The following is a 56,901-nucleotide window of genomic DNA, read 5'->3' on the forward strand; positions in this document are numbered from 1 at the left end:
GATCGATGACGTGTTCGACTTGTTGCGCCTGCGGGTCAAGCCGCTGGCTGCCTATCAATACCCGTGGTGGCAGCCGGCGCTGCTGCTGACGGCGCTGGGCCTGATCGCCAGCGGCGATACCGCCGAGTTGGGTAGCAATATCGCCGGCCGCATCGGCTATATGGTGTTGTTCACCTGGCTGGAGACGCTGTTCTTCACCCGCTTCATCGGTTTTTGGCTGCGCTTGGCCAAGGGCGAGGCGACGGGGTCGTTGTTTGGCCTGGTGGTGGTGGCCAGCGGACTGCAATTCATCGAGCCGCTGACCAGCTGGCTGCCGGAGGATGTGTCGTCCGGTGCGGACATGCTGCTGTCCATGGCGGGGCTGGTCGTGCTGGTGAACGCCTTGTCCAAGGTGTCCGGCGTATCCAAACTGCGCGTGCTGGCCGGTGTGGTGCTGTTCGCGCCGCTGGCGCTGGTTTTGCTGGCGGCGACCTTGTCGCTGGCCAATGCGCTGGGTTGGGTGGATTTGCCGGCCGACATGGTGGCGATGATGCATGAGAAAGGCGCGGCCAGCTCGGGCGCGGCGGCCGTCGCCAAATAGCCGTTGGCGAGGAGGCCCGCATGAAAAAAGACACGCTCCGGCGTGTCTTTTTTTGCGGGGAGGTTCAGTCCACTTTGGCGATATAGCGGGCTAGGCCCAGCATGGCGCGCAGCGCCTGGCCTTTGGCGGTTTCCTCGTTGCGCAGGCGGGCGTAGCGGCGCAGGATGGCGCGGCCCTCCACGAACAGGTCCATGTCGGTGTCCGGCGAAGAGACCAGCGCGATGCGCTCGATTTCGTTCTGCGGCTTGGGCTGGCCCTGGGCGATGCACAAGTAGACCTTGTGCGCGTTGAATGGGGTGATGTGGTCGAACAGATAAAGCATGGAGTTGATGCGCAGCCCGGTCTCTTCCCGCACTTCGCGGATCAGGGCCTGGGAGCGCAGCTCGCCGCGATTGGCTTTGCCGCCGGGCAGGTTGTAGCGGCCGCCGCGATTGGCGGTGACGAGAACGCCATCGGGCAGTTCGATGATGGCGGTGGCGCGCCTGGCCAGGTCATTGGGCAGGCGATCATTTCTATTGCGTTCTTCCAAAACTCATTCTTCCAGAAATATATTTGATGAGGAAGGTCTTATGGCCTCCTGCGCAGTGATTCCAAAAGCCATCGCCCGGTCCCCGCGTGAGCGGGGCCGGGTCGGTGTGAGCCGTCGGATGGTTTAGTCTGGGGTGCGCCAGATTTCAATACGTAGAATTACTGTCTACCGATATTTTATAGAATTATCCGCGTAAGTCCAGATGCTTACAGAACTTTGGCTAGCAGACCGCCTATGCCGACCAGCAGGCAATAGAAGCCGAAGGGGCGCAGCGATTCGATCTCCGTCTTCTTGAAGTAACGCATCAGAAACCAGGTGCTGGCGTAGGCGCAGAGGCCGGAGACCGCGCCGCAGGCCAGCAGCAGGCCCCATTCGGCGGAGCCTTGGCCGTGGCGGGCCAGTTTGGGGATTTCCAGCAAGCCGGCCGCGGTGATGATGGGGGTGGCCAGCAGGAAGGAGAAGCGCGCCGAGGAGGCGTAGTCCAGGCCGTGGGCCAGGCCAGTCACCAGGGTGGCGCCGGAGCGGGAGAAGCCCGGCAGCAGCGCTAGCGCCTGGCCGGCGCCTATCTTGAACGCGCCGGCGAAGCTCAGCTCGGATAGGTCATGGGAGGCGGTTTTCTTTTTCAGGCGGTCGCCCAGCATCAGCAGCAGGCCGTTCAGCGCCAGGAAGATCAGTACGGCGGTGGTGCTGGTGAACAGGGCGCGCAACTGCTTTTCCAGCAAGAGGCCGAGCAGGCCGGCCGGAATGGTGCCGGCGATCACCAGCCACATCAGGCGCGCGTGCGGATTGGAGGCGCGGCCGCCGGCCTTGAGCCAACCGCCGATCAGGTCTATCCAGTCTCTGCGGAAATAGATCAACAATGCCGCGGCGGTGCCCAGGTGCAGCATGACCATGAAGGGCAGGAAGTCCGGATGGGTGCGGTTGATGGACCAGTGCAGCCAGTCCGGGATCAGCACGCCGTGGCCCAGGCTGCTGACCGGAAACAACTCGCTGACGCCCTGGATCACGGCGAACAGCAGAGCTTCGATTGGATTCATGGATTACCCCTTGCAAATGGACTGAGGCTGCCGGCGCATGATGGCTGGCCGGCTGGCCGAAGAATGGTCAACCTCATGTTAACGCGCGCCGGGCGAGAAAGGTTTACCGGCAGATTAATGGTGGCGCCGCGAGTGGGACTCGCTTGCCTGCTCTTCCTGCTCCAGTTGGCGGCGGATGGCGGCGAAGAAATCATGGATGCCGTGCACCGAGGGCGAAATCGCGGATAGCAACTCCGCTCGCTGTGGTTCCGACAGATCCTCGATGAAGGGACGCATTTCGGCGTCGGGATGGCGTTCGAAGCCCAGCGCCATGATGGGCTCGAGCAGGGGCGCGTGTCCGGGGGAATCGAACAGCAGGCCCCAGTCGTCGTTCAGCAGCTCCATGCCGGAAACAAAGCCTTCGCACCAGTCGTTGCCGCGAACCAGGCCATCGGTTCCAGCCTCCAGCCAAGGCTGGAACTCGCCGCCGTTCAGCGCGTCTGCGATGTCCTGCCAGTGGCCGCGCAGCAGGGAAACGAACTGTTCCAGCGCTTTTTCGCTGGGAAAGGAGGCTTCGTCGTCGAAGGCTTCGCCCAGAATGATGGGCAGGCACTCCGCGGGACGGATGGCTTCCGGACCGGCCAGCAGCGCGGCGAAAAAGCCGTCCAACTGCTCCAGATTCATGCAGCCTTGAGCTGAGAATCGGGCCAGGATGGAGGACAGGCGTTGGTAGTCTTGTTCGCTGAGCGGCTTGTGCTGCATGGCGGATCTTTCAAGTGGATCAGGCGGCCATTATGCGTCAGCGCGGGATAAAACAAAACCGCCCGCGAGAGCGGGCGGCTGCGTCTGCGGGCGGCGGGGCCGCTTAGTAAGAGGCCAGAACCAGGCCGGCGATCAGCGCGGACAGGATGCTGACCAGCGAGGAGCCGTAAACCAGCTTCAGGCCGAAGCGGGACACCATATTGCCGCGCTCTTCGTTCAGGCCTTTCACCGCGCCGGCGATGATGCCGATGGAGCTGAAGTTGGCGAAGGAGACCAGGAAGATGGACAGCACGCCGCGGGTGTAGCTGGACAAGTGGGCAGCCTGGTTCTTCAGTTCCAGCATGGCGACGAACTCGTTGGTCACCAGCTTGGTGGCCATGATGCTGCTGGCGGTCAGCGCTTCATGCGTCGGCACGCCCATCAGCCAGGCGAACGGCCAGAACACATAGCCCAGCATGGTCTGGAAGTTGATGCCGAAGATGGAGGTGAAGATGAAGTTCACGCAGGAAATCAGCGCGATGAAACCCACCAGCATGGCGGCCACGATCACGGCGATCTTGAAGCCGGTCAGGATGTATTCGCCCAGCATTTCGAAGAAGGATACGCGATGCGCTTCGCTGCTGATCAGATCGTCGTCGCCGAGCGCGCTGTCGTAGGGGTTGATCAGCGATAGCACGACGAAGGTGCTGAACAGGTTGAGCACCAGCGCGGTCACAACGAAGCGCGGCTCTATCATCTGCATATAGGAGCCGACGATGGACATGGACACGGTGGACATGGCGGTGGCGGCCAGCGTGTACATGCGCTTTTCGTCGAAGGTATGGATGATGTTCTTGTAGGCGATGAAGTTCTCGGACTGGCCCACCATCATCGAGCTGATGGCGTTGAACGACTCGATCTTGCCCATGCCGCTGACCTTGGACAGCACGAAGCCCACGGCGCGGATCACCACCGGCAGCACGCGGATGTGCTGCAGAATGCCGATCAGCACCGAGATGAAGACGATGGGCATCAGCACCATCAGAAAGAAGCTGAACTCGTTTTTGTTCTGGATGCCGCCGAAGGCGAAGTCGGTGCCGTCCTTGGCGAAGGTCATCAGTTTGGTGAATACGCCGGAAATGCTGCCGACGATGGCGAGGCCGTAAGGCGTGTTCAGCAGGAAGAAGGCCAGCGCGATCTCGACAACCAACAGCTGGATGACGGAGCGAATCTTGATGTTCTTCCGGTCGCGCGCGACCAGTTGCGTCAGGGCCAATACCACGAGGAGGCCGATCAGGAATTGAACGATATGCATGATAATGTCGCTTTTGGGTTTCCCGTTGCCGGGGGCAAGTTACGAGCAGGGCATGATCGCGGCCGGAGCCGCGTATGTCCGATTGTTATTGGGGATGCCGGTCCGGCCGCGAGGGCCGGGGCAGCGCCACCTCTTGCCGCCATGCCCGATGGATAGGCGGTCTCGGTGTAAGCACAATGCGCTGAAGTTTGCCGGAAGACTTTTCTTTAGATCAAACAATCTGTCTTTAGATGAAGATAATCTAGCCCGGATTGACCGTTTGGTCAAAGCCGGGCTGATTTTTACGCTTCAGAGGGAGTGGTCTCGGAGTCGCGGCGGGCTTTTTCCGCGAAGTAATGCGCGCGGCGGGCTTCTTTGGCGGCGGCGCGTTCGGCCGCTTCCTGGGCTTTGCGGGCTTTTTCGGCGTCGTCTTCCGCTTGGCGCGCCGCCTTGGCGGCTTCGCGTTCGGCGGCTTCCATCGCCTCAATCTCTTCGACTTCCTTGCGCGTCTTGCACGGGCTGGTTTTCTCGAACCAGGCCACGGACTCGACGTGCGCGGTGTGCGGGAACATATTGATGATGCCGGCCGTCTTCAGCGTGTAACCCTTGGTATTGACCAGGATGCCGGCGTCGCGCGCCAGCGTGGCCGGGTTGCAGGACACGTAGACGATGCGCTTGGGCGCGGTTTCCTCGGTGATGGCCTTGAGCAGCTGCACCGCGCCGTCGCGCGGCGGGTCCACCAGCATCTTGTCGAAATGCCCCAGCGCGGCGAAGGACTCCTCGGTCACTTCGAACAAGTTGGCCATCTCGTAGCTCACCTTGTCCTGCAGCTGGTTATGCGTGGCGTTCTCCACCGCGCGCTTGACCAGCGGCTGGCTGCCTTCCATGCCATGCACCACCGCGCCGGAACGGGCGATGGGCAAGGTGAAATTGCCGATGCCGCAGAACATGTCGGCGATGCGCTCGCCCGGTTGGGGATCCAGGAACTTCAGCGCGCGCGCCACCATCACCGCGTTGATCTGCGGATTCACCTGGGTGAATTCGGTGGGGTAGTAGGGCATCTCCACCGCGTATTCCGGCATGCTGTAGGTCAGCTTGGGCGCGTCCAGCGGATAGATCGGGTAGCAGGTCTCCGGGCCCTTGGGCTGCAGCCAGATCTGCAGCGGACGTTCGGCCGTGCCGCGCTGGTCGGAAAACGCCTTCAGGATGGCGAAGTCGGCGTCGGTGATGTCGTCCATATTGCGGAACACCAGGATGTCCAGCCTGTCGCCGACGGCCACTTCCACTTGCGGCATGCGCTGGCTGATGGACAGCGTGGCTATCATCGCGCGCAGCGGCATGATCAGGTCGGAGATGTGCTTGGGCAGGATGTGGCATTCGCGCATCTCGGCGATGTAGCTGGAGTTTTTCTCGTGGAAGCCCACCAGCACGCCGCCCTTCTTGGCCACCATGCGGGCGGACAGGCGGGCGCGATGACGGTAGTGCCAGGCCGGTCCGGCGATGGGCGTGAGCACGCGCTCGGCCTTGACCTTGCCGATGCGCTTCAAATTGTCTTCCAGCACGCGCTGCTTGATCGCCACTTGGGCGGTGAACTCCACGTGCTGCATCGAACAGCCGCCGCAGACGCCGAAGTGCGGACAGCGCGGGTTGGCGCGCATGAAGCTTTCCTTCAGCACGGCGCTGGTCTGGGCGTTTTCGTAGCTGGGCTTCTTGCGGTAGCTGCTGTAGATAACTTTTTCGTAAGGCAGGGCGCCATCGATGAAGATGGTCTTGCCGTCAACGTGGGCGACCCCCCGGCCTTCGTGATCCAGCGATTCGACCAGGGCGATAGTCTGTGGGTGCGTCATCGTCTTGCTTGCAAAATCAAACGGTAAGGGGCGGATTTTCTCAAAAATCGCCGATTCGTGCTGGTTTTTTTACAATGAAACCCTTTCTGTTAGAATCGGCGCATGATGCAAAGCAATCGAATGAGCGCGGCGCGCGCGCGTCTGGCGCTGTTGGCTGTGGCCGCCTGCCTGGCGCTGCCGGCAGCGGCGGCGGAAACGCCGGCGCCGGATGTGCAGATCAGCGCGGCGGGGCGGCACTTGGTGTTGAACCTGCCGCAGGCGCGGCTGTTCCTGTATCAGGACGGCAAGCTGGACCGCGTTTTTCCGGTGGCCGTCGGCAAGATGCTGACGCAGACGCCGATAGGCAGTTTCGACATCACCGGCATTTACCGCGATCCCAGCTGGCATGTGCCCAAGTCCATCCAGGACGAGATGAAGCGCAACGGCAAGCCGGTGCAGACCGTAGTGCCGCCGGGGCCGGACAATCCGCTGGGGCCGGTGTTCGTGCGCTTCGGCGAAAGCAAGCTGGGCCTGGGTTTTCACGGCACCAACGCGCCGGCGTCCGTGCCGGGCTTTCGCAGCCATGGCTGCGTGAGGCTGCGCAACGACGACGCGCTGGCGCTGGCCAATACCGTCAGCCGCGGCGACGCCGTCACCGTGGCTTATCAAACCATTCTGCTGAACGAGGACGAGGCCGGCCAGCTGTGGCTGACCGTCTACCGCAACCACTACAAGCAGGATGATCCGTCCATGCCTTACTTGGCGGATACCTTGTTGGCCTGGCAACGCCAGCATCAAATTGCGTTGTATGGGCAGCGGGTGGACAATGCGCTGAAGCAGCGCAACGGCACGCCGGTTTGCATTAGCTGCAAGAGCGCCAAGGCCCAGGTCAGCGGCGCGCTGAGCCCGCTGCCATGGCTATCCAGAATGAGCTTGCCGCAGCCCTTGCCTGCTACGGACGAGCAGGCGCCGCGCGAGCCGGGGCCGCCGGTCAGCCAGCGCGCTCGCGCGGCCCATCGGACGGGTTAAGGGGTGGGTTTGGGGAAGGGCCGCGTTATGCGGCCCTTGTCGTTTACTGCGCCGCCGCCCTCAACGCCTGGGCGATGTCCGCCAGGATGTCGTCGATATGTTCTATGCCGATGGACAGCCGCACCAGCTCCGGCCGCACGCCGGCCTGCAGCTGCTCTTCCGGCGACAGCTGGCGGTGGGTGGTGGTAGCCGGGTGGCAGGCTAGGGATTTGGCGTCGCCTATGTTCACCAAGCGCGTCACCAACTGCAGCGCATCGATGAAGCGGCCGCCGGCTTCCGCGCCGCCCTTGATGCCGAAAGACAGGATGCCGGAGGCGCGGCCGCCCAGATAGCGGTCCGCCAGCGGTTTGCTTGGGTGACCCGGCAGGCCGGCGTACTCCACCCATTCCACGGCTGGGCTGTCTTGCAGGAAGCTCGCCGCTTTCAAGGCGTTGTCGCAGATGCGGTCCATGCGCAGCGCCAGCGTCTCTATGCCTTGCAGGATCAGGAAGGCGTTGAACGGCGACAGCGCCGCGCCCATATTGCGCAGCGGCACCACGCGCGCGCGCGCGATGTAGGCGGCCTCGCCCAGCGCTTCCACGTAATTGACGCCGTGGTAGCTGACGTCCGGTTCATTCAGACGCTTGAAGCGGTCTTTATGCTGCCCCCACGGAAACTTGCCGGAATCGACGATGGCGCCGCCTATGCTGTTGCCGTGGCCGCCCAGGTATTTGGTCAGGCTGTGCACCACGATGTCGGCGCCATGCTCGAACGGCCGGCATAGATAAGGCGAAGGCACGGTGTTGTCCACGATCAGCGGCAGACCGTGGCGGTGCGCCTCGTCGGCGAAGGCGGCGAAGTCCACCACATTGCCCAACGGATTGCCTATCGATTCGCAGAACACCGCCTTGGTGCGCTCGTCGACCAGGCCGGCTATCGCGGCCGGGTCTTTGTAGTCGACGAAGCGGACCTCGATGCCCAGCTGCGGAAAGGTGTGGGCGAACAGATTATAGGTGCCGCCGTACAGGGTGCGGGTGGCGACGATGTTGTCGCCGGTTTCGGCTATGGTCTGGATGGCGTAGGCGATGGCCGCCATGCCCGACGCCACCGCCAACGCGCCTATGCCGCCCTCCAGCGCCGCGATTCTCTTCTCCAGCACATCGGTGGTGGGGTTCATGATGCGGGTGTAGATATTGCCCTGAACTTTCAGGTCGAACAGGTCCGCCCCGTGTTGAGTGCTGTCGAAGGCGTAGCTGGTGGTCTGGTACAGCGGCACGGCTACGGCCTTGGTTGTCGGGTCCGGGCTATAGCCGGCGTGGACAGCAAGCGTTTCCAGCTTCATGGGGCATTCCTCCGCTTAGTCAATATCAATGGCGATCCGCTCGAACTTATCCGCAAAGTATTTCAAACGCAAAGAAATAAAAGGCAGGTTCCATATCGCATTTTTTAATATGGGAAATGGGGCTATCCAAGTTGGCAAGAATCGGGTCGCCGGCCGTTGCCATCCTCTGTCACTTTGCGGGTGTGGTTCACCCAAAAGGAGCAGAGCATGGAAGCATTGGCGGGCCAGGTCGCCCTGGTGACGGGCGCGAGCTCCGGCATAGGCCGCGAGACGGCCAAATTATTTGCGCAAAACGGCGCAGCCCTGGTTTTGGTGGCGCGACGGCGGCAGGCTTTGGATGCGCTGCTGGACGAGTTGTCCGCTAGCGGCGCGCGCGCGGTGGCGCTGGCGGGCGATGTAGCGGACGAGGCATGCGCGCAAGAGGCCGTGCGCCTGGCCGAGGCCAGCTTTGGCGGGCTGGATATCGCCGTCAACAACGCAGGGACGCTGGGCGAGGCGATGCCGACGCCGGAGCTGTCTTTGGCGCAGTGGCAACGCACGCTGGACATCAATCTGACCGGCGCGTTCCTGGGCGCCAAGCATCAGTTGCCGGCCATGTCGCGGCGCGGCGGCGGTTCGCTGATCTTTGTCTCCAGTTTTGTGGGTTATAGCGCGGGGCTGCCGAATATGGCGGCGTATGCGGCCAGCAAAGCTGGGCTGATAGGCCTGACCCAGGTTTTGGCCGGCGAGTTCGGCGGCCGCGGCATTAGGGTGAACGCGTTGCTGCCGGGCGGCACCGATACGCCGATGGGACGGGAGGCGGCCAACAGCGCCGAAGCCAGGGCCTGGGTGGAAGGGCTGCATGCGCTCAAGCGGCTGGCGCGGCCGGAGGAAATCGCGCAGTCGGCGTTGTATCTGGCTTCCGACGCCTCCAGCTTCACCACCGGCGCCGCGTTGCTGGCGGATGGCGGCGTGTCGATCAGCCGTAGTTGAGGCCGCGTCAGCCGGCCAACTCTCCAGCCAATTCGCCCACCCGCGCCAGCGCCCGCTGGTAAGCCTCGTTCCACGGGTAACAGCAGGACAGGCGCAGGCAGTTGCGGTAACGGCCCTTGGCCGAATACATCGCGCCTGGCACCACGGTGATGCGTTCGGCCAGCGCGGCGCGGAACAGCTGCATGGTGTCGGCGTGGCTGGGCAGCTCCACCCATAGCAGGCAGCCGCCGGAGGGCAGCGTGGCGCGGGTGCCGGCGGGGAAATGCTGCGCCACCGCGCCGCGCAGCTTTTCCATCTGGCTCATGAAGTGGCGGCGGATCAGCCGCAGATGGTGGTCGTAGCCGCCGCTTTCCAGATATTCCGCCAGCGTTTCCTCCAGCAGCGCCGGCTGGCCCAGGCTGCTGGAGAATTTCAGCCGCCGGACCTCGCTGAGGAAGCGGCCGGGGGCGATCCAACCGATGCGGAAGCCCGGCGCCAGCGTCTTGCTGTAGCTGGCGCACAGCAGCACCCAGCCATCGCGGTCATAAGCCTTCACCGCGTCCGGCGTCGTGGCGCCGTAGAACAAATCGGCATGCGGCACGTCCTCGATCAGCGGCACCTGGTAATCGTTGACCAGCTGCGCCAGCCGCTGCTTGGCTTCCGGCGGCATGGTGCTGCCCAGCGGGTTATGCACGGTGGGCATGGCGACGACGGCGTTGAGCCGCTTTTCCGACAGCAGCAACTCCAGCGCGTCCAGCGCCAGCCCGCTGGTGGGATGGGTGGGAATCTCGATCACGCTCAGCCCCAAATCCTTCAGCATGGGCAGCAGCGCGAAATAGGTAGGCGATTCCACGCCCACGGTGTCGCCGGGTTTGCAGGTGGCGCGCAGCGCCAGTTGCAGCGCCTCGGTGCAGCCATTGCTGATCACCAGATCATCCGCCGCCAGCACGCAGCCCCAGCCGACCGCGCGCTGGGCGATCTGCCGCCGCAGCCGCTCGGAGCCAGGCGGAAAGGGGTAGTCGGTGGTCAGTTCCGGCTGTTGGCGCAGCAGGCGGCCCATGATGTGCTTGAAGCGGCTGGTGGGGTAGAAGTCGCTGCCGCGCGGGCTGGCCAGCGACAGGTCGATGAAGTCCGCCTGGTTTTGCGAGCCCATCACCGCCTCGATCTGGTCCACCACTTCGCCGGTGTGGTGGGCGGCGCTTTGCCGGCGCATGCGCGGCAAGGGCAGAGTGGCGGCCGACTTGACGTAGAAACCGGACTGCGGCCGCGCCTCGATCAGGCCGCGGTCCTCCAGCGTGCGGTAGGTCTGCAGGATGGTGGACGGGCTGACCTTGTGCATGGCGCAGGCCTTGCGCACCGAGGGCAGGCGTTCGCCGGGCCGCACCGTGCCGTTCTGGATCAGTTCTATCCACTCATTGACCAGCTGCTGGTACAGCGGCTCCTGGCTCATGTTTTTCTCCTGCGCATGCGAACGGTACAGTTTCGAACGAAATTGATCATAACAGTTTTGCAACTGTTCAACTGTTATGGTTTCAATTCTATTTTTCTGAATCTGTAATTGTCCAGCGGGAAAGCATAAGATGACGGCCTTGAGTCGGGGGCCTGCCCCGTGGATGCCGACGCCGTGTCGGTTGCAGTCTGGGAGTCGTCATGAATCTGCTCGCGCTTGTTACTTATCTGCTGGTGATGTCCATCACCCCAGGCCCCAACAACCTGGTGCTGGCCTCGTCCGGCGTCAATTTCGGTTTCTCCCGCACGTTGCCGTCGCTGCTGGGCATGACCCTCGGCTTGTCGCTGCAGATAGGCTTGCTGACTGTATTCCTGGGCGAGGTGATGGCGACCATGGCCTCGCTGCAGCTGTATCTGGCGGTGGCTGGCTGCGGCTATCTGCTGTGGCTGTCCTGGGGCATGGCGCGCGCGGGTGGCGCCAAGAACGTGGAGGCCGGCGCGCGGCCCATGGGCTTTCTCGGCGGGCTGATGTTCAACTGGCTCAACCCCAAAGTGTGGCTGATGGGCTTCAATCTGGTCATGGTGTTCCTGCCGGCGCATATGAACCCGTGGCGCGCCGCCGCGCTGTTCGCGCTGATCACCTTCGTCACCAGCCTGCCCTGCATCGCGGCCTGGGCTGGTTCCGGCGTGGCTATCCGCCGCTTCCTGGACTCGCCGGCGCGCCTGCGGCTGTTCAATTTCGCGATGGCGGCGGCGCTGGCGCTGACCGCGCTGTGGCTGCTGTCCGAGATGCTGCCGGTCCGATCCGCGCCAGGCATGATCTGACCTCATGAGGCCCGCGAGTTTGCGGGCTTTTTTGTTGGCGGCGTACAATAGCGCCTTTGAGTATTTTTCTAGAGTCCAACCCATCATGATCCGTACCCGTTTCGCTCCCAGCCCGACCGGCTATCTGCATATCGGCGGCGTCCGCACCGCGCTGTTCTCCTGGGCCTTTGCCCGCAAAAACCAGGGCGTGTTCGTGCTGCGCATCGAAGACACCGACCTGGAGCGCTCCACGCCGGAATCGGTGAAGGCGATCATGGACGGCATGCACTGGGTGGGCCTGGACTACGACGAAGGTCCGTTCTACCAGACGCAGCGTTTTGATCGTTACAAGGAAGTGATCCAGCAGTTGCTGGCTTCCGGCCACGCCTACCATTGCTATTGCAGCAAGGAAGAGTTGGAAGCGATGCGCGCGGAACAGGAAGCGCGCGGCGATAAGCCGCGCTACGATCGACGCTGGCGTCCGGAGGCCGGCAAGACCCTGCCGGCCATCCCGGAAGGCGTGGAGCCGGTGGTGCGCTTCAAGACGCCGCTTACCGGCGCAGTGGCCTGGGACGACGCGGTCAAGGGCCGCATCGAGATTTCCAATGAAGAGCTGGACGATTTGATCATCGCCCGCCCGGACGGCAGCCCCACCTATAACTTCTGCGTGGTGGTGGACGACTGGGACATGCAGATCACCCACGTGATCCGCGGCGACGACCACGTCAACAACACCCCGCGCCAGATCAACATCCTGCTGGCGCTGGGCGCGCCGCTGCCGGTGTACGGCCATCTGCCGATGATCCTGAATGAGGACGGCCAGAAGATGTCCAAGCGCCGCGACGCGGTCAGCGTGGTGGATTACGCCGACAAGGGCATCCTGCCGGAAGCGCTGCTGAACTACCTGGCGCGTCTGGGCTGGGGCCACGGCGACGACGAATTCTTCACCATGGAGCAGTTCGTCGAATGGTTCACGCTGGAGGCGGTGAGTCCGTCGGCCAGCCGTTTCAACCAGGAAAAATTCCTGTGGCTGAACGCGCAGCACATCAAGGCCGCCGACAACGGCCGTTTGGCTGAGCTGATCGCGCCTCGCCTGGCTGCTGCCAAGGTGGAAACCGCCAACGGCCCTGCCATGAACGACGTGCTGGCGTTGGTCAAGGAGCGCGTGCAAGACCTGAACGCGCTGGCGCTGGAGGTCGATTATTTCTACCAGAAGCGCGAACCGGCCGCCGCCGACGTGGAGAAGCATCTGGCCGGCGACGCCATCGCGCGCATGGGCCGTTTCGCCGACAAGCTGGCCGCGCTGGAAGCCTGGAGCGCCGAGTCCATCCATGAGCTGTTCAAGCCCTTCTGCGCCGAGGAAGGCATCAAGATGGGCCAGCTGGGCATGCCGCTGCGCGTGCTGGTGTGCGGCACCACGCAAACGCCGTCGGTTGACGCGGTGCTGGCGCTGATCGGCAAGGAAGAGGTGCTGCGCCGCATCCGCGCTTGAGCGCGAGCAGTCTTTCGCCGATATGAGCAACGCCCCGCGAAGCATCGCGGGGCGTTTTGTTTGAAGCGGCGGCGCAAGGCGACGTGCCCGAGCCTTGCGGCCTTGAGTTTGTCGGCGGCTCAGGGCAGCGCCGCGGCGATTTCGCGCGCGGTGGCGCGATAGGCCTCGAAGTGCGCCAATCCGGCCGGTCCGCGCGAAACGTCGTGTTGCGAGACGAAGTCCGCCAGTTCGCTGATGCAGGCGATTGCCGGCACCAGGCGGGAACCGCCGTCGACGAAGGCCAGCAGGCTATCCAGCTGCGGCCCAAGCTCGCGCGCGAGCGAGCGGATGCAGTCCTCCAGCTCTCCGTCGTATTCGGCCAGCATGGCCAATACATGGTTGCCGCTGAGCGTCGGCCCCGGTCGAAGATCGGGCGCCGCACGGTCCAGAAGCAGCAGGCGCGCGAAATGCAGGGTGTCGACCAGGCTTAGCGCCCGGTTCAGCGTATCCTGGCCGGCGTGAATCGCTTCCAGCAAGGCTGAGGCTTCAGCATCGGCCCGCAGCGGCAGCATCAGGGTAAGCGGATTGGCCATCTTGTTCTCGCTTGGACTGTCTTCCAGAGCTTGACCTTAGACCAGGGACCGGCGCTTAACCCCTGGGGTGAATACTTAGCGTCTGCAAATTGTATTGAGCGAAGTTTTCAAACACCCTTGCAAAAGACCTCGGGCAGAACGCTCAGCGGCGCAGCAGCTGCCAGCTGGCGATGCCGGCCATGGTCATCAGCAGCGAGCCGCTGACATGCACGGCGATGACGGTCAGCGCCGGCATCAGCTGTCCCTGGCGCAGCAGATCCACCACCTCCGCGGAGAAAGTGGAAAACGTGGTGAGGCCGCCGCAGAAACCGGTGATGATCAACAGCCGCCACAGCGGCGATAGACTGGACAGCTCGGCGAAGAAGGCCACGGCCAGGCCTATGATGTAGCCGCCCAGAAGATTGGCGGCCAGCGTGCCCAGCGGCAGGGCGGGGAGCAGGCTGTTTAGGCGCAGCCCCAGAAACCAGCGCAGCAGGGCGCCGCTGGCGGCGCCGACGCCTATGGCCAGGATGGATTTCCACATGATGGTTACGCGGGAAGCGGCAAACAAAGCGCATTCTGCATGCCCGGCCCCGCGTCGTACAGTCCCGAGGCTTCACAAAATTTCGGCGATGGCGCGGGCGGCGCGCTTGGCGTCCAGGAAGATCAGGCCCAGTTTGGCCTCTTTGCGGGCGATGACGGCCAGCACCGCGTCGCGGCTGGCGTGACTCATCAGGATGTAGCCGTTGTCGCCCTTGACCATGACTTGCTCCAGCTCGCCGCGCGCCAGTTCGCGCGCGGTGCGCTCGCCCAGCGACAGCATGGCCGCGGCCATGGCGCCCACGCGGTCTTCGTCCACTTCCTGCGGCAGCAAGGACGCCATGGTCAGACCGTCGGCCGAGATGATGGCCGAGGCTTCGATGTCGGCGGTCGCGCCGTTCAGGTCCTTCAGTATCGATTTAAGCATTTGTTCACGCATGGGTAATCTCCGGAAAGTCAGGCGTAGCGCCGGGCCAGCAGCTCCACCAGCGTCACGAAGTGCTGGTCTTGCAGGCGCGGCGCGCCGCCTATGGTCAGGACAAACGATTGCTGGCCGATGTGCAGCGGATAGAAGGCGAGTTCACTGATGCCGGCCGGGTCGGCCACCGCCCAGGCCGAGCTGGCCAATTGCAGGTGCTGCCGCAGCAGCAGGGCGTGGCGGCGGCTCAGGCTGACAATGTCGCCGGCCAGCGCGGCCACTTCCTCCGCCGTTTCGTGGTGAAAGCCGGCCGCGGCGTAATAAAGGCCGTTATCGTCCGCCAGCATGGCCTTGCCGCAATCGGACAGAGCGGCGAGCACTGGCGGCAGCTGGCTTTCCAGATTGCCGCCCAAGGGCGGGCGCGGCGTTTCCGTGCCGTGGACGAAATCCAGCCGCTGTAGTCGGTACAGGGCGTCCAGCGCCGATTCGGCGTCGCCGTCGCACCATTCGGCCAACAGCTCGCGCGTCAGCGGCACGGTGTGGCCCAGGCGCAGTATCTGCGACAGCAGGCGGCGCGGCAGGGTGGCCTCCTGGCTGGCCACGGCGAAATAGGCCCCGGCCGGCGTGGCCATGGGATAGAGCTGGTCCTTCAGTTTCAATACGCCATCCATCTCAAGCCTCCAGCCCCGGATCCCGCGAATACAGCAAGGCCAGCACCAACTGCTTGATGTCCTCGCGGCGGCGGCAGTCCACTTCGAATACCGGCGGCCGCAAGCCGCAGCGCGCCAGCAGCAGCGCGTAGGACTCGGCGTCCGGTTTCGGCCGCAGGTCCGTCTTGCTGAGGCCCACCACCAGCGGCGCCCGCAGCAGCAGGGGCTGGAAGGCGTTCAGAAAGAATTGCAAGTCTTTGGCCGGTTGGGGCCGGGTGTTGTCCAGCAGCAGCGCCAGGCCGATGCCGCCGCGGCTGACGATGTCCCACATGAAGTCGAAGCGCTCCTGGCCGGGGGTGCCGTATAAATGCACTTTGCAGCCCTGCTCCAGCCGCAGCAGGCCGTAATCCAGCGCGACGGTGGTTTCCGCCTTGCGCCGCAGCGTCATGTCGGATGCCGCGGCGTCGGTGCGCACCGGTTCGATGTCGCTGATGGCGGCGATGGCGGTGGTTTTGCCGGCCCCCACCGGGCCGGCGAAGATGATCTTGTTGTCGTGGCTGGGCATGCGTGCTCGTTCCGATGGTTCACAGGCCGTTGATCTTGCGCAGCAGGCGCGATAGCAATCCGCCGCGCGCGCTAGGAGGCGGGGCTGCCGCGACGGGCGGCGCGCCGCGTATGGGCGGCGTGGAGATGACGTTAAGCATGGTGCCAGCGCCTATGTCCAGCGCGCCGATGCTGTGGGCTGCGGCTAGGAAGTCGAACAGGTTGGCCGGAGCGACGTGCAGCAGGCGGGCGACGATGCGCAGATTGACCGGCGCGCGCGCCAGCAGCGCGCAGACGCGGTGAGCGTCGGGTATGGGCGCCAGCCGCGTGAGATTGGGCCAATGCCGCAGGCGCAGCGGCGTGTCGGCCTGGATGGCGCAGAGCAGGCGGCCGCGGGCGGTCCAGATGGCCCACTGCCACAGCAGCGGTTTTAAGGGATGGGGGGAGGCGTTGGCAAGCCGCTCGGTCTCGGGCCAGTCGCCAGGCTGGACCATGGCCTCGCCGCGGCACAATTCGCGCAGGCGGGCCTCCTCGCACAGCAGATAGGCCTGGCCGCGGCTGCCGGCGATGGCTGCGATGGGGGCGCCGTCCGCCAGAATGGCCGCGTCCCGCGCCTGGCGCTGCATCAGGCAGGCCAGGCCCAGCAGGCCGCGCTCTGGGTCGAAACGCTCTATCCGGGCGGGGGCCGTGCGCGCCGGGGCGGGCGAGGCGACTTGCCGGGGCGGCGGCGTCCACTTGTCCGGTTCGGGCGGCGGCGCGTGGCGCAGTTCGCTGAGCAGGGGGAACAGCTCTTCGATGCGCAACGGCTTGCCCAGCACGGGCGCCGGGGCGTCTGTCGGCGGGCTGACGGTGACGATGGCTGCCGGCAGGGCGGGATGGTCCCGGCGGAAGCGTTGCCAAAGCGGCCAACCTTCGCCGTCTATGTCCACCAAGGCCATCTCAGGCGTCAGCTCCGGCGCGTCGACGGCCAGGCGGTAGCGCCGCGCCGCATGCATTTTGAACGCCAGCCGCAGCAGCGCGAGCTTGCGCGTGTCCATGCCCGCGGTCAGCACGCAAACCTCGGTTGCGGGCAAGAGCAGGCGGGAGGCGTCAAGCGGCAAGTCCACGCTGCCGCCGTCCCTGCATGGTTTGGACAAAGGCGCTCAAGGTCAGCGTGACTTCGTCGGGCGGCTGCCGGCCGTCTTCCTTCAGCCTGCGCAGCAGCCAGGTGAAGCGGGGCAGATCGTCCTGCCGCTCGTACAACTGCAGCAGCGGCGGGTACAGGGCGGCGTCGTCCGGCCGGGCCTGTATGGCTTGCTCCAGCACTCTGGAGGCCTGGTCCACCTGGCCGTACTCCAGGTAGCGTTCGGCCTCGCTCAGCGGATCGACAGTCTCGCCCTCTGTCGGCGCGGCGCACTTTTCTACCAGTTGCCGCCGGGGACGGGGCGCGATGGCGGCGCTTTGGCTGTAGCCGGCCTGGCGGCCGATGCGCTCCAGTTCGGGCCGATCCGGCCGCGCCGCCAATTGTTTCAGCACCGGATGGCTGCCCAGCACCAGTCCGGCGTGGACCAATTGCTCCTTCAGCCGCGCGCCGTAGGGGCCTAGCGTGAGGTGGAAATGCCAGAGCGAGCGGCAGTAGTCGTCCAGATCGTGTTGCTGGTAGTGCACGTATAGCGCGTCCAGCCGGTGTGACAGCGAACCGGGGCGCAGTTGCAGAATGCCCTCCAGCACGGGCAGCGCGTGGCGGAAGTCTTGGCAGGACAGCAGGATGCGCGCCTGGCGCTCGTTTGGCAGCAAACTGGAGACCACCTCGCGCTCCATGCCGCTCAGCGCCGACAATGGCCGGAAGCCTGCGATCAGCGAGACCGGCGTCAGCGGCGCGCCTTGGCCGTCCGGGGCCGGAACGGATTCCGATGCGGCGGCCGCATCGACGGGCGGCGGCGGGGCGTCTTCTGCGTCACGGCCCAGCGCGGCGGCGATGTCCTGCATCTCCATGCCCAGCCGCTGCTCGGCCAGCAGGCGCAGCGGCAGATTGTTGAAGTCGCGCCGCAGTCCCAGCAGCACGGCCTCGGTCAATTGCGCGTGGTCCAGCAGCGCCTGGTCGTGCAGGCTGGCGATGTTGGCGGCGTAGTCGTGTATCTGTCCCAGTTGCAGATGCAGCTCGGCCAGCCGCTGCAGATGCTTTCTGGAGTGGCCGGCGTAGCGCTCCACGTAGGCGCGCAAGGCCTGGGCGGCGTTTTCCGGCTGCTTGAACTGGATGAAAATCTCCACCTCGGTCAGCGCGTCCACCGCGCTGACTTCGTAATCGAGGATTTCGCCCAGCCCAGCGGCGAGCGGCGGTTCCTCCGCTGGCGGGACGGGGATGGGCGCGCATGTGTCGGCGCGTCGGCGCAGGCGGGACAGCAGAGCCAGGCCTAGCGCCAGCGCGGCGCTAAGCGCAGCCAGCGCCAGCCAGCCGTCGCGGGCGTGCGGGAAGACCAAGTCCGTCCAGGAAGAGGCATTCATGGCAGCGGCAGATGTTGTTGCCGCAGCTCGTAGTCTTGGCTGCCGAGCAGGTCGGTGCCGCATTCCAGCCGTTCGAACCAATCCAGGAAACGGCCCACCATCTCCTTGCCCTGGTAGGAGCCGCCGTGCTGCGGCACCAGCCATTCCACGTCCAGCCGGCGCACCATCTGGGCCCATAGCCGGCAAACCTTGTTATTGCTCATATAGCGGCGGTGGAAGCCTTCCATATGGCTGTCGCGCAGGTGGCGTTCGAAGTCTCGCACTGGCAGGCCGGCTTCCTTGCCGTCCATCAGCGAGGCGCCGATGTCGCCGGAGAACAGGATTTTGCTGATGGGGTCGTAAATCTGGAAGAAGCCTACGGTGTGCAGATAATGCGCCGGCACGATGCGCAGCTCGCAGCCGCCCAGATTCAGCAGCATGCCAGGCGGCGGGATGGAGATCAGTCGGCCGTCGGTGGCGCCGCGCACGCAGAAGTGGGGCAGGAAGCGCGCCCATTCCTCGGCGATGATGATCTTGGCGTCGGTGATCAGCAGCCAGCCATTGGCGGAAGCGACGATGTCCGGGTCCTGGTGCGAGGCGAAGATGTAGCGGGTGCGCGAAGGCAGGAAGTAAGCGGCCATCTCCGCCAGCAGGTGTTTGTAGGTCAGATTGCCGCCTGGGTCTAGCAGGATGCCTTCGCCCTGGTCGATGATCGCGAACTGGTTGGACTGGATGCCGTCGCCCTGCACCAGTTCGGTGAAGGCGATACATTTGTGGTTGCCGTCGTCGTAAAGCACCTGCGCCATGAGGAGTTCTCGCCAGCGTAATGGATATTTCGCGCGTGAGGCGCGTGACGATGGAATGCTAAAGGCGGGGCAGGAGTGGGGCGTTGATTGAAATCAATATGTCATAAAATTTGCCGAGCGAAAAAAAAGAGCCCCAGGGGGCTCTGAATTGCACCTTCGCTCAGGTGACCGGATCGCCTGCCGCTTGGCGGCGCAGCCATCCGATCGCGTCCGGCTCGCTGGCTCCATGGAGTCGGCGAACTGACAAGCGCAGTATGTCGGTATGCTGAGATGGGAAGTAGCGTGATTTCTGATGGCTTGTGTGACGGCATGTAATGAAAAGGCTGATGTCTTAACACTTTGGAAAAACTATTGGCGAAAGCGCCTGGAACGAGCGATGACCGCGGGTTTTGCGTTTATCATGACAATTTTTGCGCCAAGGGAGTGACGGAGTTGACTACGCAGTTTCCGGTGATCGATCGCCGCGCCATCGCCATGCGCTGGGGCGATATGGATGCGGTGGGGCATTTGAACAATACCTATTATTTTCGTTATCTGGAGCAGGTGCGGGTCGAGTGGCTGCAGTCGCTGGGCTACGGCATAGACCCGGACGCGGTGGGGCCGGTGCTGGCCAGCACCAGTTGCACCTACCGCAAGCAGCTGACCTATCCGGCGACGGTGGAAATCACCGTGGAGCTGGAAAAGCTGGGGCGCAGCAGCCTGAAGCTGCGCCACCATTTCTACAAGCAGGGCGATCCGGACACGGTGTATGCCAGCGCCGACGTCACCTTGGTGTGGGTGGACTACAAGGCGGAAAAATCCGTGCCGATTCCGGACCCGATACGCGAGGCCATCCTGAAGGGGGCGCCGGCCGCCTGAGTCAGAAGGCGGCCAGGTCCAGCTTGCGCCGCATCAGGTCGCGCAGCAGGAAGCGGCTGGGATGGACGGCCTGCATCAGGTCCATCGGCAGCGGCGCCGGCTCGCCCTCCAGCAGGGCGGCCAGAATTTCGCCGGACAGCGGCGCGGTGATCATGCCGCGCGAGCCGTGCGCCGCGTTGACGTACAGATTCTCCATCCAGGGACAGTCCGCCTCGGGACGCAGCGTGGCGTCGCGCGCCAGCTCGCGGTAGGCGGCGACGAAGTCCCGTTTGGCGGCCACCGGGCCGATCAGCGGCAGGTAGTCCGGGCTGGTGCAGCGGAAGGCCGCGCGGCCGCCGACGATGCTCGGCGCGGCGCCCAGCGACTGCCGCAGCGCCGGCGCCAGGCCGGCCAGCATGGCCAGATTTTCTTCATGTTCTTCGTCCCGGGTCGCCAGGTCGTCGGCGTCGAACTTGAAGGTGGCGCCCAGGCAGTGCCGGCCCTGGCGCGCCGGCGAGACATACCCTTCGCCGCACAGCACGGTGCGCAGCGCGCCGCTGCCCTCGCTGGCGGCCACCTCCGTGACCTGGCCGCGGATTTTCTTGAGCGGCAGATGGCTGGTGGCGTCGAACTGGGCAGTTTCCGCCGCGGCGGCCAGCACCACGACCGAGGCCATGGCCAAGGGGCCGCTTTCGTCGCTGGCCAGCCAGCAGCGCTCCGACGGGTTGTAGTCCAGCTCCAGCACGGTATGGCTGGCGCGGACTTGGATATTGGGGTGGTCCGCCAGTCGGCGCACCAGGGCCGGCGGGTGCACCCAGCCGCCTTGCGGGAAGAACAGCCCGCCGCTGGGCAGGGGCAGGCCGGCGCGCTGCGATGCCTCTTCCCGTTCCAGGCGGATCATCGTTTCCTCGGGCAAGCCCAGGGCGGCCAGTTCGCGCTGCTTGGCGTCTTCCTTCTCGTCATAGGCCAGCTGCAGCACGCCGCAGCGCTGCCAGTCCTCGCCGTCCGCTGGCAGCAATCCATCCAATGCTCGCAAGCTGTAGCTGTAGCCAGCCAGCACCAGTTGGGTCAGCGGCGTCATATGCGGCGACAGCTTGGCGTACAGCACGCCCTGCGGATTGCCGGAAGCGGCGGCGGCGAGCTGGGGCAGCCGCTCTATCAGGGTGACTTGCCAGCCGCGCTGCGCCAGGCTGCGCGCGGAGGCCGCGCCGGCAGCGCCGCCGCCCACCACGATGGCGCTGCGTTCGCGCCAGCTCCGCGGCGGACGGGCATACCAGGGCGGCTGCCAGTCGTCGCGAGGCGGTTCGGCGATCCAGCCGTGGCTGATGTGGCGTTTTTGGCCGTGGCCGGGCGCTTTCTTCACCTCGAAGCCGGCCTCGGCCAGACCGCGCCTCACCACGCCGGCGCTGGTGAAGGTGGAAAAGCTGGCGCCGGGGGCGGACAGCCTGGCCATCTGCCGGAACAGGGCGGGTTGCCACATGTCCGGATTTTTGGCTGGGGCGAAGCCATCCAGGAACCAGGCGTCGATGCGGGCGTCCAGCCGCGGCAGCGCCTCCAGCGCGTCGCCCACCATCAGCGTCAGCGTTACCCGTCCTTCCGCCAGCACGAAGCGGTGCCAGCCCGGCGTCAGGACATCGTACTGCGCCAGCAGCTGGGCCGCCCAGGTGTCCAGTTCCGGCCACAGCGCCAGCGCTTGGGCGAGGTCGCGCGGCGACAGCGGGTATTTCTCCGCGCTGACGAAGTGCAGCCGGGCTTCGGCCGGCGCGTGCGCTGCGAAGCATTGCCAGGCGCACAGGAAGTTCAGGCCGGTGCCGAAGCCGGTTTCGGCGATGGCGAAACCATCGCCAGGCCCTAGCGCGGCGAAGCGCGCTTCCAGCTGATTGTGTTTGAGAAACACGTGCCGGGTTTCATCCAGGCCGGAGTCGCGCGAGAAATACACGTCGCCGAAGGCGAGGGAGTACGGTTGGCCGTCTTGCCAGTCCAGTTGGGCAGGGCCGGCCGCGCCGGCGTGGGGTGTGCTTGTCATCGGTTGCCGCCCCGCGGGGCGGAATAGAATGGATTCGGGGCGGATTGTCGCATGGCCAATACACTGCCGCCAGTCCGAGCGGGGCGGGATGGCGCGGCGAAAATAATCGTATGCCGTTGAATTGTCAGGATGCGGCTAAGCAGCATCGCGCGGATGAAATTCATTTAGTCGCGTCGGCGGCGTTTCTAACGCGGAAGCTTGTAATAAGATGAAGCCAGGGCGGCCCGGCGGAGGGCGTCCGCACAACGACAGCCAGCCCCGGCCAGCAACAGGGGCGGCGCAGTGGATGACTCCCGGCCTGCGCGGCCGGCGGGGTCGGGGAGCGGTGATGAAGCGAGCAATGAGCATTGGCGGCCGTCTGGTGCTGACCCAGACGCTGCTGATGGTGGTGGTGGCCTGCGCCATCATGTATCCCTTGTATCTGTTCAGCCAGAAGATGCTGCTGGAGCGCACGCGAAAGGTGCAGAGCCAGTTGTTGGCGCAATCGCTGAACATGGTGGACGGCTTCAACGAATCATTGAAGATATCCACGCGCCAATTCGAAAAAGTCTTTCTGGCAGAGTTTCCATCCGGCTTCAGCCTGAAGCCGGAGCAGAAGGTCAACGTGGCCGGCGCGGCGACGCCGACGCTGCTCATGGGCAATGTCGCGCTCAATGGCAACAACCAGATGGTGGATCACTTTTCCACGGTCAGCGGCAACGTCGCCTCCATCTATGTGCGGGACGGCGACGACTTTGTCCGCATCGCCACCACGCTGTTGATGGAAAACGGCAATCGCGCGATGGGCAGCAAGCTGGAGCATGCCAATGCGGCCTATGACAAGCTGAAGTCCGGCGACAGCTACATCGGCCTGGCCAATTTATACGGCAAGGACTACATCACCAGCTATAGCCCGATCAAGAACGGCGAAGGCAAGGTGATAGGCGCCACCTTCGTCGGCGTCGGCGCCACCGAGGGCATCGCCAGCCTGCTGGTGCGGCTGGGCAAGGTGAAGCTGGAGGAGAGCGGCCACATCGATGTGATCGACATCAATCCAGCCTCGCCCAATTACGGCCGCTACCTACTGCATCCCAAGCTCAACGGTCGTTCCGTCGACAAATCGGTGGATGCGGCTGGCCAGCCTTATTTGCGCGACATCCTGAAATCGAGCGAAGGCAGCTTCACCGCGCGATTGCCGGCGGAAAAGGGCAGCGCCGCTCATACCTTATCCTATGCCGCGTTCGGTCCCTGGAACTGGCTGCTGGTCAGCGACGAGACCGAGTCCGAGCTGCAGCGCGAAAACCGCATGCTGACCGTTTGGCTGGCCGTCGGCTGCGGCGTGCTGCTGCTGGTGCTGGCGCTGGGCTCCTGGTTGGTGACGCGCGTGCTGGTGACGCGGCCGGTGCGCCGGCTGGTGGGCGAAGTGGCGTTCATTCAGGACAACCATGATCTGCAGCGCCGTTTGAACATGGGGCGGCGCGATGAAATGGGCGAGATGGCGAGCGCGCTGAACAGCTTGCTGGACAGCTTCCAGCAAGCGCTGAACCGAACTGGCCAGCATGCGGAAAACCTGGACCAGGCCGCGCAGGACCTGTCGCAGAAGGCCAGCGCGGCGGCGGCCTCGTCTGGCGAGCAGCGCAACAGCGCCCAGCAGATGGCGCAGAACGCCGACTTGCTGATCGCCGGCGTGCAGCAGATCGAGCAGGTGGCGGCCCAGGCCAGCGAGGTGGCCCAGGCTTCCAGCGAAGCGGCGCAGAACGGCAGCGCCAGCCTGGTGGCGGCGGTGGACGAGGTCAACCGCATCTCGGCCACCCTGGACAACGCGGCGGACAGCCTGCAGGCGCTGGAGAACAACGCGCGCCAGATCAGCGACATCGTCAATGTGATTCACGACATCGCCGACCAGACCAATCTGCTGGCGCTGAATGCGGCCATCGAGGCGGCGCGCGCCGGCGAGATGGGCCGCGGCTTCGCCGTGGTGGCGGACGAGGTGCGCAAACTGGCCGAACGCACCAGCCAGTCCACGCGCCAGATAGGCGAAATGATTGCGGCCATGCAGCAGGCGACGGCGCAGGCAGTGCAGGCGATGCGGCAGTCGGTCAGCTGCGCCTCCGAAGGCGCGGCCATCACCGCCAGCGCGCGCCAGGCCATGGCCTCCATCGTCGCAGATGCCGAACGCTCGATGGCGGTGGTGTCGGCTATCAATCAGGAACTGGCGGCGCAGCGGCAGACGGTGGCGGATATAACCGAGCAGATCTCCCAGGTGGCCGGTCTGGCGGAAACCAATAACGAGGCTGCCGAACGCTCCGCCGATACCGCCGGCGAAATGGCGCGGCTGGCGGATTCCCTTAAACAGGAAGTGAACGTGTTCCATACCTGACGCGGTCTGGCGCGAATGTCGATGGCGCGCTCTTGAAATGGTTATCTCTGTCCCCCAAATGAAGAGCATCGACAAGTTTTCAGGGAGGCGCAGACCATGCGATTCGACAAGCTGACCACCAAGTTCCAGCAGGCGCTGGGGGATGCCCAGAGCCTGGCTGTAGCCAATGACAACCCATACATCGAGCCGCAGCACCTGCTGCTGGCCATGCTGGACGACGCCGAGGCCGGCGTGGGCGGCCTGCTGGCGCGCGCCGGCGTCAACGTGCCGGCGCTGAAGGCCAGCTTGAAGCAGGCCCTGGAGCGTTTGCCGCGCGTGCAAGGCTACGGCGGCGAGATCACCGTGTCGCGCGATCTGGCCAATCTGCTCAATGTCACCGACAAGATCGCGATGAAGCTGGGCGACGAATTCATCGCCAGCGAGCTGTTCCTGTCCTCGCTGAGCCAGGACAAGGGCGAGACCGGCCGCTTGCTGAAGGAGCACGGCGGCAGCCACGCGTCCATACAGGCGGCGATAGACGCGGTGCGCGGCGGCGAGAACGTCAGCAGCGCGGATGCCGAAGACCAGCGCGAGGCGCTGAAGAAATACACCATGGACCTGACCGAGCGCGCGCGTCAGGGCAAGCTTGATCCGGTCATCGGCCGCGACGACGAAATCCGCCGCGCCATCCAGGTGCTGCAGCGCCGCACCAAGAACAACCCGGTGCTGATAGGCGAGCCGGGCGTGGGCAAGACGGCCATCGTCGAGGGGCTGGCGCAGCGCATCGTCAACGGCGAAGTGCCGGAAAGTCTGAAGAACAAGCGCCTGTTGGTGCTGGACTTGGCGGCCTTGATCGCCGGAGCCAAGTTCCGCGGCGAGTTCGAAGAGCGGCTGAAGGCGGTGCTGAACGATCTGGCCAAAGACGACGGCCAGACCCTGATCTTCATCGACGAAATCCATACCCTGGTGGGCGCGGGCAAGGCCGAAGGCGCGATGGATGCCGGCAATATGCTGAAGCCGGCGCTGGCGCGCGGCGAGCTGCACTGCATCGGCGCCACCACGCTGGACGAATACCGCAAGTACATCGAGAAGGACGCTGCGCTGGAGCGCCGCTTCCAGAAAGTGCTGGTGGGCGAGCCGTCGGTGGAAGACACCATCGCCATCCTGCGCGGCTTGCAGGAAAAATACGAAATCCACCACGGCGTGGACATTACCGACCCGGCCATCGTCGCCGCGGCGGAATTGAGCCAGCGCTACATCACCGACCGCTTCCTGCCGGACAAAGCCATAGACCTGATTGACGAGGCGGCGTCCAAGATCAAGATGGAGCTGGATTCCAAGCCGGAAGCGATGGACAAGCTGGATCGCCGTTTGATCCAGCTGAAGATAGAGCGCGAGGCGGTGAGGAAGGAAAGCGACGAGGCCAGTCAGAAGCGGCTGAGGCTGATCGAGGATGAGATCGCCGAGTTGTCGCGCGAATATGCCGATCTGGATGAGATCTGGAAAGCTGAGAAGGCCGCCCAGCAAGGCACCCAGAGCATCAAGGAGGAAATCGAGCGCCTCAAGGTGGACATGGAGGAGCTCAAGCGCAAGGGCGACTGGCAGAAGCTGGCGGAACTGCAGTACGGCAAGCTGCCGCAGCTGGAAGCGCGGCTGAAGGAAGCCGAGGCTGCGGGCGACAAGGGCGAGGCCCAGCCCAACCGCCTGCTGCGCACCCAGGTGGGCGCCGAGGAAATCGCCGAGGTGATCAGCCGCGCCACCGGCATCCCGGTGTCCAAGATGCTGACCGGCGAGCGCGAAAAGCTGTTGAGGATGGAGGAGGTGCTGCACCAGCGCGTGGTGGGACAGGACGAGGCGGTGACCGCGGTGGCCGACGCCATCCGCCGCTCGCGCTCCGGCTTGGCCGATCCGAACAAGCCGTATGGATCGTTCTTGTTCCTGGGGCCGACCGGCGTCGGCAAGACCGAGCTGTGCAAGACTCTGGCCAGCTTCCTGTTCGACAGCGAGGAGCATCTGATCCGCATCGACATGTCCGAGTACATGGAGAAGCATTCCGTAGCGCGCTTGATCGGCGCGCCTCCGGGCTATGTAGGCTACGAGGAAGGCGGCTACCTGACCGAGCAAGTGCGCCGCAAGCCGTACAGCGTAATCCTGCTGGACGAGGTGGAGAAGGCGCATCCGGACGTGTTCAATGTGTTGCTGCAGGTGTTGGACGACGGCCGGCTGACCGACGGCCAGGGCCGCACCGTGGACTTCAAGAACACGGTGATCGTGATGACGTCCAATATCGGCAGCCAGCAGATCCAGGCGATGGCGACGGACGATTATCAGGTGATCAAGCTTGCCGTGATGGCGGAGGTGAAGAGCCAGTTCCGGCCGGAATTCATCAACCGCATCGACGAGGTGGTGGTGTTCCACGGGCTGGATGAAAAACACATCCAGTCCATCGCCCGCATCCAGCTGAAGAGCCTGGAAAGCCGGCTGGCCAAGTTGGACCTGAATCTGCAGATCAGCGACGAAGCGCTGGCGCTGCTGTCCGAGGCGGGTTTCGATCCGGTGTACGGCGCGCGGCCGCTGAAGCGCGCGATCCAGGCCGAGCTGGAAAACCCGTTGGCCAAGGCTATCCTGGCCGGCCAGTACCCGCCCAAGTCCACGGTGATGGTGGAGGCGCGCAACGAGCGGCTAGTGTTCGACTGAGCCGACGCTCGCTGGGCGTCAAAGACACGGCCGCTTCATCGGAAGCGGCCGTTTTTCATGCGCGGGCCAAGGCCAAGTTCAGTCGGCCGCGGCCGGATGCAGGTAGCAACCGGGCAAATGGTCGTTGACCAGGCCGCAGGCCTGCAGATAGGCGTAGATCACTGTGCTGCCGACGAAGTTCATGCCGGCTTTCTTCAATTCCTTGCTGATGCGGTCGGACAGCTCGGTGCTGGCCGGCACGCGCGCGTCATCACGCTGCCGCACGATGGGCTGGCCATCCACATGCGCCCACAGCCAGTCGGCGAAGTTGCCGTGCTCGCGTTGCATTTGCAGAAACACCTTGGCATTGCGGATGGCGCTGTGGATTTTCAGCCGGTTGCGCACGATGCCGGGATCGCCCATCAGGCGCGCCACGTCCGCGTCTCCCATCGCCGCCACTTTTTCCGGATCAAAGCCGTGGAAGGCCGCGCGGTAGCCCTCGCGTTTTCTCAGTATGGTGATCCAGGACAGCCCGGCCTGGGCGCCTTCCAGCACCAGCATCTCGAACAGCTTGCGGTCGTCGCGTTCCGGGCGGCCCCATTCCTCATCGTGGTAGGCGACATACAGCGGATCGTCGCCGCACCACGGACAGCGTTTGGCTTCACTCATGCGGTGTGCAGCAGGATGTCGATCTTCAGGCCAGTCTTCTGGATGCCTATCCGCGAAGACAAGCTGACGACCAGGGGATTGCACAGGTTAGCCTGCAGCTGCCCAAGCGCGGGATGGACATCGCGCTCCAGATCCAGCGGGCGATACAGCATCAACAAAATGGCGGCGTCCTGTGGGTCCTGCAATTGCAGGGTCGCGACTTCCTCCTCGTTCAACTCTATCTCGAAGCGCACGCCCAGGCGATCGGGCAGGGCCAGGCTGAAAGTGATGCCGGGATCGTCCAGCGATTGCAGCCAGAACATATTGGGCTGCGGATGGGTCGCATCGTGAAACAGTTTGAAGTGTGTGCAATTTTCCAGTGCGGGTATCCCTTGCGGAAAGGTGATGACGGTGCTCTCGTCCACTTCTACGGCGCCGAGCTGGTTGGAGTCGAAACGCATGGTGGTCTCCTGGCGGAATCAGATTGTCATGATAGCTCAGCGCGCGGCCGGGCGGGAGGAGGCTTGTGCTGCGCGGCATGTCGACCTATACATGGTATTGCGTGGCGGATTTACGCCGATGTCTTAGCGGCGCGCCGCCTGGATATGGCCGCGCTCGCGGCGGAGCCGGTTTGGCATAGCCTGGAAAGGGGCGGTCGGCATGGAGCTGAAACCCAAGCGGTTCCTGATACTGGACGATCAGTTGGTGCTGCGCAAGCTGATCTCGCGTCAGGCAAGCTTTTTCAGCCGCTTCGCGGTCGAAATCGATGAATTCAGCGATCCGGCTGAGGCGCTTCGCAGCATCGCGGAGGGCGGCTACCACTTGGTGATAACCGATATCGGCATGCCCGGCATGAACGGCATCGATTTCATCAAAAACGTGGCCCGTCTCGGCTACCAGTCCGCCTTGCTCATCATTTCCGGCTACGATGGCAAAACCCTGCAGACCATCGCCGATATGTCATCGGCCCTGGGCATAGCCTGCACCCGTTTCCTGGCCAAGCCATACTCCGCCGACGCTTTCGTCGGCATGCTCAACAGCATATTCAATGAACTGGAACGAGCCGCGCAGCCGGACCCGACGGATATCGAGCGCCTGCTGAGCCGCTTGGGCAATGACAACTACCGCTTGGAATTTACCCCCGTCGTGACGCTGGCGGATCGACGGCTTTGCGGTTTTCACCTAGCCGCTCTGGTTCTGGAGGACGACAGGCGTTATCCAATGGAGCACCTGCTGAGACTGCTGGCCGGCCGGCGCATGGCGTCGGCGGTGGCGCTGGAGACGCTGGTGGAGAGGATTGCAAGGCTGCTGCTGGAAGTGTCCAGGCAAACGGCGTTCGACGAGTGTCCCGTCAGCGTGCGGATAGACGAAGCCTGTTTGAGCGCTGACAACGTGTTCGATCATTGCTATTCGCTGCTGCAGCAATGTGGCGTTCTGCCGCGGCGCATCGGTTTCGAGCTGGCCGATGGATTGAGACGGGGCGCCGATGCCGTGTGTTTCGAAAATATCGCCAAGATCCGCTATCTGGGGTTTCACCTGCAGGCGGGCGATTTCGGCCAGGGTTCGCTTGCGGTCAGCAATCTGTTCAAGTTTCCATTCGATCAGCTCAATGTGCCGCTGGAAACCTTGCGCTGGATGAGAGTCTTGCAAGGAGAGGACGCTGGCGCGCTGCGCTTGCTGCGCTACTTCGGCTTGCCGCAGACCGCGGTATGCGCCGGCCGCATCGATGACGACGATGCCTTGACGCTGGCTCAGGCCATGGGCTGCGTCAGCGGCACGGGAGATGTGCTGGGTTTGGCTGTGCCTGAGGGAGAACTGGTCGAGGTGGCGCGGGAGCATTGGGGAAGTAAGTCCGCATCGGACGGCGGCGCATCCGCCATTTGAGGAGACACGATGATTTCGGTCGATTTGGTCCGTCTGCGCATCTTGATCGTCGACGACCAGACGCTGGTGCGCACGCTGATTTCCCAGGCTTTGCAAAGCATGGGCATACGTCAGGAACATATCTTCCAGGCGGCGGATGGCACCGCCGCGATGCGGCTGTTGGACATCCGCATGGTGGACATCATGCTGTGCGACGTGCAGATGCAACCGATGAACGGCATGGATTTGCTCAAGGAATTGCGTTGCGGCCATACCGCCAATGTGTCCAATTTGCCGTTTGTCTTTCTGTCCGGGCACGCGGACAGGAGCAATGTGGTGCTGGCCAGTCAGTTGCATGCCGACGGCTTCGTGGTCAAGCCGCCCAAGCCGGCGGATGTGGAAAAAGCGATTCAGACGGCGATGCAGCGTGTCCGGCCGGAGATTGATCCATTCAGCTATTACCACGTTGCTACGGGCACTGAATATGACAAGAAAGTGTTCGGTCGTCTGTTTGAGTCCAGGGCGCCGGTGGCGCAGGACGAGCCGGAGGAATGCTGCCTGTCTTTGGACCAAATCAAGCCGGGTTCGCGCTTGACGCGCGATTTGCGCAGCAAGGCCGGTCACTTGCTATTGCCGCGCGGCGCCACTATTTCGGCCAATCAGCTGACGGTATTGAAAGATTACAGCGAGCGCTATGGCGTTGCGCAGATCTTCGTGCTGGAAAGTCCCGAGTCCACGGTGAATCCGGTCGCGAGAAACTAGTCATGACGCACACCAGGCCGCGGCACAGTCAGGCGATTGCGATAGGACGCACTGTGCTGGCCATCGTATTGCTGCTGGGCATCCTGCAAGTCGGCGTCATGCTGCAATTGCAAGCGAGCGCCTGGGGGCAGTTTCAGCAAGCCAGCCGCTTGGGGGATTGGAGCCGGGACGCGGATTTGCTTTACCGTTTCGGCGAGGCTCAGCAGGCCGAGAGCGGATTGTTGCGCATGATGTTGCTTGGCGGCGCGCCCAGCGCGGAGCAGCAGGGCCATCTCGATCAATTGGCCAAGCAAGTAGACGATGATTATTTCGCCTTGGCCGCCTCGCTGCACAGGCGGCAGGATGGGCAGCTTGAGGAAAAGCTGATTCATCTGCAGCAATCGCTGCGGCAATTCCAGCAGTTGCGCGCGCGGGCCGATGAAATCTGGCGCGCGCGCGCCGGTCCCAACGTAGCCTTGACCACCAGCCTCTATGAACAAACTCGGGAGGTGCAGGAGCAGGTTCAACGTTTGCTGAGCGACGCCGTGGTGTCCATGGCGGCCAGCGGCGATCCCGACATCAACAATCTGGCCTGGTTGCAGCAGGATTTGTGGATGTCGGAATATTGGCTGAGCTCCTGCGCGCAGGCGCTGTCGCTGCGCGCGTCGCTGTCCCGCAGGCTGGACCGGCATGTCGAAGAGGACTTGGCGCGCAAACTGGCGGCCGGCATGTTGACGCTGGCCAAGCTGAGGCCCAGGGTGGACAGCGTGCGGGACCCCAGGTTGTCCGGGCTGTTCGCGAAGCTGGTTGTGCTTGCCGGCAAGCAGCAATTGCTGGCGCAACTGCAATTGGAGCAACTGGATGGGAAGCTGCAATTTGCTCAGGCCACTGATTTCCAAGCCAACCAGGTCCAGCTGTCGGAAGCGTTCAGCCAGGCGCTGGACTCGGTGTCCGATCATGCGGCCGCTGCCGTGAGGAGCAGCCGCGACGACGCCAGGCGGGCGCTGGTGAAGGAGGGGTTGTTCGGTCTGGCGGAGATCGTGTTGCTGGCCTTCCTGTTGTACGTGATGGTGCGCAAGGTAATCAAGCCGCTGGAGTTTCTGCAGCGCATGCTCGATGTGTCGGGCGACGCCATGTTAGTGATAGATTCGCGCGGCGTCATCAAAATGGCGAACGAGGGCGCTGGGCGGATGTTCGGCTATGCCATGAGCGCCTTGCTGGGCATGCCGGCCAGGCAGCTGTTCGTGATGAATGACGAACTGCATGCGGTTTTGGCCGCGCTGGAAATCCAGGAAGGGCGATCCATGCCAGTGGAAGGCATGGGTGGCGGCGGCGAGCATTTTCATGCCTTGTTGACCATAAACCGTTATATGGAGAGCAACGGCAGCCCTCTGCACATTCTGATTGTGCGGGACGAACACAAGCGCCGCCTGGCCGAGGCTTCGCTGGAGCGCAGCGTGGCCTTGCTGTCGGTGATCTCGGAGATCGAAGCGCTGTTGTTGTCGCGCTCTGCGCGCGAAGCGGTCTTCAGCCGGCTGCATGACACCTTCCTGGAGTTCACGAGTTCGGAGCGCTGCGTGTTGGTGGCGTGGTCGACCATGGAGGGCAGCGACGAGTCCCTGCGGCTGCAGGCCGGCGAATGGCCGGACTTCCTGCCGCAAATCCAGCAGTTGTCCATGGCGGATGCGCCCTTACCGGCCCTGTTCCGCAGCCTGTCCGCCCAGCCCTCTTGGGTGTCGCTGCCAGTGATGCTGGCCGGCGAGGTGGCCGCTGGCGTTTGCCTGCTGCGGCCCACCTTGTCGCAACTGGGCATCAGCATCCTGCCTTTGCTGGGCGCTTACGCCAACATCCTGGGGTTTTACGCCGAAGAGGACAGACGCAAGCTGTCCGAGGCGCAGCTGCGCGCGGTGCTGCAGGAAGAGGAGGCGGTGTATTCGGCGTCGCCGGTGGGTTTGCTGCGCTTGAACGAGCATTTCCAAATCACGCGGGCGAACCTGACGGCCGAGGGCATTTTCGATGTCGGCGACGAATACGGCTTGTCCGGCATGCATTTGATGGAACTGCTGGCGTCCGAGCACGGCTGGTACGAACTGGCCGAACAGATGTCCAAGATGCAGCAGGAGAACGCGCGCATCCATTGCGAGCTGGAGTGCCTGACCGGCACCGGCAGGCCGATCTGGGTGTTGTTCGAAGGGCAGCTGCTGTTTCCGGACGCGTCGGAGTCCGTCATCATCCTGGCCTGTCTCGACATCACCGAGCGCAAGATGGCTGAATTCGAGCTGCGCATGGCGCGCGACCAGGCCAATGCGGCCAACCGCGCCAAGAGCGCCTTCCTCGCCACGATGAGCCACGAGATACGCACGCCGATGAACGGCGTGCTGGGCATGCTGGAACTGCTGGCCATGACGCGGCTGGACGCGGAGCAGCGCGATACGGTGTCAACCATACAGGACTCCGCCAACACGTTGTTGCGGCTGATCGACGACATCCTGGATTTCTCGAAGATAGAGGCGGACCGCATGGAAATCGTGCCGGCCCGCACCGCGGTGCGGCCGTTCATGGACAGCGTGCGCAGCCTGTATCAGGAAAACGCCAACAAGAAGGGTCTGGCCCTGACGCTGGCGCTGGACGAGAGGCTGGCGCCTACCCTGGTGATGGACCCGCTGCGCGTCAGGCAGATTCTGCAAAACTTCATCAGCAACGCGATCAAGTTCACCTCCAGCGGACGGGTGGAGATCCGGGTCAAGGTGATGGACACCGTCTCCAACTATCAAGTGCTGTCGTTCGAGATTGAAGATACTGGCATAGGCATGTCGCAGGAGCAGTTGAGCAAGCTGTTTCAGCCGTTTACCCAGGCGGACTCCGAAACCACGCGCCGCTTTGGCGGCACCGGACTGGGCCTGGCCATCTGCAGGAGGCTGGCCGGCCTGATGGGCGGCCATGTGGAAATGGAGAGCGAGCCGGGCAAGGGCAGCTGCGCCCGTTTGTTGCTGGAGCTGGAGTGGCTGGCCGAGCAGGTGGAGCCGGTGGTGCTGCCGGAACAGCGCGTGCCGAAGGAACTGACGCAGGCGTCCGCTCAGGGCGATGCCGCGGACGGGGCGCGCATGGGTTTTCCCATCCTGTTCGCCGAGGATAATCCCACTAATCGCAAGCTGACGCTGAAACAGCTGGAGAAGCTCGGTTATCCGGCGGATTGGGCGGAGGATGGCGACAGAGCCTTCAGCAAGTGGCTGGCCGGCCGCTATTCCTTGATTCTGACCGATTGCCACATGCCAGGCATAGACGGCTATCAGTTGGCCCGGCTGGTGCGCGCGCATGAGGCTTCGCATCCCGAGCGCGGCCGCACGCCCATCGTCGCCTGCACCGCCAATGCGGCCAAGGAGGAGGTGGATAAAACGCGGGAAGCCGGCATGGATGATTTCCTGACCAAGCCCTTGTCCATCCATGCGTTGGAGGCTGCCTTGCGCAAGTGGATGGCGTCTGCGAACGCGGAGTCGCCGGCTATTCTCGCTGCGCCCGCAGAGGAGGCAGCGCCTATGGAGAAGGCGGTGGAGGAGAGTGGCCAAGCGCTCATGCCCATAGATCGCAGCGTGCTGGAGGTGTACAGCAATGGCGAGCTCAGCGTGGAGCTGGAGATCCTCCGCGAATTCCAGACTGGCAACGTCGAGGACGTGGCGAGCTTGCACGAGGCGCTGCAGGCGGGCGATCCGGAGAAAGTGGGCTTCGCAGCCCATCGCATCAAGGGCGCCAGCCGCATGGTGGGCGCCAACGATATGGGCGCCGCCGCAGAGGCGGTAGAGAAGGCAGGCAAGGCGCAGGACATAGAGGCGGCGCGAAGGGCCATGCCGATGCTCGAGGAGCAACTGACACGCTTCGACGGCTGGCTGGCCGTCCAGACCGAGGCCATCGTCTGAGCCGCGCTTGGCCTGGCGCAGCGGGGCGCATAAAATCCGCTGCATGACGCATTTTTCCGATACTCGATCGCTTTATTCTCGGCTGGAGCAGGCGCTGCTGTGCCGCGAGGTCGAGGGCAAGCTGCGGCTGACAGAGCGCTTGCGCCGGGACTGGCGAGCCGGCGCGCTGGCGCGGCTTGACGCTCCCGCGGCGTACCCGCTGGCTGAAGCGGGGAGGCCGGAGAGGCCTGAACTGGTTCATCCCGCCAGGGTGCCGCGGCGCAGCCTGTCCTCGCGGCAAGGACATGGTGCCTTATTGCACGCCATCGCCCACATCGAATTCAATGCCGTCAATCTGGCCTTGGACGCCGCCTGGCGTTTTCGCGAGCTGCCGGACGCTTTCGTCGACGACTGGCTCCGAGTGGCGGCGGAGGAGGCCGGTCATTTCCGTTTGTTGCAGGCGCGCTTGGCGGATTTGGATTTCCGCTACGGCGATTTTCCTGCGCATGACGGGCTGTGGGCGATGACTCGCAAGACCGACCAAGACCCGCTGGCGCGCATGGCGCTGGTGCCGCGCGTGCTGGAGGCCCGCGGTCTGGATGTTACGCCCGGGATACAGCGGCGGTTGGCCGCCATCGGCGACGCGGTCAGCGTCGCGGCGCTGGACATCATTCTGCGCGATGAGGTCGGACATGTGCGGATAGGCAATCATTGGTTTTGCGAATTGTGCCGCCAGCGCGGGCTGGAACCTCAAGCGACCTTCCGCCGTCTATTGGAAGAACACGCGATGCAACTGCATCGCGGCGACTATAATCTGCCCGCGCGCGAAGCCGCGGGCTTCTTCGACGACGAACTGGCGGCCTTGGCACGGCTGAGCGAGCCGCCCGTCGACGCCTGATTTTCCCTATCTGGATCTCGCAGTCATGAAAAATCTGATCACGCGCATGCGGAGCAACCGCAAATTCGCCATCTTTGTCCTGGTCGCCTCCACCGTGCTGTTCAGCGCGGCATCGGCGCTGTGGCAGGCCGGCGAGGCGGGCAGCTTGCTGTTGAAACTGTTGTGCCCGCTGGTCCTGCTGTTGGCCATGGCTGGACAGCTGCTGGCCTTGATGACCTTATTGCAAAAACCACGAAAATAAAACGGCTTTTAAAAACAGCGATTTAAAGTTGCGTTTCCGCTGCGGGCGGGCTTGACGCTGAATGTCCGGCCGCGCATAATCGCGGCCGAATATCACCCAAACAGGCTCCGCCATGCCGTGGAGCCTGTCGTTTTTTGCACTTGCGGAGTGTCTGCATCATGGAGCACCGGGTATTCCTGCGCCAGCTGGAAGCCAATGCGCTGCCTGCATCGGATTTCAATCATCAAGCCCATCTGTACGCAGCCTGGGGCTACCGGCGGGACTATCCGGCTCCGGAGGCCGCTGCTCGTTGCGCGCACACGCTGTCGCGTTTCGCCATGGCGAATGGCGAAGCGGCCAAGTACAACCACACGCTGACGATGGCGCTTCTGGCCATCGCTTACAGCCGGGTGGCATCCAATCCGGTGCTGGCGGATGACTGGCAGGCCTTCCTGAATAATTGCCGGGACCTGGCGCAGGATGCGCGTGCTGTGCTGGAACAGCATTATTCGTCCGAGCGCCTGTCAGCCGACTCCGCCCGCAAGGCCTTCGTCAAGCCGGACCGCAAGCCTTTGCCGGTTTCCTGCCTGCTCAACTGAACACCAAGAAGTCATCACTCAATGATCAAAGCCCCCGAACTTCTGCTGCCGGCCGGCACGCTGGACAAGATGCGCGCCGCCTATGATTTCGGCGCCGACGCCGTGTACGCCGGCCAACCGCGTTACAGCCTGCGCGCCCGCAACAACGATTTCAAACTGGAAGAGCTGAAGCAGGGCATAGACGAGGCGCACGCGCGGGGCAAGTTGTTCTTCGTCGCCAGCAACATCCTGCCGCACAACAGCAAGATCAAGACTTACATGGCCGATATGGAGCCGGTGATCGCGATGAAGCCGGACGCGCTGATCATGGCCGATCCGGGTTTGATCATGATGGTGCGCGAAAAGTGGCCGGAGGTGCCGGTCCATCTGTCGGTTCAGGCCAATACCGTCAACTACATGGGCGTGAAGTTCTGGCAGAAGCTGGGCGTGTCGCGCATCATCCTGTCGCGAGAACTGAGCCTGGACGAGATCGCGGAGATTCGCCAGGAATGCCCCGATATCGAGCTGGAAGTGTTCGTTCATGGTGCATTGTGCATCGCCTACTCCGGCCGTTGCCTGCTATCCGGCTATTTCAACCACCGCGATCCCAACCAGGGCACTTGCACCAACGCCTGTCGTTGGGACTACAAAGTGCATGACACGCAGGGCGACGACGCCGGCGACGTTCAAGTCATCAATTTCGACTTCAACAAGGCGCTGGAAGAGGCCAACCAGAATTTCTCGTCCTGCGGCAGCCAGCAGCGCCATCCGCTGGCCGACAAGACCTATCTGATCGAGGAGGGCAGCCGTCCGGGCGAACTGATGCCCATCATCGAGGACGAGCACGGCACCTACATCATGAACTCCAAGGACCTGCGCGCGGTGGAGCAGGTGGAGAAGCTGGCCAAGATAGGCGTGGACTCGCTGAAGATCGAGGGGCGCACCAAGAGCTTGTACTATGTGGCGCGCGCGGCCCAGGTCTATCGCAAGGCGATAGACGACGCCGTGGCCGGCCGCCCCTTCGACCTCGGCCTGTTGTCAGATCTGGACGGCCTGGCCAACCGCGGCTACACGCCGGGCTTCCTGGAGCGTCATCAGAGCCAGGACTACCAGAACTACCTGACCGGCCACTCCAAGGCCAAGCAGAGCCAGTACGTCGGCGACGTGATCGAGGTGGATGCGGAAGGTTGGGCATTGATCGAAGTGAAGAACCGCTTTGCGGTGGGGGACAAGCTGGAAGTGATCCATCCGTCCGGCAACCGCGTGATCGAACTGGCCCAGATGACCCGTAACGGCGAAGCGGTGCAGGTTGCGCCGGGCAACGGCATGCAGGTGCGGATTCCGGGCTTGGCCGGTTACGACGGCAAGGCGCTAATCACCCGCTTGCTGTGATTTTGCCGCGCTTCGCGAAAAAGGCTGCCTCTGGCAGCCTTTTTGCTTTATGGCGAAGGGGGTGTTGCATGAATGCTGTCTGGAGGTAGGCGCGGCAGTCGGGAGCGACGTAAGCTATTTTTTGCCTCAATTAATTTATGCCAAAGTCTTAAATGGCGGGCCGGCCGCGTTCTCCGCAACTAAGCGGGAGCTTAGGGCGTTGATGATCATAAACGGCGATTGGCGTCCACGACACAAGCTGTGGGATTTTTATGTAAGCAAGGTGGTTTATCTATTGCGGCAATCGGTAAATCTGATTAAAAAGTAATTACATAAAAATTATGGTGTGCGATTTTTTTAAACACCAGAGACGCAGTTGGAGATAGAGAGAGGAAGTCATGATGCAAAACGACCATCATTGGCCAGGCTGTCCCACGCTTTGCCGCGTAGAGGTTTCGTCGCGAGCGCCGCATTCTCCTCCCCGCCTCAGGCAACGTCCTTTCGCTTCTTTCTGAACCATTCCGTCGATTCGTTCATTCCGGATGCAATCCGGGGTTACATGCTGTAACGCTTGAGCATATTGCGCGTCCCCGTCTTGGGTGTATTTTGGGATTGACGCGGCCCGCCATGCGGCGGCCGGCGATGCCTCAGGGCGACGACGCGCTGAAGAATGCAGTTCCTCGGGATCTCCCGCTTCGTTGCGGGAGCATTTATGGTCGTGCTACTTAGGAAGCCTGTCATGAAGAAGAAACTGGTTCACAAAGTCCTGTACTCGTTGCTGATGCTGCTGCCGGCGAGCGGGGCCTTGGCCGACGACAAGATGCTGAATGTCTACAACTGGTCGGACTACATCGCGAAATCCACCATCCCCGGCTTTGAAAAGCAGGCTGGCATCAAGGTGAGGTATGACGTCTACGACAGCGATGATACTCTGCAAGCCAAGATGCTGACCGGCCGAGCCGGCTACGACATCGTGGTGCCCACCTCCAACTTCATGGCCAAGCAGATCGAAGCCGGCATCTACCAGAAGCTGGACAAGTCCAAAATCCCCAATCTGGCCAACTTGGACAAGGCGCTGATGGCCAAGATCGTGGATGCCGACCCCGGCAACGCCCATGGCGTGCCCTGGGCCTACGGCACCGATGGCCTGGGTTACAACTTCACCAAGGTCAAGGCGATTCTCGGCAATAACGTGCCGCTGGACAGCTGGGACATCCTGTTCGATCCGAAATACGTGTCCAAGCTGAAGGATTGCGGCGTGTCGGTGCTGGATCAGGCCAACGACGTGTTCGCGGTGACGCTGCACCACCTGGGCAAGGACCCGAACAGCAAGAACCCGGCCGACTACCAGGCCGCGTTCGAGGCCTTGAAGAAAATCCGTCCCTATATCACCCAGTTCAATTCGTCTGGCTACATCAACGACCTGGCCAACGGCGACATCTGTTTGGCTTTGGGCTGGTCCGGCGACGTCAACATTGCCAAGCACCGCGCGGCCGAGGCCAAGCGCGCCTACCAGCTGGGCTATGTCATCCCCAAATCCGGCGCGCCTATCTGGTTCGACGTGATGGTGATCCCGAAGGACGCGCCGCATCCGGAGGCTGCGTTGAAGTGGATCAACTATATCGAATCGCCCGAGGTCAACGCGGCGATCACCGACGAGGTGTTCTATCCGACGGCCAACGCGGCGGCGCGCAAGTTCGTCAAGCCTGAAATCGCCAGCGATCCGACCATCTACCCGCCGGAATCGGTGATGAAGACGCTGTTCCTGCTGAAGCCGCTGCCGCCGGACATCATGCGTCTGCAAAACCGGTTGTGGACGCAGTTGAAGACCGGCCGCTAAGCCAGTCCGCCGCCGGGCGCCAGCCGCCCGGCTTTCATGCTCGCAAAACTATATAGTCCGCCGCCCGGCCTCGCCGGGACGGATGGACAGCCGTGGGACATTGTCCGCCCATGCCGGGCGGTCTGAAGGTGTCGGCGAAGCCGCTTCGCCGATGGGGATGCAATGTTCGGACGCCTTGAGCGTCGTGGTGCCGCCATGAAACTACCGGATCTGAAACGCTGGACGCCATCGGGCAGGACAACGGCGATCGCCGTGCCTTTCCTGTTCTTGTTCGTATTCTTTCTGTTGCCCTTCCTGCTGGTCGTCGGCATCAGCTTTTCCCAGCAGCAATTGGGCATTCCGCCGTACACGCCGCTGACCAAGCTGGAAAACGACGTCTATTCCATCGCGCTCAATATTGGACACTACCAGTTCATGCTGAGCGACGATCTGTACTTCGCCACCTACCTCAGTTCGGTCAAGATGGCCTTCGTCTCCACCGTGCTGTGCCTGCTCATAGGCTACCCGATGGCCTATTACATCGCTCGAGCGGAGGGCTCGACGCGCAATACGCTGATGATGATGGTGATGCTGCCGTTCTGGACCTCCTACCTGATCCGGGTCTATGCCTGGATAGGCATCCTGAAGAACGACGGTTTCCTGAACCAGTTCTTGCTATGGCTGGGCGTGATCGATACGCCGCTGCATCTGTATCACACCAATTGGGCTGTCTACATCGGCATGGTGTTCTCCTACCTGCCGTTCATGATCATGCCCTTGTACGCCCACCTGGTGAAAATGGACCTGACCTTGCTGGAGGCCGCCTACGACCTGGGCGCCAAGCCATGGCGCGCGTTCTGGCAGGTGACGCTGCCCTTGTCCAAGAACGGCATCATCGCCGGGAGCCTGCTGGTGTTCATCCCGGCGGTGGGCGAATACGTGATTCCGGAACTCTTGGGCGGCTCGGACACGCTGATGATAGGCCGTGTGATGTGGGACGAGTTCTTCAACAATATGGACTGGCCGATGGCCGCCACCGTGACCTGCTGCATGGTGCTGTTGTTGTTGGTGCCGATGGCGCTGTTCCAGCACTACCAAGTCAAGAGCATGGAGGAAGCGCGATGATCAAGCCGAGCAAACCCTTGTCTTTCCTGGTGCTGGGACTGGGCTACGCCTTTTTGTACCTGCCCATCCTGCTGCTGGTGATCTATTCGTTCAACGAGTCCAAGCTGGTCACGGTATGGTCCGGCTTCTCCACCAAATGGTACGGCGCGTTGCTGGAAGACGACGAGCTGATCACTGCGGCCTGGCTCAGCCTGAAGATTGCGCTGATGACGGCGACGGCATCGGTGGTGATGGGCACCTGGGCCGGCTTCGTGCTGGGGCGTTTCGGCCGCTTCCGCCTGTTCACGCTGTTCACCGGCATGATCAACGCGCCGCTGGTGATTCCCGAGGTGATCCAGGGCATTTCGCTGCTGCTCTTGTTCGTGGCGATGGAGCAGAGCCTGGGCTGGCCGGAGGGCAGAGGGGTCTTCACCATCTGGATAGGCCACGTGATGCTGTGCGTGTCCTACGTCACCATCGTGGTGCAGTCGCGGGTGAGAGAGCTGAACCTTTCGCTGGAGGAGGCGGCGATGGACTTGGGCGCGCGGCCGCTCAAGGTGTTCTTCGTCATCACGCTGCCGCTGATTTCGCAAGCGCTGGTGTCCGGCTGGCTGCTGTCGTTCACGCTGTCGCTGGACGACCTGGTGCTGACGGCCTTCCTGTCCGGCCCCGGCTCCACCACGCTGCCCATGGTGGTGTTCTCGCGGGTGCGCCTGGGCCTGAACCCCGAGATGAACGCCTTGGCCACCTTGTTCATCGTGGTGGTGTCGGTAGGCGTGGTGGCCGCCAATGTCTATATGAGCGCTTTGAACCGCAAGCGCGAAAAGGAGATGCGCCTGGCATTCGCCAGTGCTTGAAACGGTTGCGGTGGAAACAACAACAGCAATGCGGCACAAGGAGAAATGACGATGAAGCGGATATTGATCAGCGCCCTGATCGCGGCGCTGCCCGGTGTGGCCATGGCGGATGCCAAGACCGAAGAAATCGCCCGGCTGAAGGCGCAGATGCTGAAGCTGCAGCAGCAGATGGCGGACCTGCAGAAGGCGGTGGAGGCGGCTTCGGCCGTCAGGTCTGCGCCGGAGGCATCTGCGGCGGATGACGACGCCAAGGCGGAGTTGAAGGAACGCGTGGCCAATATGGAGCTGAAGGTGGACAAGCTTAACACGGCAGCCACCGATGGACCGCTGGCGGGGCTTAGCGTGACGGGCTACCTGGACCCCACCTATATCTATAACCGCAACAACAACAGCGCGGGCTTTCAGTTCCTGAACCACCAGAACGTCTACGCCTACAGCAACAGCACATTCGGCGACGTCTATCTGGACATCAAGAAGACCTTCGGCGTTGGTCCCACTGCGCCAAGCACGGAAATCAGCATCATGCCCAACCGCGGCAGCGGCAATACGCTGCTGGATGGCGGCAGCGGCAACAACATCATCAACACCGCGGTGATCAACTTCCCGTTGACCGACACCTGGACCTTCAACGCCGGCTTGATGAACAGCTTCGGCGGCTACGAAGTTCAACAGTCCAACCAGATGCTGACGCTGACCCATGGTTTGCTGTACGACTTCAGCGACCCGGGCAGCTATATCGGCGCGGGCTTCAACTGGAGCCACGACGTATGGGCGTGGAAGTTCCTGCTGGCCAACGAGCAGTACCGCACCCATGCCAACCTGGCCAATACCGGAGCCAACGCGGCCAACGGCAACCCGCAGGTAAAGAGCAACAATACGCCAACTTTTACCGCGCGGGTCGATTACACCTGGAGCAGCGCGCTGGATCTTGGGTGGTCATTTAATGCCGGCAGGCAAACCTTGCTGACAAGTTCTTCACAGAACCCACAAGTCCCGCCCGCCAATGGCTGCCAAGCTGGCAATGTCGGTTACGGCTATCAATGCACATCGGCCAATCCGTACTCGAATTACTTCTTCACCGAGGCCGACGCCAGCTACACCCTGGGCGATATCCAGTACAACGCCGAGCTGGATTACGGCCAGCAATCGAAGGCGGGCTGGAATGGCGGCAATGCGCAGTGGTATGGCGTGTCCCTGCTGGGCCATCGCAAATGGATGACGGACAGCCTCGGCAAGATGGGCGCAACCTTGCGTTATGACTACCTGAACGACAGCAAGAACGGAGGCGGTGGGGGGGGCGTAGCCTTGGGCGCTAGCGGAAATGACAGCACCAACGGTTTCGGCATCGACCCGGCCTGTCTTGCCAGCGGCGCCACGAATTGCAAGGGCGCCAATCGCATGGCGCTGACGGCGGACCTGTTGTTCTTCCCGACGGACCAGTTCACCTTGAAGTTTGAGTACCGACATGATTGGGCCAGTCAGAACGTTTTCCTGCGCAACGATGGCACCAACAAGAAGAGCAACGACATGCTGGGCGCGCAGGCAGTGTATACCTTCTGAGCGTGGTAGTCGGCAAGCGGCGGCGGGCAGAGCCCGCCGCTTTTTTATTCAGCCATCTTGCGGCAAAATGCCCGCATCATTCCTCGCTGATTCTTGCCCATGCTGTTAGACCTGTTGCGCTGGCCGCTGCCGCGCTATCGCCGTGACTCCGCCCAAGCACATCACGGGCCAGAGGGCTATCGCAATCTCTATCCGTTCAAACAGCCTGGCTTCACCGACCTGCTGCGCTGGAACTGGCAGCGCCGAAGGCTACGGGTAGAGCATCGCCTGCAGGATATCCGCCGCATGGTTCCGGACATCGCCGCGCTGGCGGCCAATCGAGAGCGACCGTCCTATACCTGGATCGGCCATGCCAGCGGCCTGATCCAACTGGCCGGAATGAATTTGCTGCTGGACCCGGTGTGGTCGCCGCGGGCCTCGCCGCTGCAGTGGGCCGGGCCCAAGCGGCTGTTGCCGCCCGCCATGTCTTTGCATGAGCTGCCGCGCATCGATGTGGTGATGGTGACGCACAATCATTACGACCATCTGGATTTTCATACCCTGCGCCGGCTCGCGGCGCAGGAGGGCGGCTCGCCGCTGTTCGTCGCGCCGTTGGGCGTGGGGCGGACCTTGTTGCGCGCGGGCGCGCCGGCTGGCCGTATTGTCGAGCTGGATTGGTGGCAGCGCCATCGATACGGCGAGATCGAGCTGACGTTGACGCCGGCGCAGCACTGGAGCAAGCGCTGGGCTTTGGGAGACCGCAATCGCGCGCTGTGGGGCGGCTTTGCGGCGAAAGGCGGCGGCGCGCAGCTTTGGTATCCGGGCGATACCGGGTATCATCCTGAACTTTTCGCGCGCATTGCCGAGCATTTGGGACAGGTCGACCTGGCCTTGCTGCCCATCGGCGCCTATCAGCCGCGCTGGTTCCTGGCGGCCCAGCACATAGATCCGGCCGAGGCGGTGGAGATTTTCCGCATTCTGCGGCCGCGGCGCGCATTGGCGGTGCACTGGGGCACCTTCGTGCTGACCGATGAGCCCTTGCATCAGCCGCCGCTGGACCTGGCGGAGGCCTTGCATAGGCAAGGCATGGATCCGGCGGCTTTCACGGTGCCGGCCATAGGCGAAACGTTCTGGCTGGATGCGGCCTCATCGCGGCAAACGCCGTGATGGATCAAATGAACGGCGATTGATAGCCGGCGCGGCCGGATCAAGCATTGCCCGCATTGGCGTGGGCGCATACAATCAAACATCGATGTTTTTTCAGAAGCGAAGGCAAATATTCGTTTTCGCGGCAATTCCTGGGGCTATCTAATGACTATTCATCAACTGATCAACGAACGGGTACAGGCAGCGCTGGCGGCAGCCGGCGCGCCTGACGCGCCTGCCGTGGTCCAGCCGGCTTCTAAGCCGGAATTCGGCGACTACCAGGCCAACGGTGTAATGGGCGCTGCCAAGGCGCTGAAAACCAACCCGCGCGTGCTGGCCGAAAAGGTCGTCGCCGCGCTGGATCTTGCCGGCATTGCCGACAAGGTGGAAATCGCCGGTCCGGGTTTCATCAATATTCATCTAGCCCCTGAATATCTGGCCCGACGAAGCGAAGCCGCCCTGAAAGACGACAAGCTGGGCATCGCGCCGATCCAGCCGCAGCGCGTGATGGTGGAGTATTCCTCGCCCAATCTGGCCAAGGAAATGCACGTCGGCCATTTGCGCTCGTCCATCATCGGCGACGCGCTGGCGCGCGTGATGGAATACGTGGGCCACGACGTGGTCCGCGCCAACCACGTGGGCGACTGGGGCACCCAGTTCGGCATGCTGGTGGCCTATCTGGTGGAAACCAGCCACGCCGGCGATGCCGACCTGCAGTTGTCCGATCTGGAAACCTTCTACCGCAACGCCAAGATCCGTTTCGACGAGAGCGAAGACTTCGCCAACACCGCGCGCGACTACGTGGTGAAGCTGCAAGGCGGCGACGAGGACGTGTTGAAACTGTGGCGCCAATTCGTCGACGTGTCGCTGAAGCATTGCGAAGAGGTGTATCAGACGCTGAACGTCGGCTTGAAGCGCGAGCACGTGCGCGGCGAGTCGTCGTATAACGACGATCTGCCGGTGATCGTGCAGGAACTGCGCGCGGCCGGCCTGCTGACCGAGAGCGACGGTGCCCAGGTGGTGTTTCTGGAGGAGTTCCGCACCCAGGAAGACCAGCCGATGGGCGTGATCGTCCAGAAGAAGGATGGCGGCTTCATCTATACCACCACCGATATCGGCGCGGTGCGCTACCGTCACCGCGAGCTGAAGCTGGACCGCGTGATTTACGTGGTGGACGCGCGCCAGAGCCAGCACTTTGCCCAGATGTTCAGCATCTGCCGCAAGGCCGGTTTCGCACCGGACGCGATGAAGCTGGAGCACGTTGGTTTCGGCGTGATGATGGGCGACGACGGCAAGCCGTTCAAGACCCGTTCCGGCGGCACGGTGAAGTTGATCGAACTGCTGCATGAAGCGCAAGAGCGCGCCTACGCGCTGGTGTCGGAAAAGAACCCGGACCTGTCCGAAGAGCAGAAGCGCGAGATCGCCAACGCGGTGGGCATAGGCGCGGTGAAGTACGCCGACTTGTCCAAGAATCGGATGAGCGATTACATCTTCAACTGGGACACCATGCTGGCGTTCGAAGGCAATACCGCTCCGTATCTGCAGTACGCGTATACCCGCGTGCAGAGCGTGTTCCGCAAGGCCGAGGGTTATGACGCCAACGCCAAGATCGTCATCACCGAACCGGCCGAGAAACAGCTGGCCGCCGCGCTGGCGCAGTTCGAGGATACGCTGAACGCCGTGGTGGAAGGCTGCTACCCGCATTATCTGTCGCAGTACCTGTACCAGATCGCCACGCTGTTCTCGCGCTTCTACGAAGCCTGCCCGATCCTGAAGAGCGAGGGCGAGGTCCGCGCCAGCCGTCTGCAGCTGTCCGCGCTGACTGCCAAGACCTTGCGCACCGGCCTGGACCTGCTGGGCATCAAGGTGCTGGAGTCTATGTAACTGCCGGATACTGCCCGGATGATTATCCGGGCGAAGGTCTCTGGAAGCTTGCCCTGCCCCGGGAGGGGCGGGGTATCGCATCCCGGACGATGATCTGAGCAAACGCTTCTGGAAACTTGGCCCGGCTCGAGAGGGTTTGGGCAAGCTTCAGCTTTGTTGCATAACCCCGCCCAAGAGTGAACATCCCCTTTCCCCAAACGGATTTAGCCCATCGCCGCTACCGCCACGGTCTGCCAAGGGCGGTAAAGCGGTTCAATAGCGCCGCGCGCACTTGTAGTTCCGCCACCTGTCGGTCAAAGGTGCGCGCCATCACTCGGCTACCCAACCGCTTGAAACAGTGCATTTTCGTTTCCACCAGACTGCGGCGGTGATAGCCGCTCCAGCGTTTCCAGATTCGACGCCCCAAACGCTTGCATGCCGCAATGGCTGCATTGCGCACCTCGCTGCCGGCAATTTTCGACTTCCACGGCTTGGCGTTCTTGCGCGGCGGAATCACGGGCATGACTCCCCGTTCAAGTAGCACTGCGTAACAGCCCTGGGTGTCATAAGCGCCATCCAGCGTCGCCGTAGCGATTGGCTCATCCGCTGGCAACGGCATCAACAGCTCCGGCAGTATCGGCGCGTCTCCCGCACCATTGCCAGTCACCTCGATGGCCCAGGTTTCCAGCGTTTCGGCATCGATGCCAAGGTGTACCTTGCGCCACTGCCGACGATATTCGGCGCCATGTTTTTTGCGTTTCCACTCGCCTTCGCCAAGAAACTGGATGCCTGTACTGTCAACCAGCAGATGCAGCGGGCCGTTGTTGCGGCGATAGCCAATCTTGACCTGCAAAGTGAGCTGGCGACGGCATACGGTGGAGTGGTCCGGCGCCGGCCAGTCGAATCCCGCTAATTGTAGCAGGCTTTGCGCCATGCTCAGACTCTGGCGCAATGGCAGATTGAACAAGCATTTAATGCTCAGACAAACTGGATGGCCGCGTCGGTGTATTTGGCTGGTCGGCCGTTATTGCCGGTAGGTTCCGCCAGCCACTTCATGTCTTTGTCGAGCCAGACCAGGAGCGATCCGCGTGCGGTCAGAGCCGCGTCGTAGTCATGCCAGTTGGTGGTCGTGTAGCGTTGCTTGGGCTTCTTGTTCTGGGGTGCTACGGTGTTCATCGCCTTAGCATACCGCAGCTGGTGCGGGGTTATGCAACAAAGCCGATCTGAACTGGAACGGAATGAAAAAAGCTGCCAAACCCTTTAGTTTGGCGGCTTTGCGGTCTGATTAGATCGCGGCGTTGACTATATCTTCACGCGTCAGCAGGAAGACGAAGCCATCGCCGCTTTGCGTTTCCATCCACATGAAGGGCAGGGCGGGGAAGCATTCTTCCAGCATGTCGCGGTTGTGGCCGATTTCCACCATCAGCACGCCACGTTCGTTCAGGAAGTCCGGCGCGCGGCGCAGGATTTCGCGGGTGGCGTCCAGGCCGTCTTCGCCGGAACCGAGCGCGATTTCCGGCTCGTGCAGGTATTCCTGCGGCAGTTCGTCCACCGATTCAGCATCGACATAGGGCGGGTTGGAGATGATCAGGTCGTACTTCTCTTCAATGCCCTCGAACATGTCGGTGTGGATCAGGTTGATTCGATCCTCTAGGCCGTAGTGCTCGATATTGACTGCCGCCACTTCCAGCGCATCCAGCGAGATGTCGATAGCGTCGACCTCGGCGTCCGGGTAGTGGAGGGCAAGCTGGATGGCCAGGCAGCCGGAGCCGGTGCACAGGTCCAGCGCGCGATGCACCAGCTCCGGGTGTTCGATCCACGGCGCCAACGGTTCGCCCAGCAGTTCGTAGATGAAGGAGCGCGGCACCAGCACGCGCTCGTCGACATAGAAGTTGAACTCGCCCTGCCAGGCTTCGTTGGTCAGGTAGGCGACCGGCACCTTGTCTTCCGCGCGGCGGCGGATCAGCTCCACCACGTTTTCCAGTTCTTCCGGCAGCAGCTTGGCGTCCAGATACGGGTCCAGCTTGTCTATGGGCAATTGCAGTGCGGACAGGATCAGGTAGGCGGCCTCGTCGTGGGCGTTGCTGGTGCCGTGGCCATAGGTCAGCTCGGCCTCGTTGAAGCGGGAGACGGCGAAGCGCAGCAGGTCCCGTACGGTGGAGAAGTGGCTGGCGGCCAGTTGGTACATGGTATTCCTTTCAATGCAACGGGGACATGGTTGGCCCATGTCCCCTGATCACTTAATTCGGCCGGCGTGGGATGGCTTGAGTCAACCATGTTTTGCCGGTGGAGGCCGCCTGAAGCAGCCTTATCATGATTAGAATGGCAGCTTGGCGTCGGTTGCGGTGCCCAGCACGCGGCGGAAGTCGCCCTTGATGCGTTCCAGCGCCTCCTCATTGTCTGCCTCGAAGCGCAGTACGATCACTGGCGTGGTGTTGGAGGCGCGGGCCAGGCCAAATCCATCTTTGTACTCTACGCGCAGGCCGTCCAGTGTATTGACCTCCTCGGCGCCGTCGAACTTGGCTGATTCCTGCAGCTTGGCGATCAGAGCGTGATTCTCGCCCTCCTTGGCCATCTTTATGTTCAGCTCCGGCGTGGAGACGGCGTTGGGCAGCGCGTTCAGGAGTTCGCTCGGGTCTTCCACGCGCGACAGCACTTCCAGCAAGCGGGCGCCGGTGTAGATGCCATCGTCGAAGCCGTACCAGCGTTCCTTGAAGAAGACGTGGCCGCTCATTTCGCCGGCCAGCAGTGCGCCGGTTTCCTTGATCTTGGCCTTGATGAAGCTGTGGCCGGTGCGCGCCATTACGGGCACGCCGCCGTTTTTCTTGATCCACGGCTTGAGCAGGCGGGTGGATTTGACGTCGAAGATCACCTTGGCCTTGGGGTTGCGCTCCAGCACGTCGGCGGCGTACAGCATCAGCTGGCGATCTGGCCAGATGATATTGCCGTCCTTGGTCACCACGCCCAGGCGGTCGCCGTCGCCGTCGAAGGCCAGGCCGATTTCAGCGTCGGTCTTCTGCAGCGCCTCGATCACGTCTTTCAGGTTTTCCGGCTTGGCCGGGTCTGGGTGGTGGTTGGGGAAGTTGCCGTCCACGTCGCAGAACAGTTCGCGAACCTTGCAGCCCAGGCGGCGGTACAGCAGCGGGCCGAAGGCGCCGGCCACGCCGTTGCCGCTGTCCACCACGATGTTCAGCGGGCGCTCCAGCTTGATGTCGGAAGTAATGCGCTCGAAATAGGCTTCGGCGATGTCTTCGGTGCGGTAGCCGCCTTCGCCTTCGGCAAGGTCGCCGTCCGTGATGCGCTGGTACAGCTTCTGGATGTCGTCGCCGGCCAGAGTGTCGCCGGCCAGCATCATCTTGAAGCCGTTGTAGTCCGGCGGGTTGTGGCTGCCGGTCACCATTACGCCGGACAGCGTGCCCAATTGGTGGGCGGCGAAGTACAGCATCGGGGTGGCGACGCGGCCGATGTCGATCACGTCCAGGCCGGCGGCGCGGATGCCTTCAGCCAGCGCTTCGCTGAGTTCGGGGCCGGACAGGCGGCCATCGCGGCCGATTACGATGGCTTTGACTTTGCGGGCGCGAGCCTCGGAGGCTACCGCCTGGCCAATTTGTCTGGCAACGGCAGCGGTCAGCGTTTTGCCGACGATGCCGCGGATGTCATAGGCCTTGAAAATGTCTTTGGATAGTTTGTTCATAATGTGCCGACACGGTCCATATGTTATGTGGAGCCTTGAGCGGCCTCTTGGGGCCGCCATTTTCGCGTCAATGACCAAATTTATGGGTCATTGCGATCAATTCATTGAGTTTCTGTCGAGCCTTGCCGCTGTCCAAGGCTGCGCGCGCTATGGTAACACCATCGGCCAGGCTTGAGGCGAGGTCAGCTGTGTAAATCGCCGCTCCGGCGTTGTACAACACGATGTCGCGCGCGGGGCCATGTTCGCCGTCCAGCACGGACAGCAGGCGGTCGCGCGATTGTTCCGCCGTAGTGGCGCGCAGTTCGCGCAGCTCGCACTCCATCAGGCCGAATTCGCCGGGCTCCAGTTCATATTCCAGGATTTCGCCGTTTTTCAACTCCGCCACCATGGAGGGGCCGGACAGCGTCAATTCGTCCAGTCCATCTCGGCCATGGACTACCATCACGTGCTGGCTGCCCAGTTGCTTCAGCACGCGGGACAGGATGCCTACCAGATCGGGATGAAATACGCCCAGTAATTGATTGCCGGCGCCGGCCGGATTGGTCAGCGGCCCCAGGATGTTGAAGATAGTGCGCGCGCCCAGTTCCTTGCGGATGGGCGCCACGTGCTTCATCGCGCTGTGGTGGTTGGGGGCGAACATGAAGCCCAGGCCGATCTCATCCAGGCACAGGCCCACTTGCTCCGGCGACAGGTTCAGATTGACGCCAAGCAGTTCCAGCACGTCTGCGCTGCCGGAACTGGACGATACCGAACGGCCGCCGTGCTTGGCGACGCGCGCGCCTGCCGCCGCCGCGACGAAGGACGCGGTGGTGGAAATATTGAAAGTGTGCGACTTGTCGCCGCCTGTGCCGCAGGTGTCCACCAGATGGCGGCGGTCAGTCACCGGCACCTGGGTGGCGAATTCGCGCATTACCGTGGCGGCGGCGGCGATTTCCGATACCGACTCCACCTTGACCCGCAGGCCGATCAAAATGGCTGCGGTTTGAGCGGGCGTCAGTTCGCCGCGCATGATCTGGCGCATCAGCGCCAGCATTTCATCGTAAAACAGCTCGTTGCCGTCTATCAGTCGGTTCAGCGCGGCTTGCGGGGTAATCATGGCTGGGTATTCCTATCGGCGGTGCCGGCTGAGCTCGGTCAGCCTTTGCATGTCTAGATCGATTTGGCAGGCAAGGCGGGCGCGATCGGCGCCGTTGCCGCTGGCGTAGCTGGCCGCCACCCAGTCGCATTGCTGGCGGCGATAGGTTTCGTAGGCCTGCTGAGCTTGCCGCAGTTCGCGCGCGGCGTGGAAGCGGCTATCCGTGACGGCGTCCAGCGCGTGCATGTCCGCCAGCGTCTTGCCCTCTTGGGCAAGCAGCCGGCGGCTGGCGTCGGTTTGCTTCTGTCTCAGACAGTCGGCCACTGCGGGGGTGTTGGACTGGCTTTGCTCGCAGTCTTCCAGCGCGCCGGCGGAGGCGGGCGCCGTCAACATCGCGGCGATGAGCGGAGCTGCAAATCGCATCAGGCGAATTCCTGCAGAAAATTGTTCAGCATGCGGTGGCCTTGCTCGGTCAGGATGGATTCCGGGTGGAACTGCACGCCCTCGATTGGCAAAGTTTTGTGGCGCACGCCCATGATCTCGCCGTCTTCGGTCCAGGCGGTGACTTCCAGGCAGTCCGGCAGCGATTCGCGCTCTATCACCAGTGAATGGTAGCGGGTGCAGGTGACGGGATTGGGCAGGCCGCGGAACATGCCTCTGTCCAGGTGGCTGACGGGCGAGACCTTGCCGTGCATCAGCTGTTTGGCATGGATGATCTTGCCGCCAAAGGCCTGGCCTATGCCCTGGTGGCCCAGGCATACCCCCATGATGGGCAGCTTGCCGGCGAAGTACTGAATGGCCGGCACGGACACGCCGGCCTCGCTTGGCGTGCATGGGCCGGGCGAGATGACCAGATACTGAGGCTTTAGCGCCTCGATTTGTTCCAGCGAGACCTCATCGTTGCGAAACACTTTCACTTCCTGCCCCAGTTCGCCGAAGTACTGCACCAGGTTGTAGGTGAAGGAGTCGTAATTGTCGATCATCAATAGCATTTGAGATTCAATCCTCGGTTTTGATGGGTGTATCGCCAGGTATGACCTGCGATATCGCTCGGCATCCCTGCTACTCTGTTGGGCAGGCTGCCGGCTGGGTTGCCGAATGTGGTGTAACGACGGGGTTGCGCGATCCTAGAAGCCTGTTTTGTCCAGGGGCGCCAGCCATGATGCGTGGGAGTAGGTTTTGCTTGATTTTACGGTAATTCACCGCCTTCTGGAAACCGGCAGGCCGTCGATGCGCAAGTCGTTAGGATGGCTATCCTGGGACGGGGGTGTCCTGGCTTGTGGCTAGGGTTGGGAGGGCACGCTATGGCTCGTTCAGCTCAATGCTGCATGGTGTCTGGAGGAGGGGGCGTTCCATGTGTGACGCATGGAGCAGGAGGCTGGAGGGAGGGGTGTGATTTTCTAGGTAGTAAGCGGGCGGCGAGATTTTTTTGCGCCAGATTGCGTTGTCATTGTCATTTATTGTTTTTGGTGTCGCTTGGGCACTATGTTGCCGGTGTCCAAAAGTACAGTTCTAATGCGTCAGATGCGGGTTTTCCCCAGATGGGCATTGTCTGGACGGGCAAATGTACGCATGATGAGCACAGACATCGATGAATGTCGGATTGCGATTCAATGAGTTTAATTCATGATGGCGATCACAATAATCCAATAGTTTGCTTAGGAGGGGAGACCCTCGGGGTAGATGCCATGACTACGACTTTTCCTGAAGTGCTGGTGCTGCAGGGTGTTGCTGCAGGTGCTTTTGATGCGGATGATGCGGATGTCCGCAATAATCTGGGCCTGTTGGGCTTGCTGGATGTGTACTCCCGCGATGGTCGCTTTCGGCTGACCGTATCGCTGGAGCCGGTGGATCCGGATGCGCCTTCCATGCAGTGGAATCTGGAGGCGGAGATGGAGGTTTGCGCGGATGGGGCGGTGGCCAGGCGCAGCGGTCGCCAGCTTGAGTATGCGGGGACCAAACCTGGCAATTTCCTGCGCGATCTGCTTGCGAAGGGCGCCTTGGGCGAGTATTTGGTGCCTGGAGCGGCGCAAGCGGCCTGAGTGGCCTGCATTCGCGTTGCCGAGAAGCAACAAAAGCCACCTTCGGGTGGCTTTTGTCTTGTTGGATATCAGGCTTTGCGCGCGGCGTGCCGTTCGTTCAGCGCGCGAAAGGCGTGCATGTATTCCGGTTGCACATAAGGTTTGAGCAGGGCCAGCACCTGCAACACGCCGCGATGGCCCGATTCCTCGGTGATGGGCGCCTTGGGGCGTGAAGTCTGTTCGAAGGCGAACCAGAACTTCACCACCAGCCAAATATTGATGCTGACGGCTTCGATATCCTCTTCGTCCATTTTCAGCAAGCCCAAGCGGATGAACTCGCGGAAGTGTTCGCCCAGGATGTTCTTCAGTTCCGTGTTCACGAACTGGTGGTATTCGGACTGCATTTGCGGATTGCGCGCCAGTAGACCGGGAAGATCGTAGAACATGAAGCGGAACTGCCACATCGCCAGGAAGGCGGTATCCAGGTAGTTGACCAGGTCGTCTACCGTCATCTTGCGGTCTTCCGGCACGGCCAGCCGCTGGTTGATGAATTCGCGGTACATCATGAAAATCTGGTAGACGATTTCTTCCTTGTTGCGGAAGTGGTAGTACAGATTGCCGGGGCTGATGCCAAGGTGCGCGGCGATATGGTTGGTGGTGATGCTGCGCTCGCCCTGTTCATTGAACAGCTTGAGGCTCTCCTGGATGATGCGGTCGTAAGTCTTGATTCGAGTTTTGCTCATGATCCACTGGCTGGTGATAGCTTGGCGTAGCGCGATTGTATACGATGTTTGGAGCTGTTGCTCTAGTTTATTGAGCGGCGAAGGCTGGATAGCAGTCCGCCATGAACTGGTGCAGGATGGCTTGTTCCACACGTTGCCTTTCCCGAGCGGGGATGGCGATGCGCAAGATCAACTGGTAGCGCTTTTCATCGACCGGTTGAATGGAAATCCGCGGCTCCACTGATGGAATGTCCACCAAGTAGCGCTTGGCCATGTCTTCCATATGCTGTTTGGCGGCGTCCATGTGCGGCAGACAGGCGTGTTCCGCGGCAGCCATCAGCATGCGTTCACCCTGTGCGGGCGGCACGGTGTAGGCGAGTGGCACATTGATGATGTGCATCACGTATTCGCCCATGTAGTTTTCCCGGATCACCGGCGTGGACAGCAGCAGGCTGTTGGGGAAGGTGAGCGCGCGGCCGGTCATCTGGTGCGAGCTATGATTGGGCCCGATTTCCATCACCGTGGTGGACAAGAGGCCGATGTCAACCACGCGGCCGCGCACGGCGCCGATCTCGATGTGGTCGCCAAGGCCGTAGCTGTCCGACATCTGACGCACCACGCCGCCGGACAGGCACATGATCAACTCCTTGGTGGCGAGGATCAGCGCGGCGGCGAAGGCCAGCATGGAGACAGCCAGCGTCTGCAGCTCGTTGGCCCAGATGAATCCTATGCCGGCCAATCCCGCCAAAAACAGGCCGTTGCGGGTGTTGATGGACCAGCGGCGCCTTTCCTCTACCGGCACGCTGCTGCTGGCCGCCAGCAGGCGGTCGACCACGATGCGGATGATCAGCAGCGTCAGGACCAGCAGCAGTGAGCGGACGATTTCATGCGAGTAGTTTGCCCGCAGGAAATCGATCAGGTCGAGGAGGGTGCGCATGGGTTCAGTCGTTCAGTTTGACGGCGTGCTCTCGCGTTTCGTGGAACACGATGTCGGGCCAGCGCTCCTGCGTCAGTTGCAGATTGACGCGGTTGGGCGCGAGGTAGGCCAGGTTGCCGCCGGCATCGGTCGCGATATTCATCTGCAGCGCCTTGACGAATTCGTCCAACTTCTTGCGGTCATCGCAGCTGAACCAGCGCGCGGACCAGATGCTGGCCGACTCGAACATCGCGTCCACGCCGTATTCCGCCGCCAGGCGGCTGGCCACCACTTCGAACTGCAGCACGCCTACCGCGCCTAGGATCAAGTCGCCGCCGCTGTGCGGCTTGAACACTTGCACCGCGCCTTCTTCGCCCAGCTGCTGCAAGCCTTTTTGCAGCTGTTTCAGCTTCAACGGGTTCTTGATGCGCACCGAGCGGAACATTTCCGGCGCGAAGAACGGGATGCCGGTAAAGGCCAGCTCTTCGCCCTCGGAGAAGCTGTCGCCGATCTGGATGTTGCCGTGGTTGGGGATGCCGATGATGTCGCCGGCAAACGCCTCTTCCACGATCTCGCGATCATGCGACATGAACGTCACCACGCTGGAGGCGGCGATGTCGCGGTTCAGGCGCAAGTGCTTCATCTTCATGCCGCGCTCGAACTGGCCGGAGCAGACGCGCAGGAAGGCGATGCGGTCGCGGTGCTTGGGGTCCATATTGGCCTGGATCTTGAACACGAAGCCGGAGAATTTGGCTTCTTTCGGATCTACGCTGCGGACGGTGGCGTCGCGCGTTTGCGGCGCCGGAGCCCAATCGATCAGGGCGTTGAGGATTTCGCGCACGCCGAAGTTGTTGATGGCCGAGCCGAAGAACACCGGGGTCAGCGTGCCGGCCAGGAACGCTTCCAGGCTCCATTCGTTGGACGCGCCCTTGACCAGTTCGATCTCCATGCGCAGATGCTCCATTTCCAGCGGGAACAGTTCGTCCAGGCGCGGGTTGTCTATGCCCTGGATGACCTCGATATCCGAAACCAGCTTCTCCGCGCCGGCTTCGAACAGGATCACCGCGTCGTTCAGCAGGCTGTACACGCCGCGGAAGGTCTTGCCCATGCCTATGGGCCAGGTGATGGGCGAGCAGCGGATTTTCAGCACGTCCTCCACTTCGTCCAGCAGCTCCAGGCTGTCGCGCACTTCGCGGTCGCACTTGTTCATGAAGGTGACGATGGGCGTATTGCGCAGGCGGCAGACATTGAGCAGCTTGATGGTCTGCTCTTCCACGCCCTTGGCGGCGTCGATCACCATCAGCGCGCTGTCCACGGCGGTCAGCACGCGGTAGGTATCTTCGGAGAAGTCCTGGTGGCCCGGAGTGTCCAGCAGGTTCACCACGTGGTCGCGGTAGTCGAACTGCATCACCGACGATGCCACCGAAATGCCGCGCTGTTTCTCGATTTCCATCCAGTCGGAGGTGGCGAACTTGCCGCCCTTCTTGCCCTTCACCGTGCCGGCCATCTGGATGGCGCCGGAGAACAGCAGCAGTTTTTCCGTCAGCGTGGTTTTACCGGCGTCGGGGTGGGAAATGATGGCGAAGGTGCGGCGGTGCGCGACTTCTTCGGCGATGCGGGCGAGTTCGGCAGACATGGGCGACTTGCTTGAAATTCAATAAAGCCGATCATTTTACCGGACTTAACCGCTGCGCGGAAATCATAATTGGCTGGCTGAGAGCGGCGGACAAGGCGGCGTGAATATGGCGACGGCCTGATTGATAGCGGAGTACAATGACGCCACTCATGCAGATTGAAGGAGCGTTACCCGTGTTCACCGGCATCGTCCAGGGCGTGGCCCAAGTGGTCGCCATCGAAGAAAAGCAGGATTTCCGCACCCACGTCGTTCGCCTGCCGCAGGCCATGCTGGCCGGGCTGCAACTGGGCGCTTCGGTCGCGCACAATGGCTGCTGCCTGACCGTCACTCGGGTGGATGGCGATCTGGTCCACTTCGATCTGATGCGGGAAACGCTGCGTGTCACCAATCTGGGCGATCTAAAGGCCGGCGACGGCGTCAATGTGGAGCGCGCGGCGAAGTTTGGCGACGACATTGGCGGCCACGCCATGTCCGGCCACGTGATGGGGCTAGCCAAGGTTGCGGAAGTGATCGAGTCGCCGAACAACCGCACCATCTGGTTCGAGCTGCCGGCCGGCCTGGAAAAATACGTGTTCGCCAAGGGCTATGTCGGCATAGACGGCATCAGCCTGACCATAGGCGCGGTGGAGGGTCGCCGATTCTGCGTGCACCTGATCCCGGAAACGCTGGCGCGAACCAATATCGCCGGCCGCGGGGTGGGCGACGGCATCAATATCGAGATCGACCCGCAAACCCAGGCCATTGTCGATACCGTGGAGCGCGTGCTGGCGCAGCGCGGAGCGGCTGCGTGATCTTGAGCGGCGCGTGCGCCGTGGTTTCCTGGAGCGGCGGCAAGGATAGCTGCCTCGCTTTGTGGCGCGCGGTTCGCCACGGGGTGAAACCAGTCGCGTTGTTGACCATGTTGGACGAGAGCGGCGAACGTTCGCGTTCGCATGGCGCGCGGCCCGAGGTGCTGGCGCTGCAGGCGGCGGCCTTGGGTTTGCCGCAAAGATTGGGCTGCGCGAGCTGGAATGATTATCGCGAAGTCTTCGTGACGCAATTGCGCGCGGCGGCGGCGGATGGCTGTCAGGCCGCGGTGTTCGGCGACATCGATCTGGATGCGCACCGCGAATGGGAAGAACAGGTTTGCGCCGAAGCCGGATTGCGCGCGATGCTGCCCCTGTGGCAGGAAAGTCGGGCGGAACTGGCGCGAGAGTTCGTGGCGGCGGGTTTTGCCGCCCGCATCGTGATGGTCAACACCAGCTTGATAGATGAAAAATGGCTGGGCCGCGTGTTCGACGCGGCTTTGATAGACGAAATGCTGGCCGAGGGCGTGGACCCTTGCGGCGAGGGGGGCGAGTTCCACACCCTGGTGGTGGACGGCCCCTTGTTCAATAGGCCGCTGGCGCTGAAGGATGGCGAAGTGGCGAGGCTCGGC

Annotated in this window: 50 protein-coding genes and 1 pseudogene (1 of these 51 only partly in view); 24 read left to right on the forward strand and 27 right to left on the reverse strand. The window is 62.8% G+C overall.

Annotation, left to right across the window (positions count from 1 at the left end):
• A partial coding sequence (locus C2I19_RS12175) for a hypothetical protein (RefSeq protein WP_103902964.1) occupies window positions 1-580 on the forward strand: 580 nt, incomplete at its 5' end.
• Window positions 581-644: 64 nt separating this feature from the next.
• Here the strand turns inward: C2I19_RS12175 and C2I19_RS12180 are convergent.
• The 5 genes from C2I19_RS12180 to rlmD form a co-directional block, all read right to left on the reverse strand.
• Entirely contained in the window at window positions 645-1,109 is a 465-nt protein-coding gene (locus C2I19_RS12180) for an NUDIX hydrolase (protein WP_233201176.1), read from the reverse strand.
• Window positions 1,110-1,315: 206 nt separating this feature from the next.
• Window positions 1,316-2,146 (reverse strand): undecaprenyl-diphosphate phosphatase, encoded by an 831-nt coding sequence (locus tag C2I19_RS12185; protein ID WP_103902965.1) that lies wholly within the window; start codon window positions 2,144-2,146, stop codon window positions 1,316-1,318.
• Window positions 2,147-2,260: 114 nt separating this feature from the next.
• Entirely contained in the window at window positions 2,261-2,887 is a 627-nt protein-coding gene (locus tag C2I19_RS12190) for a YecA/YgfB family protein (protein WP_103902966.1), read from the reverse strand.
• A 103-nt stretch (window positions 2,888-2,990) separates the two neighbouring features.
• Window positions 2,991-4,181: a NupC/NupG family nucleoside CNT transporter gene (locus C2I19_RS12195; RefSeq protein ID WP_103902967.1), complete on the reverse strand. Its 1,191-nt coding sequence runs from the start codon at window positions 4,179-4,181 to the stop codon at window positions 2,991-2,993.
• Window positions 4,182-4,462: 281 nt separating this feature from the next.
• Window positions 4,463-6,007 (reverse strand): 23S rRNA (uracil(1939)-C(5))-methyltransferase RlmD, encoded by a 1,545-nt coding sequence (rlmD, locus tag C2I19_RS12200; RefSeq protein WP_103902968.1) that lies wholly within the window; start codon window positions 6,005-6,007, stop codon window positions 4,463-4,465.
• Between the two features lie 102 nt (window positions 6,008-6,109).
• Between rlmD and C2I19_RS12205 the strand changes: the two genes are divergently transcribed.
• Window positions 6,110-7,015: a L,D-transpeptidase gene (locus tag C2I19_RS12205; RefSeq protein WP_233201177.1), complete on the forward strand. Its 906-nt coding sequence runs from the start codon at window positions 6,110-6,112 to the stop codon at window positions 7,013-7,015.
• Window positions 7,016-7,058: 43 nt separating this feature from the next.
• Here the strand turns inward: C2I19_RS12205 and C2I19_RS12210 are convergent, their stop codons facing one another.
• Window positions 7,059-8,336, reverse strand: a complete 1,278-nt coding sequence (locus C2I19_RS12210; protein ID WP_103902969.1) for a bifunctional O-acetylhomoserine aminocarboxypropyltransferase/cysteine synthase — start codon at window positions 8,334-8,336, stop codon at window positions 7,059-7,061.
• 207 nt (window positions 8,337-8,543) lie between these two features.
• Here C2I19_RS12210 and C2I19_RS12215 point away from each other — a divergent pair, with 207 nt between their 5' ends.
• Entirely contained in the window at window positions 8,544-9,308 is a 765-nt protein-coding gene (locus tag C2I19_RS12215) for an SDR family oxidoreductase (RefSeq protein ID WP_103902970.1), read from the forward strand.
• Window positions 9,309-9,315: 7 nt separating this feature from the next.
• Here C2I19_RS12215 and C2I19_RS12220 read toward each other — a convergent pair whose 3' ends face one another.
• Window positions 9,316-10,737 carry an aminotransferase-like domain-containing protein gene (locus tag C2I19_RS12220; RefSeq protein ID WP_103902971.1) on the reverse strand — a complete coding sequence of 474 codons (1,422 nt, stop codon included), beginning with the start codon at window positions 10,735-10,737 and terminating at the stop codon, window positions 9,316-9,318.
• A 200-nt stretch (window positions 10,738-10,937) separates the two neighbouring features.
• On the opposite strand from C2I19_RS12220, the gene C2I19_RS12225 reads away from it, so the two are divergent.
• Both C2I19_RS12225 and gltX read left to right on the forward strand, forming a co-directional pair.
• Window positions 10,938-11,561: a LysE family translocator gene (locus C2I19_RS12225; protein ID WP_103902972.1), complete on the forward strand. Its 624-nt coding sequence runs from the start codon at window positions 10,938-10,940 to the stop codon at window positions 11,559-11,561.
• 82 nt (window positions 11,562-11,643) lie between these two features.
• A complete protein-coding gene (gene gltX, locus C2I19_RS12230; RefSeq protein WP_199181163.1) occupies window positions 11,644-13,032 on the forward strand; it encodes a glutamate--tRNA ligase in 1,389 nt (462 codons plus the stop codon).
• Between the two features lie 119 nt (window positions 13,033-13,151).
• Here gltX and C2I19_RS12235 read toward each other — a convergent pair whose 3' ends face one another.
• The 8 genes from C2I19_RS12235 to C2I19_RS12270 all read right to left on the reverse strand — a co-directional run bounded on the left by C2I19_RS12235 (window position 13,152) and on the right by C2I19_RS12270 (window position 19,003).
• Complete coding sequence (locus C2I19_RS12235) at window positions 13,152-13,604, reverse strand: hypothetical protein (RefSeq protein ID WP_103902974.1); 453 nt, start codon at window positions 13,602-13,604, stop codon at window positions 13,152-13,154.
• 142 nt (window positions 13,605-13,746) lie between these two features.
• Window positions 13,747-14,127, reverse strand: a complete 381-nt coding sequence (gene crcB, locus C2I19_RS12240; protein WP_103902975.1) for a fluoride efflux transporter CrcB — start codon at window positions 14,125-14,127, stop codon at window positions 13,747-13,749.
• A gap of 72 nt (window positions 14,128-14,199) precedes the next feature.
• The gene (locus C2I19_RS12245) at window positions 14,200-14,562 is read right to left on the reverse strand and encodes a roadblock/LC7 domain-containing protein (RefSeq protein WP_103902976.1); all 363 of its coding nucleotides are present in this window, start codon (window positions 14,560-14,562) and stop codon (window positions 14,200-14,202) included.
• 17 nt (window positions 14,563-14,579) lie between these two features.
• On the reverse strand, window positions 14,580-15,212 hold the full coding sequence (locus C2I19_RS12250; RefSeq protein WP_103902977.1) for a hypothetical protein: 633 nt from the start codon (window positions 15,210-15,212) through the stop codon (window positions 14,580-14,582).
• A 1-nt stretch (window position 15,213) separates the two neighbouring features.
• Window positions 15,214-15,756 (reverse strand): GTP-binding protein, encoded by a 543-nt coding sequence (locus tag C2I19_RS12255; protein ID WP_103902978.1) that lies wholly within the window; start codon window positions 15,754-15,756, stop codon window positions 15,214-15,216.
• 19 nt (window positions 15,757-15,775) lie between these two features.
• A complete protein-coding gene (locus tag C2I19_RS12260) occupies window positions 15,776-16,840 on the reverse strand; it encodes a hypothetical protein (RefSeq protein ID WP_103902979.1) in 1,065 nt (354 codons plus the stop codon).
• Window positions 16,824-18,218: a type IV pilus assembly protein FimV gene (locus C2I19_RS12265; protein ID WP_103902980.1), complete on the reverse strand. Its 1,395-nt coding sequence runs from the start codon at window positions 18,216-18,218 to the stop codon at window positions 16,824-16,826. Before C2I19_RS12265 ends, C2I19_RS12260 begins: the two co-directional genes overlap by 17 nt.
• The gene (locus C2I19_RS12270; RefSeq protein ID WP_103902981.1) at window positions 18,215-19,003 is read right to left on the reverse strand and encodes an oxygen-binding di-iron domain-containing protein; all 789 of its coding nucleotides are present in this window, start codon (window positions 19,001-19,003) and stop codon (window positions 18,215-18,217) included. The genes C2I19_RS12265 and C2I19_RS12270 overlap by 4 nt, the downstream gene beginning before the upstream one ends.
• A 423-nt stretch (window positions 19,004-19,426) precedes the next feature.
• Here C2I19_RS12270 and C2I19_RS12275 point away from each other — a divergent pair, with 423 nt between their 5' ends.
• Entirely contained in the window at window positions 19,427-19,861 is a 435-nt protein-coding gene (locus C2I19_RS12275; protein WP_233201178.1) for an acyl-CoA thioesterase, read from the forward strand.
• 1 nt (window position 19,862) lies between these two features.
• Here the strand turns inward: C2I19_RS12275 and mnmC are convergent, their stop codons facing one another.
• Complete coding sequence (mnmC, locus tag C2I19_RS12280; protein ID WP_103902982.1) at window positions 19,863-21,866, reverse strand: bifunctional tRNA (5-methylaminomethyl-2-thiouridine)(34)-methyltransferase MnmC2/FAD-dependent 5-carboxymethylaminomethyl-2-thiouridine(34) oxidoreductase MnmC1; 2,004 nt, start codon at window positions 21,864-21,866, stop codon at window positions 19,863-19,865.
• Between the two features lie 328 nt (window positions 21,867-22,194).
• On the opposite strand from mnmC, the gene C2I19_RS12285 reads away from it, so the two are divergent.
• Entirely contained in the window at window positions 22,195-24,225 is a 2,031-nt protein-coding gene (locus C2I19_RS12285; protein WP_158253703.1) for a methyl-accepting chemotaxis protein, read from the forward strand.
• Window positions 24,226-24,321: 96 nt separating this feature from the next.
• A complete protein-coding gene (gene clpB / locus C2I19_RS12290; protein ID WP_103902984.1) occupies window positions 24,322-26,901 on the forward strand; it encodes an ATP-dependent chaperone ClpB in 2,580 nt (859 codons plus the stop codon).
• A 78-nt stretch (window positions 26,902-26,979) separates the two neighbouring features.
• Here the strand turns inward: clpB and C2I19_RS12295 are convergent, their stop codons facing one another.
• Window positions 26,980-27,549 (reverse strand): DNA-3-methyladenine glycosylase I, encoded by a 570-nt coding sequence (locus tag C2I19_RS12295; RefSeq protein ID WP_103902985.1) that lies wholly within the window; start codon window positions 27,547-27,549, stop codon window positions 26,980-26,982.
• Entirely contained in the window at window positions 27,546-27,989 is a 444-nt protein-coding gene (gene fliW, locus C2I19_RS12300) for a flagellar assembly protein FliW (protein ID WP_103902986.1), read from the reverse strand. Before fliW ends, C2I19_RS12295 begins: the two co-directional genes overlap by 4 nt.
• A 199-nt stretch (window positions 27,990-28,188) precedes the next feature.
• Here fliW and C2I19_RS12305 point away from each other — a divergent pair, with 199 nt between their 5' ends.
• The 13 genes from C2I19_RS12305 (at window position 28,189) to argS (ending at window position 45,441) form a co-directional block, all read left to right on the forward strand.
• A complete protein-coding gene (locus C2I19_RS12305; RefSeq protein WP_103902987.1) occupies window positions 28,189-29,412 on the forward strand; it encodes an EAL domain-containing response regulator in 1,224 nt (407 codons plus the stop codon).
• 9 nt (window positions 29,413-29,421) lie between these two features.
• The gene (locus tag C2I19_RS12310) at window positions 29,422-30,153 is read left to right on the forward strand and encodes a response regulator (protein WP_199181162.1); all 732 of its coding nucleotides are present in this window, start codon (window positions 29,422-29,424) and stop codon (window positions 30,151-30,153) included.
• A gap of 2 nt (window positions 30,154-30,155) precedes the next feature.
• On the forward strand, window positions 30,156-34,046 hold the full coding sequence (locus C2I19_RS12315; protein ID WP_103902988.1) for an ATP-binding protein: 3,891 nt from the start codon (window positions 30,156-30,158) through the stop codon (window positions 34,044-34,046).
• A gap of 43 nt (window positions 34,047-34,089) precedes the next feature.
• The gene (locus C2I19_RS12320) at window positions 34,090-34,923 is read left to right on the forward strand and encodes a ferritin-like domain-containing protein (protein WP_103903015.1); all 834 of its coding nucleotides are present in this window, start codon (window positions 34,090-34,092) and stop codon (window positions 34,921-34,923) included.
• A 25-nt stretch (window positions 34,924-34,948) separates the two neighbouring features.
• Window positions 34,949-35,164: a hypothetical protein gene (locus C2I19_RS12325; protein ID WP_103902989.1), complete on the forward strand. Its 216-nt coding sequence runs from the start codon at window positions 34,949-34,951 to the stop codon at window positions 35,162-35,164.
• 158 nt (window positions 35,165-35,322) lie between these two features.
• On the forward strand, window positions 35,323-35,742 hold the full coding sequence (locus C2I19_RS12330) for a hypothetical protein (protein WP_103902990.1): 420 nt from the start codon (window positions 35,323-35,325) through the stop codon (window positions 35,740-35,742).
• 24 nt (window positions 35,743-35,766) lie between these two features.
• The gene (gene trhP / locus C2I19_RS12335; RefSeq protein WP_103903016.1) at window positions 35,767-37,113 is read left to right on the forward strand and encodes a prephenate-dependent tRNA uridine(34) hydroxylase TrhP; all 1,347 of its coding nucleotides are present in this window, start codon (window positions 35,767-35,769) and stop codon (window positions 37,111-37,113) included.
• A gap of 718 nt (window positions 37,114-37,831) precedes the next feature.
• Complete coding sequence (locus tag C2I19_RS12340; protein WP_103902991.1) at window positions 37,832-38,932, forward strand: polyamine ABC transporter substrate-binding protein; 1,101 nt, start codon at window positions 37,832-37,834, stop codon at window positions 38,930-38,932.
• Window positions 38,933-39,127: 195 nt separating this feature from the next.
• A complete protein-coding gene (locus C2I19_RS12345) occupies window positions 39,128-40,036 on the forward strand; it encodes an ABC transporter permease subunit (protein ID WP_103902992.1) in 909 nt (302 codons plus the stop codon).
• Window positions 40,033-40,872, forward strand: a complete 840-nt coding sequence (locus C2I19_RS12350) for an ABC transporter permease subunit (RefSeq protein WP_103902993.1) — start codon at window positions 40,033-40,035, stop codon at window positions 40,870-40,872. The genes C2I19_RS12345 and C2I19_RS12350 overlap by 4 nt, the downstream gene beginning before the upstream one ends.
• 51 nt (window positions 40,873-40,923) lie before the next feature.
• Window positions 40,924-42,432, forward strand: a complete 1,509-nt coding sequence (locus C2I19_RS12355) for a DUF3138 family protein (protein ID WP_103902994.1) — start codon at window positions 40,924-40,926, stop codon at window positions 42,430-42,432.
• 99 nt (window positions 42,433-42,531) lie between these two features.
• A complete protein-coding gene (locus C2I19_RS12360; protein WP_103902995.1) occupies window positions 42,532-43,578 on the forward strand; it encodes an MBL fold metallo-hydrolase in 1,047 nt (348 codons plus the stop codon).
• Window positions 43,579-43,722: 144 nt separating this feature from the next.
• On the forward strand, window positions 43,723-45,441 hold the full coding sequence (argS, locus tag C2I19_RS12365; protein WP_103902996.1) for an arginine--tRNA ligase: 1,719 nt from the start codon (window positions 43,723-43,725) through the stop codon (window positions 45,439-45,441).
• Between the two features lie 217 nt (window positions 45,442-45,658).
• On the opposite strand, the pseudogene C2I19_RS12370 reads toward argS, so the two are convergent.
• From C2I19_RS12370 to C2I19_RS12395, 6 genes and pseudogenes are all read right to left on the reverse strand, one after another.
• A pseudogene (locus C2I19_RS12370) lies at window positions 45,659-46,596 on the reverse strand (IS5 family transposase).
• 109 nt (window positions 46,597-46,705) lie between these two features.
• Entirely contained in the window at window positions 46,706-47,608 is a 903-nt protein-coding gene (gene prmB / locus C2I19_RS12375; protein ID WP_103902997.1) for a 50S ribosomal protein L3 N(5)-glutamine methyltransferase, read from the reverse strand.
• A 129-nt stretch (window positions 47,609-47,737) separates the two neighbouring features.
• Entirely contained in the window at window positions 47,738-49,114 is a 1,377-nt protein-coding gene (locus C2I19_RS12380; RefSeq protein ID WP_103902998.1) for a phosphomannomutase/phosphoglucomutase, read from the reverse strand.
• Between the two features lie 67 nt (window positions 49,115-49,181).
• On the reverse strand, window positions 49,182-50,210 hold the full coding sequence (trpD, locus tag C2I19_RS12385) for an anthranilate phosphoribosyltransferase (protein ID WP_103902999.1): 1,029 nt from the start codon (window positions 50,208-50,210) through the stop codon (window positions 49,182-49,184).
• A gap of 12 nt (window positions 50,211-50,222) precedes the next feature.
• Complete coding sequence (locus C2I19_RS12390; protein WP_103903000.1) at window positions 50,223-50,612, reverse strand: lysozyme inhibitor LprI family protein; 390 nt, start codon at window positions 50,610-50,612, stop codon at window positions 50,223-50,225.
• Complete coding sequence (locus tag C2I19_RS12395) at window positions 50,612-51,181, reverse strand: aminodeoxychorismate/anthranilate synthase component II (protein ID WP_103903001.1); 570 nt, start codon at window positions 51,179-51,181, stop codon at window positions 50,612-50,614. The genes C2I19_RS12390 and C2I19_RS12395 overlap by 1 nt, the downstream gene beginning before the upstream one ends.
• A 621-nt stretch (window positions 51,182-51,802) precedes the next feature.
• On the opposite strand from C2I19_RS12395, the gene C2I19_RS12400 reads away from it, so the two are divergent.
• Window positions 51,803-52,231: a hypothetical protein gene (locus tag C2I19_RS12400; protein WP_146056801.1), complete on the forward strand. Its 429-nt coding sequence runs from the start codon at window positions 51,803-51,805 to the stop codon at window positions 52,229-52,231.
• A gap of 68 nt (window positions 52,232-52,299) precedes the next feature.
• Here C2I19_RS12400 and C2I19_RS12405 read toward each other — a convergent pair whose 3' ends face one another.
• The 3 genes from C2I19_RS12405 to C2I19_RS12415 form a co-directional block, all read right to left on the reverse strand.
• The gene (locus tag C2I19_RS12405) at window positions 52,300-52,953 is read right to left on the reverse strand and encodes a TetR/AcrR family transcriptional regulator (RefSeq protein ID WP_103903003.1); all 654 of its coding nucleotides are present in this window, start codon (window positions 52,951-52,953) and stop codon (window positions 52,300-52,302) included.
• Window positions 52,954-53,020: 67 nt separating this feature from the next.
• The gene (locus tag C2I19_RS12410) at window positions 53,021-53,869 is read right to left on the reverse strand and encodes a mechanosensitive ion channel domain-containing protein (protein ID WP_103903004.1); all 849 of its coding nucleotides are present in this window, start codon (window positions 53,867-53,869) and stop codon (window positions 53,021-53,023) included.
• Between the two features lie 4 nt (window positions 53,870-53,873).
• Complete coding sequence (locus tag C2I19_RS12415; RefSeq protein ID WP_103903005.1) at window positions 53,874-55,484, reverse strand: peptide chain release factor 3; 1,611 nt, start codon at window positions 55,482-55,484, stop codon at window positions 53,874-53,876.
• 173 nt (window positions 55,485-55,657) lie between these two features.
• Between C2I19_RS12415 and C2I19_RS12420 the strand changes: the two genes are divergently transcribed.
• Together C2I19_RS12420 and C2I19_RS12425 are read left to right on the forward strand one after the other, a co-directional pair.
• Window positions 55,658-56,275: a riboflavin synthase subunit alpha gene (locus tag C2I19_RS12420; protein ID WP_103903006.1), complete on the forward strand. Its 618-nt coding sequence runs from the start codon at window positions 55,658-55,660 to the stop codon at window positions 56,273-56,275.
• Window positions 56,272-56,901, forward strand: the 5' portion of a protein-coding gene (locus tag C2I19_RS12425) for a Dph6-related ATP pyrophosphatase (RefSeq protein ID WP_233201179.1). The gene runs 33 nt beyond the window's last position; 630 of the gene's 663 nt are visible here — the first part of the coding sequence; its start codon is at window positions 56,272-56,274; its stop codon lies beyond the right edge, outside the window. Before C2I19_RS12420 ends, C2I19_RS12425 begins: the two co-directional genes overlap by 4 nt.

This window comes from Chromobacterium alticapitis, assembly GCF_002924365.1.
Lineage (GTDB): Bacteria > Pseudomonadota > Gammaproteobacteria > Burkholderiales > Chromobacteriaceae > Chromobacterium > Chromobacterium alticapitis.

Excerpts from the sequence above, each read along its gene's own strand:
- argS (WP_103902996.1), top strand. The coding sequence starts at position 43,723 with ATGACTATTCATCAACTGATCAACGAACGGGTACAGGCAGCGCTGGCG.
- prmB (WP_103902997.1), bottom strand. The coding sequence starts at position 47,608 with ATGTACCAACTGGCCGCCAGCCACTTCTCCACCGTACGGGACCTGCTG.
- C2I19_RS12185 (WP_103902965.1), bottom strand. The coding sequence starts at position 2,146 with ATGAATCCAATCGAAGCTCTGCTGTTCGCCGTGATCCAGGGCGTCAGC.
- C2I19_RS12325 (WP_103902989.1), top strand. The coding sequence starts at position 34,949 with ATGAAAAATCTGATCACGCGCATGCGGAGCAACCGCAAATTCGCCATC.
- C2I19_RS12235 (WP_103902974.1), bottom strand. The coding sequence starts at position 13,604 with ATGGCCAATCCGCTTACCCTGATGCTGCCGCTGCGGGCCGATGCTGAA.
- C2I19_RS12315 (WP_103902988.1), top strand. The coding sequence starts at position 30,156 with ATGACGCACACCAGGCCGCGGCACAGTCAGGCGATTGCGATAGGACGC.
- C2I19_RS12250 (WP_103902977.1), bottom strand. The coding sequence starts at position 15,212 with ATGGATGGCGTATTGAAACTGAAGGACCAGCTCTATCCCATGGCCACG.
- rlmD (WP_103902968.1), bottom strand. The coding sequence starts at position 6,007 with ATGACGCACCCACAGACTATCGCCCTGGTCGAATCGCTGGATCACGAA.
- C2I19_RS12415 (WP_103903005.1), bottom strand. The coding sequence starts at position 55,484 with ATGTCTGCCGAACTCGCCCGCATCGCCGAAGAAGTCGCGCACCGCCGC.
- C2I19_RS12355 (WP_103902994.1), top strand. The coding sequence starts at position 40,924 with ATGAAGCGGATATTGATCAGCGCCCTGATCGCGGCGCTGCCCGGTGTG.
- C2I19_RS12410 (WP_103903004.1), bottom strand. The coding sequence starts at position 53,869 with ATGCGCACCCTCCTCGACCTGATCGATTTCCTGCGGGCAAACTACTCG.
- C2I19_RS12310 (WP_199181162.1), top strand. The coding sequence starts at position 29,422 with ATGATTTCGGTCGATTTGGTCCGTCTGCGCATCTTGATCGTCGACGAC.
- trpD (WP_103902999.1), bottom strand. The coding sequence starts at position 50,210 with ATGATTACCCCGCAAGCCGCGCTGAACCGACTGATAGACGGCAACGAG.
- C2I19_RS12215 (WP_103902970.1), top strand. The coding sequence starts at position 8,544 with ATGGAAGCATTGGCGGGCCAGGTCGCCCTGGTGACGGGCGCGAGCTCC.
- C2I19_RS12265 (WP_103902980.1), bottom strand. The coding sequence starts at position 18,218 with ATGAATGCCTCTTCCTGGACGGACTTGGTCTTCCCGCACGCCCGCGAC.
- C2I19_RS12380 (WP_103902998.1), bottom strand. The coding sequence starts at position 49,114 with ATGAACAAACTATCCAAAGACATTTTCAAGGCCTATGACATCCGCGGC.
- crcB (WP_103902975.1), bottom strand. The coding sequence starts at position 14,127 with ATGTGGAAATCCATCCTGGCCATAGGCGTCGGCGCCGCCAGCGGCGCC.
- C2I19_RS12390 (WP_103903000.1), bottom strand. The coding sequence starts at position 50,612 with ATGCGATTTGCAGCTCCGCTCATCGCCGCGATGTTGACGGCGCCCGCC.
- C2I19_RS12270 (WP_103902981.1), bottom strand. The coding sequence starts at position 19,003 with ATGGCGCAGGTGCTTTACGACGACGGCAACCACAAATGTATCGCCTTC.
- C2I19_RS12305 (WP_103902987.1), top strand. The coding sequence starts at position 28,189 with ATGGAGCTGAAACCCAAGCGGTTCCTGATACTGGACGATCAGTTGGTG.
- C2I19_RS12255 (WP_103902978.1), bottom strand. The coding sequence starts at position 15,756 with ATGCCCAGCCACGACAACAAGATCATCTTCGCCGGCCCGGTGGGGGCC.
- C2I19_RS12285 (WP_158253703.1), top strand. The coding sequence starts at position 22,195 with ATGAAGCGAGCAATGAGCATTGGCGGCCGTCTGGTGCTGACCCAGACG.
- C2I19_RS12190 (WP_103902966.1), bottom strand. The coding sequence starts at position 2,887 with ATGCAGCACAAGCCGCTCAGCGAACAAGACTACCAACGCCTGTCCTCC.
- clpB (WP_103902984.1), top strand. The coding sequence starts at position 24,322 with ATGCGATTCGACAAGCTGACCACCAAGTTCCAGCAGGCGCTGGGGGAT.
- C2I19_RS12205 (WP_233201177.1), top strand. The coding sequence starts at position 6,110 with ATGATGCAAAGCAATCGAATGAGCGCGGCGCGCGCGCGTCTGGCGCTG.
- fliW (WP_103902986.1), bottom strand. The coding sequence starts at position 27,989 with ATGCGTTTCGACTCCAACCAGCTCGGCGCCGTAGAAGTGGACGAGAGC.
- C2I19_RS12320 (WP_103903015.1), top strand. The coding sequence starts at position 34,090 with ATGACGCATTTTTCCGATACTCGATCGCTTTATTCTCGGCTGGAGCAG.
- C2I19_RS12345 (WP_103902992.1), top strand. The coding sequence starts at position 39,128 with ATGAAACTACCGGATCTGAAACGCTGGACGCCATCGGGCAGGACAACG.
- C2I19_RS12195 (WP_103902967.1), bottom strand. The coding sequence starts at position 4,181 with ATGCATATCGTTCAATTCCTGATCGGCCTCCTCGTGGTATTGGCCCTG.
- C2I19_RS12225 (WP_103902972.1), top strand. The coding sequence starts at position 10,938 with ATGAATCTGCTCGCGCTTGTTACTTATCTGCTGGTGATGTCCATCACC.
- C2I19_RS12245 (WP_103902976.1), bottom strand. The coding sequence starts at position 14,562 with ATGCGTGAACAAATGCTTAAATCGATACTGAAGGACCTGAACGGCGCG.
- C2I19_RS12400 (WP_146056801.1), top strand. The coding sequence starts at position 51,803 with ATGAGTTTAATTCATGATGGCGATCACAATAATCCAATAGTTTGCTTA.
- C2I19_RS12395 (WP_103903001.1), bottom strand. The coding sequence starts at position 51,181 with ATGCTATTGATGATCGACAATTACGACTCCTTCACCTACAACCTGGTG.
- C2I19_RS12350 (WP_103902993.1), top strand. The coding sequence starts at position 40,033 with ATGATCAAGCCGAGCAAACCCTTGTCTTTCCTGGTGCTGGGACTGGGC.
- C2I19_RS12210 (WP_103902969.1), bottom strand. The coding sequence starts at position 8,336 with ATGAAGCTGGAAACGCTTGCTGTCCACGCCGGCTATAGCCCGGACCCG.
- C2I19_RS12340 (WP_103902991.1), top strand. The coding sequence starts at position 37,832 with ATGAAGAAGAAACTGGTTCACAAAGTCCTGTACTCGTTGCTGATGCTG.
- C2I19_RS12220 (WP_103902971.1), bottom strand. The coding sequence starts at position 10,737 with ATGAGCCAGGAGCCGCTGTACCAGCAGCTGGTCAATGAGTGGATAGAA.
- mnmC (WP_103902982.1), bottom strand. The coding sequence starts at position 21,866 with ATGACAAGCACACCCCACGCCGGCGCGGCCGGCCCTGCCCAACTGGAC.
- C2I19_RS12330 (WP_103902990.1), top strand. The coding sequence starts at position 35,323 with ATGGAGCACCGGGTATTCCTGCGCCAGCTGGAAGCCAATGCGCTGCCT.
- C2I19_RS12295 (WP_103902985.1), bottom strand. The coding sequence starts at position 27,549 with ATGAGTGAAGCCAAACGCTGTCCGTGGTGCGGCGACGATCCGCTGTAT.
- C2I19_RS12360 (WP_103902995.1), top strand. The coding sequence starts at position 42,532 with ATGCTGTTAGACCTGTTGCGCTGGCCGCTGCCGCGCTATCGCCGTGAC.
- C2I19_RS12405 (WP_103903003.1), bottom strand. The coding sequence starts at position 52,953 with ATGAGCAAAACTCGAATCAAGACTTACGACCGCATCATCCAGGAGAGC.